The sequence below is a fragment of the Cupriavidus oxalaticus genome (assembly GCF_016894385.1).
Taxonomy (GTDB): domain Bacteria; phylum Pseudomonadota; class Gammaproteobacteria; order Burkholderiales; family Burkholderiaceae; genus Cupriavidus; species Cupriavidus oxalaticus.
In genome coordinates this window covers 2717182-2772060 of the sequence record NZ_CP069811.1, presented here as the reverse complement: position 1 = coordinate 2772060, position 54879 = coordinate 2717182, and the positions used below count along the sequence as shown (strand labels likewise).

The 54879-nt window shown below is 69.9% G+C and carries 52 protein-coding genes (1 of these 52 only partly in view); 18 read left to right on the top strand and 34 right to left on the bottom strand.

The features are described from left to right. Nucleotides 1–378, bottom strand: partial view of an FAD-dependent oxidoreductase gene (locus tag JTE92_RS12185; RefSeq protein WP_063237628.1) — the 5' portion only. 1323 nt of this gene lie to the left of the window's left edge; 378 of the gene's 1701 nt are visible here — the first part of the coding sequence; its start codon is at nucleotides 376–378; its stop codon lies beyond the left edge, outside the window. 192 nt (nucleotides 379–570) lie between these two features. Between JTE92_RS12185 and JTE92_RS12180 the strand changes: the two genes are divergently transcribed. The 3 genes from JTE92_RS12180 (at nucleotide 571) to JTE92_RS12170 (ending at nucleotide 4246) form a co-directional block, all read left to right on the top strand. Next, the gene (locus tag JTE92_RS12180; protein WP_063237627.1) at nucleotides 571–2367 is read left to right on the top strand and encodes an OPT/YSL family transporter; all 1797 of its coding nucleotides are present in this window, start codon (nucleotides 571–573) and stop codon (nucleotides 2365–2367) included. A 119-nt stretch (nucleotides 2368–2486) separates the two neighbouring features. After that, complete coding sequence (locus JTE92_RS12175; protein WP_063237626.1) at nucleotides 2487–3644, top strand: acyl-CoA dehydrogenase family protein; 1158 nt, start codon at nucleotides 2487–2489, stop codon at nucleotides 3642–3644. Nucleotides 3645–3676: 32 nt separating this feature from the next. Further along, nucleotides 3677–4246 carry a hypothetical protein gene (locus JTE92_RS12170; protein WP_063237625.1) on the top strand — a complete coding sequence of 190 codons (570 nt, stop codon included), beginning with the start codon at nucleotides 3677–3679 and terminating at the stop codon, nucleotides 4244–4246. Nucleotides 4247–4337: 91 nt separating this feature from the next. Here JTE92_RS12170 and JTE92_RS12165 read toward each other — a convergent pair whose 3' ends face one another. Beyond that, nucleotides 4338–4715, bottom strand: a complete 378-nt coding sequence (locus tag JTE92_RS12165) for a hypothetical protein (RefSeq protein ID WP_029045162.1) — start codon at nucleotides 4713–4715, stop codon at nucleotides 4338–4340. Nucleotides 4716–4921: 206 nt separating this feature from the next. After that, nucleotides 4922–7774 carry a M16 family metallopeptidase gene (locus JTE92_RS12160; RefSeq protein ID WP_063237624.1) on the bottom strand — a complete coding sequence of 951 codons (2853 nt, stop codon included), beginning with the start codon at nucleotides 7772–7774 and terminating at the stop codon, nucleotides 4922–4924. A gap of 183 nt (nucleotides 7775–7957) precedes the next feature. Between JTE92_RS12160 and JTE92_RS12155 the strand changes: the two genes are divergently transcribed. The 4 genes from JTE92_RS12155 (at nucleotide 7958) to JTE92_RS12140 (ending at nucleotide 11530) form a co-directional block, all read left to right on the top strand. Then, nucleotides 7958–9442 carry a DNA-3-methyladenine glycosylase 2 family protein gene (locus tag JTE92_RS12155; protein WP_063237623.1) on the top strand — a complete coding sequence of 495 codons (1485 nt, stop codon included), beginning with the start codon at nucleotides 7958–7960 and terminating at the stop codon, nucleotides 9440–9442. Beyond that, nucleotides 9439–9951, top strand: coding sequence for a methylated-DNA--[protein]-cysteine S-methyltransferase (locus JTE92_RS12150; RefSeq protein WP_063237622.1), 513 nt, complete (start codon nucleotides 9439–9441; stop codon nucleotides 9949–9951). The genes JTE92_RS12155 and JTE92_RS12150 overlap by 4 nt, the downstream gene beginning before the upstream one ends. Before the next feature lie 9 nt (nucleotides 9952–9960). After that, a complete protein-coding gene (thpR, locus tag JTE92_RS12145; protein WP_063237621.1) occupies nucleotides 9961–10530 on the top strand; it encodes an RNA 2',3'-cyclic phosphodiesterase in 570 nt (189 codons plus the stop codon). 226 nt (nucleotides 10531–10756) lie between these two features. After that, the gene (locus tag JTE92_RS12140; protein ID WP_063237620.1) at nucleotides 10757–11530 is read left to right on the top strand and encodes a flagellar brake protein; all 774 of its coding nucleotides are present in this window, start codon (nucleotides 10757–10759) and stop codon (nucleotides 11528–11530) included. Nucleotides 11531–11554: 24 nt separating this feature from the next. On the opposite strand, the gene JTE92_RS12135 is transcribed toward JTE92_RS12140, so the two are convergent. Next, the gene (locus JTE92_RS12135; protein ID WP_063237619.1) at nucleotides 11555–12403 is read right to left on the bottom strand and encodes an IclR family transcriptional regulator domain-containing protein; all 849 of its coding nucleotides are present in this window, start codon (nucleotides 12401–12403) and stop codon (nucleotides 11555–11557) included. A 395-nt stretch (nucleotides 12404–12798) separates the two neighbouring features. After that, the gene (locus JTE92_RS12130) at nucleotides 12799–15120 is read right to left on the bottom strand and encodes a patatin-like phospholipase family protein (RefSeq protein ID WP_063237618.1); all 2322 of its coding nucleotides are present in this window, start codon (nucleotides 15118–15120) and stop codon (nucleotides 12799–12801) included. 243 nt (nucleotides 15121–15363) lie between these two features. On the opposite strand from JTE92_RS12130, the gene JTE92_RS12125 reads away from it, so the two are divergent. From JTE92_RS12125 to JTE92_RS12105, 5 genes are all read left to right on the top strand, one after another. Continuing rightward, entirely contained in the window at nucleotides 15364–15600 is a 237-nt protein-coding gene (locus tag JTE92_RS12125; RefSeq protein WP_063237617.1) for a hypothetical protein, read from the top strand. 97 nt (nucleotides 15601–15697) lie between these two features. Further along, nucleotides 15698–16024 carry an RNA-binding protein gene (locus JTE92_RS12120; protein WP_063237616.1) on the top strand — a complete coding sequence of 109 codons (327 nt, stop codon included), beginning with the start codon at nucleotides 15698–15700 and terminating at the stop codon, nucleotides 16022–16024. Between the two features lie 99 nt (nucleotides 16025–16123). Further along, on the top strand, nucleotides 16124–16363 hold the full coding sequence (locus tag JTE92_RS12115) for an oxidoreductase-like domain-containing protein (RefSeq protein ID WP_084254482.1): 240 nt from the start codon (nucleotides 16124–16126) through the stop codon (nucleotides 16361–16363). Beyond that, complete coding sequence (locus JTE92_RS12110) at nucleotides 16360–17187, top strand: NAD-dependent protein deacetylase (RefSeq protein WP_063237614.1); 828 nt, start codon at nucleotides 16360–16362, stop codon at nucleotides 17185–17187. The genes JTE92_RS12115 and JTE92_RS12110 overlap by 4 nt, the downstream gene beginning before the upstream one ends. Nucleotides 17188–17579: 392 nt before the next feature. Next, nucleotides 17580–18500: a DMT family transporter gene (locus JTE92_RS12105; RefSeq protein WP_063237613.1), complete on the top strand. Its 921-nt coding sequence runs from the start codon at nucleotides 17580–17582 to the stop codon at nucleotides 18498–18500. Nucleotides 18501–18502: 2 nt separating this feature from the next. Here JTE92_RS12105 and JTE92_RS12100 read toward each other — a convergent pair whose 3' ends face one another. The 3 genes from JTE92_RS12100 to JTE92_RS12090 all read right to left on the bottom strand — a co-directional run bounded on the left by JTE92_RS12100 (nucleotide 18503) and on the right by JTE92_RS12090 (nucleotide 19946). Further along, the gene (locus tag JTE92_RS12100) at nucleotides 18503–19072 is read right to left on the bottom strand and encodes a DUF1439 domain-containing protein (protein WP_063237612.1); all 570 of its coding nucleotides are present in this window, start codon (nucleotides 19070–19072) and stop codon (nucleotides 18503–18505) included. A 111-nt stretch (nucleotides 19073–19183) separates the two neighbouring features. After that, nucleotides 19184–19387, bottom strand: coding sequence for a SlyX family protein (locus JTE92_RS12095; protein ID WP_063237611.1), 204 nt, complete (start codon nucleotides 19385–19387; stop codon nucleotides 19184–19186). Between the two features lie 133 nt (nucleotides 19388–19520). Further along, nucleotides 19521–19946, bottom strand: a complete 426-nt coding sequence (locus tag JTE92_RS12090; protein WP_063237610.1) for a VOC family protein — start codon at nucleotides 19944–19946, stop codon at nucleotides 19521–19523. A gap of 264 nt (nucleotides 19947–20210) precedes the next feature. Here JTE92_RS12090 and JTE92_RS12085 point away from each other — a divergent pair, with 264 nt between their 5' ends. Next, nucleotides 20211–21146, top strand: coding sequence for a LysR family transcriptional regulator (locus tag JTE92_RS12085; RefSeq protein ID WP_063237609.1), 936 nt, complete (start codon nucleotides 20211–20213; stop codon nucleotides 21144–21146). A 6-nt stretch (nucleotides 21147–21152) separates the two neighbouring features. Here JTE92_RS12085 and JTE92_RS12080 read toward each other — a convergent pair whose 3' ends face one another. Genes JTE92_RS12080 through JTE92_RS12070 form a run of 3 tightly spaced genes read right to left on the bottom strand, consistent with a single transcriptional unit; the run spans nucleotide 21153 to nucleotide 24134 of the window. After that, nucleotides 21153–21929, bottom strand: a complete 777-nt coding sequence (locus tag JTE92_RS12080) for an enoyl-CoA hydratase (RefSeq protein ID WP_063237608.1) — start codon at nucleotides 21927–21929, stop codon at nucleotides 21153–21155. Between the two features lie 23 nt (nucleotides 21930–21952). Beyond that, nucleotides 21953–22924 carry a Bug family tripartite tricarboxylate transporter substrate binding protein gene (locus JTE92_RS12075; protein ID WP_063237607.1) on the bottom strand — a complete coding sequence of 324 codons (972 nt, stop codon included), beginning with the start codon at nucleotides 22922–22924 and terminating at the stop codon, nucleotides 21953–21955. A 46-nt stretch (nucleotides 22925–22970) separates the two neighbouring features. Further along, nucleotides 22971–24134: a CaiB/BaiF CoA transferase family protein gene (locus JTE92_RS12070; protein WP_063237606.1), complete on the bottom strand. Its 1164-nt coding sequence runs from the start codon at nucleotides 24132–24134 to the stop codon at nucleotides 22971–22973. A gap of 301 nt (nucleotides 24135–24435) precedes the next feature. Between JTE92_RS12070 and argG the strand changes: the two genes are divergently transcribed. Further along, nucleotides 24436–25761: an argininosuccinate synthase gene (gene argG, locus JTE92_RS12065; protein ID WP_063237605.1), complete on the top strand. Its 1326-nt coding sequence runs from the start codon at nucleotides 24436–24438 to the stop codon at nucleotides 25759–25761. 150 nt (nucleotides 25762–25911) lie between these two features. Continuing rightward, on the top strand, nucleotides 25912–26862 hold the full coding sequence (pip, locus tag JTE92_RS12060) for a prolyl aminopeptidase (protein ID WP_063237604.1): 951 nt from the start codon (nucleotides 25912–25914) through the stop codon (nucleotides 26860–26862). A 136-nt stretch (nucleotides 26863–26998) separates the two neighbouring features. On the opposite strand, the gene JTE92_RS12055 is transcribed toward pip, so the two are convergent. From JTE92_RS12055 to JTE92_RS11955, 21 genes are read right to left on the bottom strand one after another with little or no spacing between them, the layout of a single operon-like run. Further along, nucleotides 26999–28213 carry a cation:proton antiporter gene (locus tag JTE92_RS12055; RefSeq protein WP_063237603.1) on the bottom strand — a complete coding sequence of 405 codons (1215 nt, stop codon included), beginning with the start codon at nucleotides 28211–28213 and terminating at the stop codon, nucleotides 26999–27001. A gap of 28 nt (nucleotides 28214–28241) precedes the next feature. Continuing rightward, on the bottom strand, nucleotides 28242–29798 hold the full coding sequence (locus tag JTE92_RS12050; RefSeq protein WP_084254470.1) for an HAL/PAL/TAL family ammonia-lyase: 1557 nt from the start codon (nucleotides 29796–29798) through the stop codon (nucleotides 28242–28244). A 4-nt stretch (nucleotides 29799–29802) separates the two neighbouring features. Further along, nucleotides 29803–30492 (bottom strand): 4'-phosphopantetheinyl transferase family protein, encoded by a 690-nt coding sequence (locus JTE92_RS12045; protein ID WP_063237602.1) that lies wholly within the window; start codon nucleotides 30490–30492, stop codon nucleotides 29803–29805. A gap of 10 nt (nucleotides 30493–30502) precedes the next feature. Then, on the bottom strand, nucleotides 30503–30952 hold the full coding sequence (locus JTE92_RS12040; protein ID WP_063237601.1) for a hypothetical protein: 450 nt from the start codon (nucleotides 30950–30952) through the stop codon (nucleotides 30503–30505). Between the two features lie 49 nt (nucleotides 30953–31001). After that, nucleotides 31002–32231 (bottom strand): beta-ketoacyl-ACP synthase, encoded by a 1230-nt coding sequence (locus JTE92_RS12035; RefSeq protein WP_063237600.1) that lies wholly within the window; start codon nucleotides 32229–32231, stop codon nucleotides 31002–31004. Continuing rightward, nucleotides 32228–32959 carry a 3-oxoacyl-ACP reductase FabG gene (gene fabG, locus JTE92_RS12030; protein ID WP_063237599.1) on the bottom strand — a complete coding sequence of 244 codons (732 nt, stop codon included), beginning with the start codon at nucleotides 32957–32959 and terminating at the stop codon, nucleotides 32228–32230. Before fabG ends, JTE92_RS12035 begins: the two co-directional genes overlap by 4 nt. Next, on the bottom strand, nucleotides 32956–33420 hold the full coding sequence (locus tag JTE92_RS12025; RefSeq protein WP_063237598.1) for a hotdog family protein: 465 nt from the start codon (nucleotides 33418–33420) through the stop codon (nucleotides 32956–32958). Before JTE92_RS12025 ends, fabG begins: the two co-directional genes overlap by 4 nt. A gap of 2 nt (nucleotides 33421–33422) precedes the next feature. Further along, the gene (locus JTE92_RS12020; RefSeq protein ID WP_063237597.1) at nucleotides 33423–34610 is read right to left on the bottom strand and encodes a beta-ketoacyl-ACP synthase; all 1188 of its coding nucleotides are present in this window, start codon (nucleotides 34608–34610) and stop codon (nucleotides 33423–33425) included. After that, nucleotides 34607–35203, bottom strand: a complete 597-nt coding sequence (locus JTE92_RS12015) for a DUF3261 domain-containing protein (protein WP_063237596.1) — start codon at nucleotides 35201–35203, stop codon at nucleotides 34607–34609. Before JTE92_RS12015 ends, JTE92_RS12020 begins: the two co-directional genes overlap by 4 nt. Then, nucleotides 35203–36432: an NAD(P)/FAD-dependent oxidoreductase gene (locus JTE92_RS12010; RefSeq protein ID WP_063237595.1), complete on the bottom strand. Its 1230-nt coding sequence runs from the start codon at nucleotides 36430–36432 to the stop codon at nucleotides 35203–35205. The genes JTE92_RS12015 and JTE92_RS12010 overlap by 1 nt, the downstream gene beginning before the upstream one ends. A gap of 45 nt (nucleotides 36433–36477) precedes the next feature. Further along, nucleotides 36478–38907: an MMPL family transporter gene (locus JTE92_RS12005; RefSeq protein ID WP_239477787.1), complete on the bottom strand. Its 2430-nt coding sequence runs from the start codon at nucleotides 38905–38907 to the stop codon at nucleotides 36478–36480. Continuing rightward, nucleotides 38900–39529: a LolA family protein gene (locus JTE92_RS12000; protein WP_063237594.1), complete on the bottom strand. Its 630-nt coding sequence runs from the start codon at nucleotides 39527–39529 to the stop codon at nucleotides 38900–38902. Before JTE92_RS12000 ends, JTE92_RS12005 begins: the two co-directional genes overlap by 8 nt. Further along, a complete protein-coding gene (locus tag JTE92_RS11995) occupies nucleotides 39526–39942 on the bottom strand; it encodes an acyl-CoA thioesterase (protein ID WP_063237593.1) in 417 nt (138 codons plus the stop codon). Before JTE92_RS11995 ends, JTE92_RS12000 begins: the two co-directional genes overlap by 4 nt. Then, nucleotides 39939–40955: a lysophospholipid acyltransferase family protein gene (locus JTE92_RS11990; protein WP_239477786.1), complete on the bottom strand. Its 1017-nt coding sequence runs from the start codon at nucleotides 40953–40955 to the stop codon at nucleotides 39939–39941. Before JTE92_RS11990 ends, JTE92_RS11995 begins: the two co-directional genes overlap by 4 nt. Then, entirely contained in the window at nucleotides 40952–41707 is a 756-nt protein-coding gene (locus tag JTE92_RS11985) for a glycosyltransferase family 2 protein (protein ID WP_063237591.1), read from the bottom strand. The genes JTE92_RS11990 and JTE92_RS11985 overlap by 4 nt, the downstream gene beginning before the upstream one ends. After that, entirely contained in the window at nucleotides 41700–43451 is a 1752-nt protein-coding gene (locus JTE92_RS11980) for an ApeI family dehydratase (RefSeq protein ID WP_084254468.1), read from the bottom strand. The genes JTE92_RS11985 and JTE92_RS11980 overlap by 8 nt, the downstream gene beginning before the upstream one ends. After that, nucleotides 43444–43992, bottom strand: coding sequence for a COG4648 family protein (locus JTE92_RS11975; RefSeq protein WP_063237590.1), 549 nt, complete (start codon nucleotides 43990–43992; stop codon nucleotides 43444–43446). The genes JTE92_RS11980 and JTE92_RS11975 overlap by 8 nt, the downstream gene beginning before the upstream one ends. After that, nucleotides 43992–44255: an acyl carrier protein gene (locus JTE92_RS11970; RefSeq protein WP_063237777.1), complete on the bottom strand. Its 264-nt coding sequence runs from the start codon at nucleotides 44253–44255 to the stop codon at nucleotides 43992–43994. Before JTE92_RS11970 ends, JTE92_RS11975 begins: the two co-directional genes overlap by 1 nt. Nucleotides 44256–44307: 52 nt before the next feature. Next, on the bottom strand, nucleotides 44308–44616 hold the full coding sequence (locus JTE92_RS11965; RefSeq protein ID WP_063237589.1) for a phosphopantetheine-binding protein: 309 nt from the start codon (nucleotides 44614–44616) through the stop codon (nucleotides 44308–44310). Continuing rightward, on the bottom strand, nucleotides 44603–45379 hold the full coding sequence (locus JTE92_RS11960) for a lysophospholipid acyltransferase family protein (protein ID WP_063237588.1): 777 nt from the start codon (nucleotides 45377–45379) through the stop codon (nucleotides 44603–44605). Before JTE92_RS11960 ends, JTE92_RS11965 begins: the two co-directional genes overlap by 14 nt. Then, nucleotides 45372–46175 carry a beta-ketoacyl synthase chain length factor gene (locus JTE92_RS11955; RefSeq protein ID WP_063237587.1) on the bottom strand — a complete coding sequence of 268 codons (804 nt, stop codon included), beginning with the start codon at nucleotides 46173–46175 and terminating at the stop codon, nucleotides 45372–45374. Before JTE92_RS11955 ends, JTE92_RS11960 begins: the two co-directional genes overlap by 8 nt. A 569-nt stretch (nucleotides 46176–46744) precedes the next feature. On the opposite strand from JTE92_RS11955, the gene JTE92_RS11950 reads away from it, so the two are divergent. Together JTE92_RS11950 and JTE92_RS11945 are read left to right on the top strand one after the other, a co-directional pair. Then, entirely contained in the window at nucleotides 46745–47782 is a 1038-nt protein-coding gene (locus JTE92_RS11950; protein WP_063237586.1) for an aldo/keto reductase, read from the top strand. Nucleotides 47783–48039: 257 nt separating this feature from the next. Beyond that, on the top strand, nucleotides 48040–51303 hold the full coding sequence (locus tag JTE92_RS11945; RefSeq protein WP_063237585.1) for a transglycosylase domain-containing protein: 3264 nt from the start codon (nucleotides 48040–48042) through the stop codon (nucleotides 51301–51303). Here JTE92_RS11945 and JTE92_RS11940 read toward each other — a convergent pair. Next, nucleotides 51276–51527, bottom strand: coding sequence for a GlsB/YeaQ/YmgE family stress response membrane protein (locus JTE92_RS11940; RefSeq protein WP_063237584.1), 252 nt, complete (start codon nucleotides 51525–51527; stop codon nucleotides 51276–51278). The genes JTE92_RS11945 and JTE92_RS11940 overlap by 28 nt on opposite strands. Before the next feature lie 122 nt (nucleotides 51528–51649). Next, nucleotides 51650–53206, bottom strand: coding sequence for a methyl-accepting chemotaxis protein (locus JTE92_RS11935; RefSeq protein WP_063237583.1), 1557 nt, complete (start codon nucleotides 53204–53206; stop codon nucleotides 51650–51652). 338 nt (nucleotides 53207–53544) lie between these two features. Here JTE92_RS11935 and chrA point away from each other — a divergent pair, with 338 nt between their 5' ends. Then, nucleotides 53545–54768: a chromate efflux transporter gene (gene chrA, locus JTE92_RS11930; protein WP_063237582.1), complete on the top strand. Its 1224-nt coding sequence runs from the start codon at nucleotides 53545–53547 to the stop codon at nucleotides 54766–54768. Nucleotides 54769–54879 lie beyond the last annotated feature (111 nt).

Here is a 54879-nt window from a genome sequence, read left to right as displayed (position 1 = left end):
CTGGATATTGACCATCGGCGCAAAGCGTTCGTCCGGCTCGCTCGGCATGCGGAAGTGCAGCACTTCGGCGTCGCGGTAGTAGCTGCGGCCGCCCACCCAGGGCAGGCCCGTTTCGACCGTTTGCTGGTCCGCGCCGACCCAGCCCAGGATCTCGAGCGAGCGGCGCGACATGCAGATGGCACGGCTGCCGGCGCAGTAGCCGTCGTCGGCCTCGACCACCAGCGTGGCGATGCCGTAGCGCGCCAGCAGCGCCGCCAGCGCCAGCCCGACCGGGCCGCCGCCGGCGATCAGCACGGGCACGTGTCGCGGCCAGGGGCGCGGAGTAACGGGAGGCGGTGCCGGCGGCACGGCCGCGTGCGGGGTGGTGAAGTCTGGCATGGCGGGGTCTCGCTCGGTGCAATTGGTTGTGTGCGAAACTATATCCCAGATAGTTGCGCACGAAACTAGTGTTTACCCGCCTGGCTCGACGGCTTGGCCCGTAAAGAGAGACAAGTCGCACATCGCCCACCCGGGGCCGTGGCCTATGCTTCGCAGAGCGCAACCCGCTACTGCTGCCTCCGAGCCTTCGCCATGCCGATCCTGCCCACCGACGCCGTGCCCCGCGCCAGCTGGCTGCCCGCTGCCGGCAGCTGGCGCTACCACGCGCTGCTGGGCGCCGCCGGCATGCTGGTGCTCGGGCCGCTCGGCGGCATTGCCGCGGCTTACATGAATTTCTCGCTGGGCTTCTTTGTCGGCGGCCAGGTGCTGGCCGGCATACTTGGCTCGGTGGTGACGGCCGGCTATGGCGCACCGGGCCGGCATGGCGCCAACTACATCCAGACCGCGGCGGCGTCGGTGGCGGGAATGGGCGGCATGGCGGTGGTGCTGCAGGCGATGACCTGGCTGGGCATGTCGCCACCGCCGTTGTGGCAGCTCGTGCTCTACATGCTGTGCATCGGCATGTACGGCGTTGGCATCGGCATGCTGTATACGCCGTTGCTGGTGGATCGCATGCAACTGAAGTTCCCGTCGGGACTGGCGGTTGCCAATATCCTGCGCGCGCTGACCGACCCGGCGCTGTTGCGGCGCTCGCTGGCGCGGCTCGGCGGCGGCATGGCGCTGGGGCTGGCCAGCGGCCTGGGTGCCGCGCGCGTGCCGTGGCTGGTGGCGCTGGAGCTGTCGCCGGCAACCTTCGGTGCCGGCATGATCGTCGGGGCGCGCATCGGTATTGCCGCGTTGGTGGGCGGCCTTGCCGGCTGGGCGCTGACGCCGTGGTTCGTGTCCGTGGGGTGGCTCGCGCCCGGCGAACCGTATCGCAAGGCCACCTTCCTGGTGGCGCTGGGCATGATCATGGGCGCGGCGGCGCTCGATGTCGCGCTGCTGCTGGCGCAGGCGTGGCGACGGTGGCGCACCCGGGCCCCGCGGGAGGCGCAGGCGCGGCGTGGGCCCGGCATGGCCTGGGTGGCCGCGTGGGCGCTGCTGTGGGGCGCCGCCACGGTCGCGGCGGGCGTGGCGTGGTTCGGCCAGCCGCTGGGCTTCCAGCTGATGGCGGTGCTGCTGGTGCTGGTGTTCGCGCTGGTCAACGGCATCTCGGTCGGCATGGTCGACCAGAACCCGATCTCGTCCGCCTTCGTGCTGACGGTGATCCTGATGGCCGCGGCCGGCCTGCGCGCGCCGCATGTGGGCCTGATCGCGGCGACCGTGCTGCTGGTGGCGACCGCCGAAGCCAGCGACATGCAGCAGGACCGTTCCACCGGCTGGCGCCTGGGCAGTGACCGCATGGTGCAGTTCGGCTACCAGGTCGCCGGCATCGTGGTGGGCGCGCTTGTGGCCGTGGCAATGGCGCGGCTCTTCATGCAGGCGTATCCGGTGCTGGCGCTGGACCAGACCCGGCTGCCGGCGGACCAGCAGCCGGCGCGCTGGGCCTCGGCCATGACCTACAAGATCGTCGGCGTGCTGCACGGGCTGGCGCAGCCGCGCGCCGCCCAGCATGCCGCGGTGGCGCTCGGGCTGGCATTGGGGCTGGCAACGGCGGTGCTGCGCAAGGTCATCCTGGGCAGCCCGGCGTGGCAGCGCTTCGCGCAGTCCGGCCGACGGGGCAGGGTGGTGGATTTCCTGCTGGATGCGGTGCTGCTGCCGACACCCTATGCATCGTCCTTCGGCGGCTTCGTCAACCTGGCGGCGGCGGGCTGGATGGCCGCTGGCGGCGTGGCGGCAAGCGTCGGCGGCGCCATGGCGGGGCGCAAGGCCGGGCCCGGGCGTGAGCGGCAGGCGCTGCCCGCGGACATGAGCACCGCATCCCTGCTGGGCGGCGGCCTGATCGCCGGCGACGCGCTGGCGGCACTGGCCCTCGGCCTCGCCGGGCTGCTCGCAGTGACGTGGAGCTGACAGCGGCAGATTGTCAAATTCCATTGACGCTTCTGTTCAATCCTCAGTGGATTGTCAAATTGCACGGCCGGCGTACCATGTCGGCCAGACAGACGTACCGCCTGACCCGGAGAATCCTCATGGCCCTTGACCAAGAATCCTTTGCCCTGCTGCGCGCCTCGGTGCAGCGCTTCATCGACGAACGCCTGAAGCCTGCCGAGGACACGCTGGAAGAGACCGACGACGTCCCCGCCGATATCGTCGCGGACATGAAGGAGATGGGCCTGTTCGGCATCTCCATTCCCGAGAACTACGGTGGCATCGGCCTGTCGATGTCGCAGGAATGCGATGTGGTGTACGACCTCGGCCACACCGCCTTTGCCTTCCGCTCGGTGTTCGGCACCAACGTCGGCATCGGCTCGCAGGGCATCCTGATGGATGGCACCGAGGCGCAGAAGCAGGCCTACCTGCCGCGCATCGCCAGCGGCGAGCTGATCATCTCGTTCGCGCTGACCGAGCCGAATGCCGGTTCCGACGCGGCGTCGCTGCAGACCAGGGCCGAGCTGGACGGCGACCACTACGTCATCAACGGCACCAAGCGCTTCATCACCAACGCCCCGCGCGCCGGCGCCTTCACGCTGATGGCGCGCACCGGCGGCGCGGGCGCCTCGGGCATCTCGTCCTTCATCGTGCCGGCCGACACCCCGGGCATCTCGCTGGGCAAGCCGGACAAAAAGATGGGCCAGCGCGGCACCAAGACCTGCGACGTGGTGCTGGAGAACGCGCGCGTGCCGGCCGCCAACATCATTGGCGGCGTGCCGGGCGTGGGCTTCAAGACCGCGATGAAGGTGCTCGACCGCGGCCGCCTGCATCTCTCGGCGCTCGCCTGCGGCATGGCGCACCGCCTGATCACCGACGCGGTGGCGTATGCCAAGGAGCGCAAGCAGTTCGGCAAGCCCATCGGCGACTTCCAGCTGATCCAGGCGATGCTGGCCGACAGCCAGGCCGAGCTCTATGCCGGCCTGTCGATGGTGCGCGACTGCGCCCAGCGCTATGACGCCAAGCCCGCGGGCAAGAGCGATCCGGAGGTCAGCATGCTGGCCTCCTGCACCAAGATGTTCTGTACCGAGATGGTGGGCCGCGTGGCCGACCGCGCCGTGCAGATCCACGGCGGCGCCGGCTATATCGCCGAGTACAAGGCCGAGCGCTTCTACCGCGACGTGCGCCTGCTGCGCCTGTATGAAGGCACCACGCAGATCCAGCAGGTGATCATCGCCAAGCAGCTGCTGCGCGACTGACCATGCAACCGCCCGGCGCGGCAGGAGTCGACATGAACGATTGGCAGGAGCGCGGGCCGGCGGGCCATGGCGTTGGCACGCCGCACCGCCTGCGCGCTGTGGTGGCGTCCTATCGCACTGCGCTGCAGGCGTACACGCTGGCGGTATCGCCCGCGGAGCTGATGACGCTGGGCGCGGTGCCGCCCAATATGGCGCAGGACAGCGATCCGCGCGCGCAGGCGCACCTGGCGCGCTTGCGCGCCGAGGTCCAGGCCAGCGGTATCGCGCTGCCTGGCGCGATCGTCCTGGCGGTAAGCGGTGGCAGCCTGCATTGCGAATGCGATCACCTGTACACGCTGCAGCTGCAGCCGTGCCGCGGCGACCGCCTGATCGTGATGGAAGGCTACGAGCGCCTGCTGGCGCTGGCGCATGGCGAACGCCGCCAGTGCAAGACGCTGGTGTCGGCAGTCATGTGGCGCACGGCGCTGGACAGCGCCGCGCAGGTGTCGTCGGCCAATGCCGGCGAGCTTGCCGAAGCCGATGAGGCGGCCGAGGCGATCGCCGCTGCCGCCACGCAATCGTGCGCGGCGCGATGGGCCAACGCGACGCGGGTCTGGCACTGATCGCACCACGTGGAATGAGAAGGTCGAAGGCCGCCGGCATGGCGGCCTTCATTTTTGGTGGCGGCGGCTATTGCGGCGGCTATTGCGGCGGCTATTGCTGCGGCCACACCCCATCGACATCGCGCAGCAGGTGGCCGGCGAGAATATAGTCCCCGAGCCGCGTGGCCTTGGCTTCGAGTTCGAGCAGTTCATGGTCCGCCAGCGTGCCGAGATCGAACTGGCAATAGAGATTGCGTTGGCGGAACGTGCCCTTGGGTTTGGCGAGCCCTTCGATCAGGGCTTCGCGGGAGCGGACGGCGATGCTTTCCTGTCCGCGATACTGCACCTTGATACCGCGCTTTTCTCCGAGCCTGCCGAGTTCGACCGCATCCTGCCAGCCTGTCTCGTAGTCCAGCTCCAGCGCCAGCACGTCTTCCGAGGCCAGAAGCCGGAGCGCTTCTGCCTTGCTGCCAGCTCGCACGATTGACATCCACACCTCTTATATCGACTTATACTGTACGAATATACAGTCAACCCGGGGTCGCGGCAAGAGCCTGCACCACGGTGCCTGCCCGCCTGGTCTTGCGCGCCCGGCCCTTAGCCCTTAGCCCTTAGCCCGGCCGCCCGTCAGCATGACGCTGCCCGGCCGGTCTTGCGCTTTCCGCCAGTGCAGCCGAACTTTGTTTCCCCGGTATGTCAGGGCTGCGCGGCCGGCGTGGCGCCGGCAGCTTCGGTGTTCGCCCCGCCGCCTGCCTGGCTGCCGCCGGCCGCATCGCGTGCCTGAGCCGGCTGCGCCGCGGGCGCGCCGCTGAAGTCACCCGCATAGACGCGGGACATTGCGCCCGCCTGCATATAGCGCCGGATCGCGGCGTTGACCGATTCCGTCGTGGCCGCGCGCAGGCGTGCCTCGAGTTCCTCGGTGAAGGCCATGGTGCGGCCCAGGTAGAGCTGGTTGGCAAGCGCACCCGCCAGCGCAGCGTCATTGCTGCGGCTGACCGTGCCCTGCTGCAGCAGGCCGCTGACCGCTTCCGCCAGTTCCGGTGCGGTGATGCCGTCGCGCGCGAAGCGCTCGAGCTCGTCGGCGACCGCGCGCTGCAAGCGCGCGAGGTTCTGCGGCGCATACTGCGCCTGCACGCCGAAGCGGCCGGCGCGGTCGAGCGCGCCCACCTGTACCCAGCTGCCGGCGCCATAGCTCAACCCCTCCTGCTGGCGCAGGCGGTCGGCCAGCCGGCTGCGCAGGCTGGCACCACCCAGCACGCGGTTCGCGATCATCATCAGCGCATAGTCCGGCGAGTCGCTGGTCAGGTCGATCGGCGCGGCGGCCACGTAGACGGCATTGGCCTTGCCCGGCGCGGGCAGCGTGAATTCGGCCGGCGGAATCGGCACGAATGGCCGGTCGACGCGCGCATACGGCTGCGCGGCGGTCCAGTCGCCGAACAGCTGCGCGGCCTGCGCCGCCGCGGCCGGCGCGTCGAAGTCCCCGACCAGGCTCAGCTGCGCATTGCCCGCGCCGTAGAAACGCGCATGGAAATCCCGCACCTGCGCCAGCGTGGCCGCGCGCAGGTCGGCAATGTTCTCGGCAAAGCTGCGCGCGTGGCGCGGATCGCCCACGGGATAGGGATCGCCGTGACGGCCCAGTGCATTGGACGCCATCACGCCCGGCTGGCTCCGGATGCTTTCGATATCGGCGATGCTGGTCTTGCGCAGCGTCTCGAATTCCGCTTCGGGAAAATCCGGCGCGCGCAGGATCTCGCGCAGCAGGGCCAGCAGTTCGGGCAGTTGGGCCCGGCGCGTCTCGAAGCTGACGGTCACGCGCTCGGCGCTGCCGCCGATGCCGACGCGCGCGCGCAGGGTCTCGATGCGGTCGGAGATCTGCTCGCGCTTCATGCCGCCGGCGCCGCGCCGAAGCATCGACGCGGTCATCGACCCCACCGTGGTCAGCCCTTGCAGGCTCTGCACGTCGCCCATGCGCAGCACCAGCACGCCATGCACCACCTCGCCGCGCGCGGGCTTGGGCAGCAGGGCCAGCTGCATGCCGTTGGCCAGCGTCTGGCGCGTGGTATGTGCCTCGATATTGGCGGGGCTGGGGTCGAACGGCGCGACCGCGGCCAGCGCCGGCTTGCCCTGGTAGCCGTTGACCATCGCGGCGACATCCGGCGTCGCGGGTACCTGCGCGCGGGCTGGCTGCGCGGACGGCACGAACAGGCCCACGGTGCGGTTCGACGACTGCAGGTAGTTCTGTGCCACGCGCTGCACGTCTGCCAGCGTGGTGGTCTCGATGCGGTCGCGGTTCAGGAAGAACAGCCGCCAGTCGCCCTTGGCAATGGCCTCGGACAGGGCGATGCCAAGCGCGCCGGGATCGCTCATGTAGTGGTCGTAGGCATTGCGCATGCGCCCCCGCGCGCGCTCCAGCTCGACCTCGGTCACGGGGGCCACCGCAAATCCTTCGACCTGCGTGATCAGGCCTGCGCGCGCGGCCGCGAGCGACTGGTCCCGGGACGTTTCCGCCATGAACAGCAGCGTGCCGGGATCCTTCATCGCATAGAACGCGCTGCCGATCGAGGTGGCCTGGCCGCGCTCGACCAGCGCCTTGTACAGGCGCCCGCCGGGCGTGTCGCCGAGGATGATCGTCAGCAGCGACAGCGCCGTGGTGTCGGGATGTGCGCCGGGGCTGACGTGGTACTGCGCGGCCACCAGGCTGTTGTCGCCGGGCCGCATGATCACCAGTTCGCGCGCGCCTTCCTGCGCCGGCTCGACCGTATGCTCGGGCGGCAGCACGCGCGTGGGGCGCGGGATCGCGCCGAAGTAGCGCTCGATGCGGGCCAGCGTGGCGGCGGGATCGAACCTGCCTGCCACCACCAGCACCGCGTTGTCGGGCTGGTAGTAGCGCCGGTAGAACGCGCGCAGGTTGTCGATGCTGACGTTCTCGACGTCGCTGCGCGCGCCGATCGGTGCCTTGCCGTAGTTGTGCCAGCGGTATGCGGCGGACATGGTCTGCTGCATCAGCATGCGCGACGGGCTGTTCTCGCCCATTTCCATCTCGTTGCGCACCACGGTCATTTCGCTGTCGAGGTCGGCCTTGGACAGCACGCTGTTGACCATGCGGTCCGCTTCCATGCGCAGCGCCCAGTCGAGGTTTTCGTCGCTGGCGGCAAAGGTGCCGAAGTAGTTGGTACGGTCCTGCGTGGTGGTGCCGTTGACGCTCATGCCGCGCCGCGCGAACTCGGTCGGGATGGCTTTGCCCGGCAGCGAAGGCGTGCCCTTGAACAGCAGGTGCTCGAGCAGGTGGGCCATGCCGGTCTCGCCGTAGTTCTCGTGGCGGCTGCCCACGAGGTAGGTGATATTGACCGTGGTGGTCGGCTTGGCCGCGTCCGGCGCCAGCACGATGCGCAGGCCGTTGGGCAGGCGGTATTCGGTGATGCCCTCCACGGTGGCGACCTGCCGCGCCAGCGACGGCGATGCCGCCGGCACCGGCTGCACGGGTTGCGCCGGCGCGGGCAGCGGGGCCAGCGAGGCAAGCATCGACAGGTGCAGGGCAAAACGGCGCATGGCGTCTCCGGTATGGGCTGGCTGCCGCGTGATGAGATAAAGGGCAGCGGCAGGGCAGTGGCGCAAAACGCAATTCTAGCCGTCGCCCGTACCTGGAACTGTGCCGCAGCCCACCTCTGCATGCCAGAGGGAAATGTCCGAATCCAGCCGGTGCGCAGGTTGCCGAAGCGGTAGCATGCCGGCATGAACCTCGATCCCGATACCTGCTACAAGGCCGTGGCATCGCATGACCGCCGCTTCGACGGGCGCTTCTTCGTAGGCGTATCCTCGACCGGCGTGTACTGCCGGCCGGTGTGCGCAGTGCGCACCCCCAGGCGCGAGAACTGCACCTTCTACGAAAGTGCCGCCGCCGCCGAGAAGCACGGCTTCCGCCCCTGCCTGCGCTGCCGCCCCGAGCTGGCGCCGGGCCACGGCCTGGCCGATATCTCGGGCCGGCTCGCGCAGGCCGCCGCCACGCTGATCGACGAAGGCTTCATGGCCGAAGGCAGCGTCGCCACGCTGGCCGCGCGCGTCGGCGTGACCGAGCGGCATTTGCGGCGCCTGTTCGATGCGCAGTTCGGTGTCTCGGTGCTCGAATACGCGCTGACGCAGCGCTTGCTGCTGGCCAAGCGCCTCTTGGCCGACACCGCGCTGCCGGTGACCGAGGTGGCGCTGGCCGCGGGCTTCGGCAGCGTGCGCCGCTTCAATGATGTGCTGAAGACGCGCTACGGCCTGACCCCGCTCGCGCTGCGCCGGCGCGCTACCGACGGCGTCGCCGATCGCCTCGTGTTCGAACTTGGCTACCGGCCGCCGCTGGCGTGGGAGGCGCTGCTGCGCTTCCTGGCCGCGCGCGCGGTGGATGGCATCGAAGAGATCCGCGACGGCGCCTATGCGCGCACGCTGCGCGTCGAAGCGGGCGGCACCGTGCATGCCGGCTGGGTCCGCATCGAGCATGTGCCGCGCCGCATGGTGCTGCGCGTGACCTTGTCGGCGTCGCTGGCGCGCGCGATCCCGCAGGCATTGGGCAAGGTGCGGCGGCTGTGCGACCTGGGCTGCCGCCCCGATGTGGTCGACCGTCATCTCGGCGAGCTCGCGCAGGCCGTGCCGGGCATGCGGTTGCCTGGCAGCGTCGACGGGTTCGAGATTGCCGTGCGCGCAGTGGTGGGGCAGGTCATTTCGGTCGTGCATGCGCGCCGCATCCTGGCCGCATTGGCGCAGCGCACGGCTGCGGCGGGAACGCTGCCCGATGCCATGCCCGGCAGCCTGCGCCACCTGTTCCCGAGCGCCGCCGCCATCGCTGTCATGCCGCCGCAGGACCTGCGCGATGCCGGCGTGCCGGCAGGCAAGGCGCGCACGTTGCAGGCGCTGGCGCAGCACGTGGCCGACGGCACGCTCGCGCTCGAGGAGCACGCCCCGCCCGAGGCGACCGTCGTGGCGCTGCGCGCCATCGACGGCATCGGCGACTGGACCGCGCAGTACGTCGCCATGCGCGCGCTCGGCTGGCCCGATGCCTTCCCTGGTACCGACTATGCGCTGCGCAAGGTGCTGGGCGTCGACACCGTTCGTGCGATGCAGGCGCGCACCGCGCAATGGGCGCCGTGGCGCGCCTATGCGGCGGTCCACCTGTGGCATCGCTATGAGGCCATGAAGGACGCGCCCGCCGTGTCCGAACCGGAGACCATGACATGAGCAGCTATCGCCATATCGACAGCCCGCTGGGCACCATGCTGCTGCGCGCGGAAGGGACGTGCCTGACCGGCGTCTTCTTCGCGGGGCAGAAGTACTATCCCGCCAACGTGGCCAATGTTGCAGCAGGCAGCGGCGAGGCAGCGCCACAGGAAGCGGCCGTGCTCGAACGCGCCGCGCAGGAGCTGGCCGAGTACTTCGCCGGCAAGCGCGACGCCTTTACCGTGCCGGTGCGCTTCGCGGGCAGCCCGTTCCAGCAGCGCGTCTGGCAGGCGCTGCAGGCCATTCCATGCGGGGCGACGGCGTCCTACGGCGAACTGGCCGGCGCCCTCGGCCTGCCGCCGACGCACGCGCGCGCGGTCGGCGGCGCGGTGGGGCGCAACCCGCTGTCGGTGATCGTGCCCTGCCATCGCGTGCTTGGCACCGCGGGCGCGCTGACCGGCTACGCCGGCGGCATCGAGCGCAAGCGCGCGCTGTTGCGGCGCGAGGGCGTCGGTCCGGCGGGCGGTTGAGCCGGCGCCATGCCGCGCCTGTTCTTCGCCGTGGAAGTCCCGCCCGCGCAGGCGGCGCGGTTGCTGTCGACCCTGCCGGCGGCGAGTGGCCTGCGCCCGGTGCCGGCCACCCAGGTCCATCTCACCCTGCATTTCCTCGGCGAATGCGGTGTGCCCGAGGCGCAGTTGAACGCCGCGCTCGACGGACTCGCCGCGCCGGCCTTCACGCTGCAGGCTGCAGGCACCGGCCGCTTCCGCAGCGGCCCGGGGTCGGTGTTGTGGGCCGGGCTCGCGCCGGGTCCCGGGCTGGACGCGCTGCGCGCGCTGCACGCGGCGGTGGGGCAGGCGCTGGCGCAGGCTGCCGGCATTGAGCCGGAGCGCCGCCGCTACCACCCGCACCTGACGCTGGCACGCTGCCGCCCGACGGTGCCGGAGGCCATGCTGCGCGCCTGGCTCGACGCGCAACGCATGCTCGCCAGCGACCCATGGCCGGTGCAGCGGCTGGTGCTGTTCGAGAGCCGACTGGGACCGCAGGGCGCGGAGCACCTCGTGCAGCGGGCGTGGCCTCTGGCCCCGTCCGCTGCTACGCCAGGTTGCTGAACTCCACGGCGACCGACAGGAGCCTGAAAGCGGCGCAGGCGCTACCCCCCGTAAGTCTGTGCTCAAGTTCTGCCACAGTTTTGCCGAAGGTGTCGCCATGAGCCTTGCCGGACGCGGGGGCACGCGCTTAACATGCGGCGCGCGGCCGGCAGGCCGACTGGCTGCCGCGCCCCCACTCCTCCACGACCCGGCGGCATCCCGCTATACCAAGACGTTGCGCGAATCCATGAATCAGCACGAAGCCACCGGGGCCGGCACCGGAACCGACACCGGCACCGATACAGTTGCCGCAGCCACGCCGGCAGACGAGCGTTACCGCCTTACGCATAACTCCCAGATCGGCACCGTGCTGCGCGACCTGTCGTGGCAGAAGTGCATGCTGAGCGTGCGCACCCGCACCGGCCACCAGTTCGTCACCTCGGTGCTGCATGTCGATCCGGTCAACCGGACCTTCATGTTCGACTGGTGCAATGCCGACGCCGAGCGCCAGTCGCTGATGACCTCGGAAGAGAATGCGTTCTCGGGTTTGCTGCGCGGCGTGCCGGTGAACTTCATGGTCGGGCAGCCGGCCGCGACCCGTTTCGAGCAAGGCCCGGCCTTTGTCGTCGAATTTCCGGAAAAGCTCTATCATTTCCAGCGCCGCCGCCATTTCCGCGCGCGCACGCTGGTGACCAAGGGTTACCGCTGCGAGATCCGCAGCGCCGGCAATGCGCTGCTGTGCCTGGACATTGCCGACCTGTCGCTGTCGGGTGTCGGGCTGCGCTCCAGGAGCGTCACCGAGGAGCAGTTGCCGGTCGGCACGACCGTGGCCAGGTGCCGCCTCGACTTCCGCGAACTGGGCAAGGTCGAGCTCGACCTGCAGGTGGTCGGCCACTGGCTGGTCGGCCACGACGACAACGCCATCCACCACTTCGGCTGTGCCTTTGTCAATCCGGACGGCCGCATGGAGAATTTCCTGCAGCGGCTGGTGTTCGCGCTGGAGCTGGCACACCGGGGCTGAAGCGTCCCGGCACGGGCTGCGCGGCTAGGAGCCGATCAGCCGCCCGATCGCCGCGGCGGCTTCGCGCATCGGCGGCAGCAGCCGCGTGATCATCTCGCTTTCCGGCACGCGCGCGGCGCGCACGCTCACGCTCAGGCCGGCCAGCACGATGCCCGAGGCCGAGCGCACCGGCACGGAAATGGCGCGCAGGCCCGGCTCCAGTTCCTCATCGACGATCACGTAATCGACTTCGCGCGCCCGCGCGAAGCATGCCTCCAGCTCTTGCCGCGACACCTTGGTCTGCAGCGTGCGCGGACGCAGCTCGGCATGTTCGAAAAAGCCGTCGAGCACCGTGGCCGGCTGGTGCGCCAGCAGCAGCCGGCCGTTGGAGGTGCAGTAGGCCGGCAGGCGGCTGCCCATGCCCAGCGAGTAGTTCAGCACGCGTTGCACTTCGGAGCGGACCAGGTACAGGATGTCGGTGCCGTCGAGGATGGCGAGCGCGCAGGTCTCGTGGATGCGCGTGCTCAGGTTGTCCAGGATCGGCTGCGCCAGCGAGACCAGCGAAGTCGAGGAGAAATACGCATGCCCGAGATGCAGCACGCGCGGGCGCAGCGCAAACTGGCCGTCCTGCTGGCTGACATAGCCGAGCTGCTCCAGCGTATAGAGGCAGCGCCGCACCGAGGCGCGCGACAGCTGCGTGCGCTGTGCCACCTGCGAGATGGTCAGCGGACGCTTGCGTTCCGAAAAGGCCTCCAGCACGGTCAACCCGCGCGCCAGCGACAGCATGAAATTGGGATCGCCGGCAAAGCTGCTCAGCAAATCGGCGTGCGGCCGGGCGACGCGGACGGTGTCGGCCTGTGCATGACCGAGACCGATGGGGCGGAGGACTTCCATTGGCTGTGCTTGTCCGGGTTCGTTGTTCGATAATCGCGCAATCTTAAACCGGCTTGGCACAACGGGCCAGCGTTGCGTGCATCCAAGTGTGTCCTGGTGGGCACGATGCGCGCCTTGTGATCGATGCTACATGCCTGGATGGCGAACTCAGCGCCTGCGGGGATTGAGAAATGCGGATAAAAATGCACTGCCGGTCGTTTGCCCGGCATGCGTCGGCCGCCCATAAAAAATCGCCGCTGGGGTGGCGGCGATTGGGAAAGGGTCGTCATCCAAGAGGGGGTCTTGCTGACGGGAAAAGTATAGACATTTGATTTAAGACATTACATACAACGTTGGTGGGGTACGCATGCATCACATGTTGGTTCCTCACCGGCGGAGGGCGGAGGGCCTGCGCCTCAGAACGGCTTGCCCAGGTAGAGATAGAAGCTGTACGTCCCCGCCGCCGCGCGGCCATAGGCCAGGTAGAGCGGCCCCAGCGGGCTGTCCAGCGCCAGGAACAGCGAGCCGGACTTGAGCAGCCCGGTCGGGCTGCCCGGCACCAGCGGCGCGCCCATGCGTCCCGCCTCCAGCGAAAAGCCGGCGTAGATGCCCTGCAGCAGCGTCTGCCGCGCCAGCTTGTTGTAGTAGACCAGCCGCGCAAACTGCAGGTTGCCGCCCAGCAGCTGGCCGGTCGCATAGCCGGACTGCTGCAGGAAGCCGCCCCACTGGAACAGGTCATAGCGCGGCAGCGGGTTGCCGACATTGGAGCCGGCCTTGAAGCCGAGCGAGACGGTATGGTTGCCCCACGAATGCGCATAGGTTCCTTCGGCCTGCGCCTTGACATAGGAATCGTCGGCACCGAGCCCCGGTTGCGAGGCATAGACGCGCACCGAGGCCGAATAGCCGAAGCGCGGGAAGTCGACGCTGTCGAGCTGGTCGACGAAGAGCCGGCCGGTAATGGCGCCGCGCTTGATCCTGCCGGGGCCCGGCGACAGCGCCTCCGGGCCGGTGCTCAGCGTGGCGTCCAGCGTGCCGGTCTGCACGCCCAGCCGCAGCTCGCCGTACTTGGTGAACTGGCTGCCCACGTCCAGCGCGACGTCGAAGCGGCGCAGGTCGTAGGTGGCCAGGCGGGTGCTGCCCTGGAACACGTTGACCGGCCGCCGCTCCAGCTCGATGCGCGGGGCGATGAAGAAATACTGGCGCGTGTTCAGCGGCTGGTAGAACTCGCTCATCAGCGAGGTGGTCTGGCCCACCTGCGCATCGGTGCGCCACTCGGCGCCGAGCGAGTTCAGCCAGGTGCGCCGGTAGCTGCCGACCAGGTTGAAGAAGGCATCGCCGCGGAAGTCCGAACTGAGCCCGAGGCCGAAGCGCAGGTAGTCCGGCCCGTACGACTTCTCGACCGCATTGACCACCAGGATGCGCTTGCCCGGTTCTTCCAGGATGCCGTAGTTGACGTGCTCGAAGTCGCCGGTGCCGAACAGCCGCCGCATGTCCTGGTCGAGCGTGGCCTGGTCGAGCGGCTCGCCCGGCTTGGTCTCCATCACCGCGGTGGCAACCTCGGGGTTGACGCGGTGCAGCGGCGCCAGTTCGATCGCATCGACCGGCCGCGTGTCCGGCGGCGGCACCGCCTGCTGCACCGCGCGCAGCTGCGCGTACTGCGCCGGCGGCAGCGCCAGCGGCGCGAGGCGTTCGGCCACCTTGCGCGCCGCGGCTTCGCCGATGGGGATGGTGGCGGTCAGGTGGTCGAAGTCGGTCGCGGAGAAGTCGCCGAGCGCGGGCTCGATCAGCACGTCGGCGGGAGCCAGCGAGGCCAGCGAGGCGCGCACGTTCTGCTCGGTCAGGATATTGAGCATCTGGCCCGTCACGCCGATGACCGAGGTCAGTTCCTCGCGCTTCATCAGCGGCGTGCCGAGGTTGACGGCGATGATGACATCGGCGCCCATCGCGCGCGCCACGCCGACCGGCAGGTTGTCGGTGAGTCCGCCGTCGACCAGTAGCCGGCCCTGGTACTCCGCCGGCGCCACCGCACCCGGGACCGACATGCTGGCGCGCATCACGTTGGCCAGCTCGCCGGAATTGAACACCACCGGCGTGCCGGAGACCAGGTCGGTGGCGACGGCGCGGTAGGGGATCGGCAGCTTGTCGAAGTCGCGGTAGCCGGGCGTGCGCGCCAGCTGGCGCAGCACCGTTTCCAGCTGCACGCCCGAGACCGCGCCCTTGGGCAACAGCAGCCCGCTTGCCTGCACGCCGATCTCGGGCGTGAACAGGTTGGTGAAGTCGTCCTGCTTGCGGCGGATGGTCAGGTCCTGGCGCGGCGGGCGTTCCTTGAACAGCTTCTCGGTGCTCAGGCCGCCGACCAGCCGCTCCATCTCGGCGGGCGACATGCCGGTGGCATAGGCGCCGCCGACCAGCGAGCCCATGCTGGTGCCTGCGATGCAGTCCACCGGCACGCGCAGTTCCTCCAGCACCTTGAGCACGCCGATATGCGCGGCGCCGCGCGCCCCGCCGCCGGACAACACCAGGCAGATGCGCGGACGCGTGCCGCGGACAGGCGCGGCGGGGGCGGCAGGTGTGCCGGTCGCGGCCGGCGCCGGCACGTCCGCTGCGCTCGATGCGCTCGATGCGGTCGATGCGGTCGCTACGTCCGGCGCAGCCCGGGCGCCCACGGCAAGGCACGCCGCCAGCGCGAGCGCTGCCAGCCGCAGGATCCGCAACCCATCGGGTGTGGCTGCCTTCATGTCGTCGTCCGTTCAGCAGGCAGCCGCAATGGCGGCGCCGGTTGCCCGGTCTGTGCGCGGCCGGGATGGGCGTCGGCTTATCTTCGGGCAAAACGCGGCGCACGGGCCGCCTGGCGCGCGTGCCGCAAAACAATTCATCATGCCGCTCGGAAGCGTGCAGATCGGCATCCGCTGCCGGGAGCGCCCTGCGCAGGCCGCGCGCAGTGACTAAGATGAACGCAGGCCAAGGCGGGTGGGGAATGCATGTACGGTTATTTCTTTTGCCAGACCGCAGTGGGGCAACTGACGCTGATTCCCCGCGAGAAGGACTGGATGCTGATGCTGGGCAATGGCGTGATGGGGCGTTACCCGGATGCCCAGGCAGCGGTGGATGCCCTGTACGACGGCGCAATAAGCGCGCGGGGCCGGCGTATCGACGCGAGCGCGCTGGGCGTGCCGCCACGCGCGCACGACTGGCTCTACCATGTACTGAGCCGCTGAAGCAGCCAGCGGCGCGCCTGGCGGGCCGAATGGGACGGGCTTGGGACCGGCTTGGGACGGCACGGACCGCACGGACCGCGAAGAGGGGGGAATCGCCATGACCGTACTGGTGGAGTGGACCCGCGAACATACCTGCCGGCTGTTCCCGATGTCGGCCGAATACCATCGCGCCGGGGGCAGCGAGGTGCAGGTGAGCTGGCAGGCCGAGCCGCCCGGCTCGCCGGGGCGCTGCCGCATCAGTGCGTTGCTCGCGTTCGACCAGGACGTGATCGATGCCGTCTACCTGGCCGACCCGCCCGAGCTGGCCCGCATCGGTGCGCGGCTGGCCGACCTGGTGGCGCGCTGGCTTGCCGATGACGATATGGCCTGCCTGTCCGGCACGGCGCTGGTGATCCCGGTCGGCAGCGTGCTGCTGAGTCACTGAGCGCCACTGGCTCGGCGCTGCAGCGACGCGGCGCGGTTGGCGCCGGCGGCATATACTGGCGGCTGATCCGCCAAATCCGCCCGCAGCGGCGTGCAGTCCGTGTCCCAAGCGTCTCCCGTCAACCCTGCCGCCAACCCAGTCGCCAGCCCCGTCGCCAGCCCCGCCGATGACCCGCGCCCCGTACCGCCCGAGCGGCCGGGCGACGATGAATGCTGCGGCTCCGGCTGCGATCCCTGCATCTTCGACTACTACTACCAGGAGCTGGACCGCTACCGCGAGGAACTGCGCGCGTGGGAAGCGCGCCAGGCTGCGCGGCACGCGGAGGATCCGGCCAGTTGAACGCCCTGCTTGACTTCGTACGGCGCCATCCGCGCCTGTTCGTGCTGACCGGCGCCGGCATCAGCACGGATTCCGGCATCCCCGGCTATCGCGATGCGCGCGGCCAGTGGCAGCGTTCGCAGCCGATCACGCTGCAGGCCTTCCTCGGCTCGCACGCCGGGCGCCAGCGCTACTGGGCGCGCAGCATGCTGGGCTGGCCGGTGGCGTGGCAGGCGCGGCCCAACGGCGCCCATCAGGCGCTGGTCCGGCTGGGCGAGCAGGGCCACCTGGGCGCGCTGGTCACGCAGAATGTCGACGGCTTGCACCAGCGTGCCGGCAGCCGCGGCGTGATCGAGCTGCACGGCAGCCTGGCCAGCGCCATCTGCTTGGACTGCGGCGCGCGCCATGACCGCGCCGGCCTGCAGGACTGGCTGCTGGACCGGAACGCCGCGCTGCGCGACGTGATCGCCGAGCCGGCCGCCGATGGCGACGTGCATTTCGAATCGCCGCTGTTCGCGCAGTTCCGCGTGCCGGAGTGCGGGCGCTGCGGCGGCATCCTCAAGCCGGACGTGGTTTTCTTCGGGGAGTCGGTCCCGCGTGTGCGCGTCGATGCCGCGCGTGCGGCGCTGGAGGCCGCCGATGCGGTGCTGGTGGTGGGCTCGTCGCTGATGGTCTACTCGGGCTACCGCTTCTGCGTCTGGGCCGGGCAGATGGGCAAGCCGGTGGCGGCGCTCAACCTCGGCACCACGCGCGCGGACGCTATGCTGGCGCTGAAGGTCGAAGCCGGCTGCGCGCCTGCGCTGCAGGCGCTGGTGGCGCAGCTCGGTTCCGGCGCTGCAAATTGAGCGATGGCCGGATCATGCCTGCCGCCCGTTGACGCGGCCGCCGTACAGGCATAGCATCGCCAGACCTTCGCATCAAATTCCCGATTTCGTCATGACCGCAGACCGCCAACGCCCCGTCAACGCCGCACCGCCGTGCGAAGCGTTGCCGTGCGTGCGTCGCCAGCCTGCGTTCGTCTCTGTCGCACCGCCGCCGCCGCTCTCCGGCGGCGCGCATCCGCCCCCGCCGCCACGCGGCTGACGGGCGCATCGCGGCCCGCATCGCAGCACTCTCGTCCCCGGTATTCACGCCTGCGCGTGCCTGACGGCACGGCAGCCGCGCGCGTTGCGCGCCGCTGCAGTCGATTCGCGCGCCCGCGCGCCGGGGCCTGCCATGCCTTCGACAGATGACATTTATGACCACCGAAAACAACTGCGCGGCGCAACCGGGCGCCGCAACGGACGCCCGGCATGCGGTATCCGCCGCGTTCTGGGCCACACCCCTGTTCGTGCTGCTGTGGAGCAGCGGCGCCATCGCGGCGCGCCTCGGGCTGGACCACGCCACGCCCTTTGCCTTGCTGACGCTGCGCTTTGCGATGACGCTGGCGGTGCTCGGCGCCATCGGCCTGGCGCGCGGCCATGTGCTGCCCCCGCGGGGCGAACGGCTGCATGTGGCGCTGACCGGCCTGCTGCTGATCGGCGGCTACGCCGTGTTCTACCTCCTCGCACTCGACCATGGCATGACGCCCGGCGTGCTTGCCACCGTGCTGGGCGCGCAACCGATGCTGACCCTGTTGCTGACCGAGCGACGCTGCAGCACTACCCGCATGGCGGGCCTGGCGCTCGCGCTCGCCGGGCTGGCGCTGGTGGTCGCGGACAGCCTGCTGCTGGCACGGCTTTCCCTGGCGGGCGTGTTGTGCGGGCTGGCATCGCTCGCTTGCATGACGGTCGGCGCCATCCTGCAGAAGCGCATCACGCGCGAGCCGGCGCAGGTGCTGCCGCTGCAGTACGGCGCCAGCCTCGCGGCGTGCCTGCTGTGCCTGCCGTTCCAGCCTTTTGCTTTCGAGGTATCGCTGGCGTTCGCGCTGCCGCTGCTGTGGCTGACGCTGGGCATCTCGATCGGCGCCACGCTGCTGTTCTACCGGCTGATCCGCGCGGGCAACCTGGTCAACGTGACCAGCCTGTTCTACCTGGTGCCGGCCGGTACCGCCGTGCTGGACTACCTGCTGCTGGGCAACCGGATGGCGCCGCTGGCGGTTGCCGGGATGGCCGCGGTGCTGGCGGGGCTGGCGCTGGTGTTCCGCGGCGCGCGGGAAAGGGCACCGGAAGCGGCGTAGCCTCAGCGGTTCTTCACTTCGACCCGCACTTCGTCCTTGCCGACCGTGATCGTCCCCGGCTCGACCTCCTTGCCGCCGAAGCGCAGTTCCTCGGGCTTGAAGGTATAGACCGGGTAGTCCTTCAGCAACTGCTGCGCGACGACCGCGCCGATGGCATTGAGCTGCTCGCGGTACTGGGCCATGCCGTTGACCTCCACTTGCTGCACCGTGGGGTTGTCGAGCAGCACGGCGCGCTGGCCGGGGTCGTAGCGCACGCCGCTGTTGAGCGCCAGCTTGCCGTCGACCGGCGGCGAGGGCAGCAATGCATTGGTCAGGCGTGCGTCGACATGGGTGGTGAGCCGGTTGCTGGCCTCGTCGAGCACCAGCCGGGGGTGGCTCAGCTGCACGGTCACCACTTCCGCGTAGCGCAGCGTGGCGGGAAAGCGCTGTTCCAGCGCGGCCTGCAGTTCCTGGCGGCTCAGCGTGTATTCGCCGGTCCAGACGTTGTAGCCGGCCAGCGCGGGTGTGGCAGCGGCGCAGACGGCCGCAACGACAGCCGCGGCGGCAGGGAGCAGGGAGGGGCGCAGGCGCATGTGGCGGATGGTGCGCGCCTCGCCGGCGCGCCGTGGATGGAGTCAGCCAGTCAGACCGCGCGCGCGGGGTGGCGTTCCGTCACATGGCCGACGCGCGCACCCGACGCCGCATCAGTAATGCGGCGGGATTTCCTGCAGGGGATCGGATTCCGCCGCCGTCGACGCGGCGCTGCGCAACTGCTGGTAGAGCGCGCGAAACTGCCCCTGCAACAGGTCGATCTGCTGCTGCTGCCGGGCCACGGTGGCGTTGAGCGTTTCGAGCAGGTCTTCCTGGAAGGCGAGCTTGATTTCGAGTTCCGTGATGCGTTCGTCCATGGCGCGTGGCTGTCGTGGGTTTGCCGGTTTCTCCGGCTGGCGGCGCGCATTGTAATCCCGTATGTGGTCCGGTATGTGGTCCCGTATGTGGTCCTGTATGCCGCTGCCGCCGGCGAAACCGCGCGCGCCGTGCTTACTTCTGCTCGGTGATCAGCATCCACATGACGCCGAAGCGGTCGCTCACCATGCCAAACTGCTCGGCGAAGAAGGTCTTGTCCAGCGGCATCACCACCTGGCCGCCTTCCTTCAGGCCGTTGAAGGCCTTTTCCACGGAGGCCTTGTCGGCAAAGCTGATGGTCAGGCCGAAGCCTTCGAACTTGGGCTGGTTCGAGCAGCGGCCGTCGGACGCCATGATCACGCTGTCGCCGATCTGGAATTCCATGTGCATGACCTTGTCTTCCGTTCCCGGCGGAGCCTGGCAGCCGGGGTCGGCCTTTTCGGGCTCGGGGTTCTCCTTGAACGTCATCCGCATGTTGACCTTGGCGCCAAGGGTTTTCTTGTAGAACTCCACCGCTTCATCGCAACGGCCTTCAAGAAAGAGATAGGGCTGGACTTGCATGACAACTCCTGTAGAGGAGGCCGCCCGGGCGGGGCGGCCAGGAAGAACGTAGCCGTCGTGCGGACGATGCCCGCAAGGATCCGGCAACCGGGCGCAACGCTTTTGTGTACGCCGTCCACAATACCTTAGCAAACAAAGTGGTCGGCGTCCACATGAATGCGAAACGGGTCGTGTGCGAGGCCTCGCGTGCCGGGCTGCACTAGAATGCCCGCGAACCGTCTCGATCCGGCTCTCGCCTGACCACTTTAGACACCCGGAGCTGCCTTGCGTTACGAACTGACCGACCTGCGCCTGTTCCAGGCGATCGCCGATGCACAAAGTCTTTCGGGCGGCGCTTCGGCCACGCATATCACCGCATCGGCGGCAAGCTACCGGCTGAAGAACCTCGAGCATGCGATGGGCACGCCGCTGTTCGTGCGCACCGCGCGCGGCATGGAGCTGACGCCGGCGGGGGAGACACTGCTGGTCCATGTGCGCGAGCTGCTGCTCGGCGTCGAGCGCATGCACGGCGAGGTGGGCCGTTTCTCGGCGGGCCTGAAAGGCAATATCCGCCTGCTGGCCAACAGCAGCTCGCTCAACGGCTTCATCATCCCGAGCGTGAGCCGCTTCCTGCTGGCCAACCCGGACGTGAACATCGACCTTGAGGAGCGCGCCAGCCAGTCGATCCTGACCGCGGTCGCGGCGCATGAAGCTGACGTCGGCATTCTCGCCGGCGATTTCGAGACCACCGGCGTGCGCTCGGTGCGCTATGCGCGCGACGAGCTGATCCTGGCGGTCGCGGCGGAGCATCCGCTGGCGCGCGAGCCGGAGGTCCGCTTCGGCGCGGCGCTGGCTTTCGACTTTGTCTGCATGAGCCGCACCAGCAGCAACTTCCTGTTCCTGCGCGACATGGCGCAGCGCGCGGGCAAGAGTCCTAACGTGCGGCTGCATGCGCACAGCTTCGACGCGGTGCTGTCGCTGGCCGAGGCGGGGGTGGGCGTGGCGCTGGTGCCGCGCAGCGTGGCGGCACAGGCGCTGCGCGAAGCGCGCGTGGTGGGGGTGCGGCTGGCCGAGCCGTGGGCACTGCGCGAACTCAACCTGATCGTGCGCGCCGACGGCAAGCTGCCGGCATTTGCCGAGGCGTTCGCGCAGTTCCTGCTCAACGATCCGCGCGTGGTGGCCACGCGCGAGGGCGGCGCCGTGGCCAGCACGGCGCCATAGGGCAAATCAGCGCTTGCGGTTGAGGAACGTGGCCATATGCTGCTGCGGCTCGCCGGTGTCGAAGGCGCTGCCGAATTCCGCCACGCTGTTGTTGATCGACACATCGACCGGCGCATCTTCCCACTCGCGCAGCAAGCGCTTCTGCTGGCGCACGGCAACGGGGCCGAAGCCCGCCAGCAGCGCGGCCACGCGCTCGACCTCCTGGTCCAGCGCATCCAGCGGCACCACGCGGTTGACCAGGCCCCACTGCAGCGCGTCGTCGGCGTCGGCGATCTCGCCCGTCAGCAGCAGCCACGATGCACGCGCATTGCCGATCAGGCGCGGCATCAGCGCGGCGTGGATCACCGACGGGATGCCGACCTTGACCTCTGGCATGCCGAGCTGCGCATTGTCGGCGGCGACGCGGATATCGCACGCCAGCGCCAGCTCCAGCCCGCCGCCCAGGCACCAGCCCGGCATGCGCGCGATCACCGGCGCCGGGCAGTGGCGCACCGCGTCGCACAGGCGGCGCAGGCCGCTGATGAAGGCCTGCGCGCTGGTGCGGTCCAGCGCGGCCATTTCCTTGATGTCGGCGCCGCCGATAAAGCCCTTGTCGCCGGTGCCGCGCAGCACCACCACGCGTACCGCGTCGTTGGCCGCCAGCGCCTCGATCGCGCGCGTGACCGAGGCGATCACCGGCGTGCCGAGGATGTTGAGGGAGCCCGCGTCGCGGATGGTGACGGTGGCAATGCCGCGCGCGTCGATGTCGACGCCGGCGTACTGTTCCTGGATGGTTTCGCTCATGTCGTTCCTTGCTGGTGGCTGGCTTACTGGAGCCTGGTGAACTGGATCTCGTCGACGACCTTCTTCCAGTGCGCATTCTGCCCGCGCACCAGTTCGGAGAAGGCCTGGCGCGAGGTGGGTGCCGGGATCGCGCCCTGCTTCTCGATCGCGGCGATCACGTCGGGCTCGGCCAGCACCTTGCGCACGGCCTGGTTCAGCTTGTCGAGGATCGGGGCGGGCGTGCCGGCCGGTGCGGCCAGTCCGAACCACGACGGATTGTTCATCGCCGGCAGGCCGGCTTCGGCATAGGTCGGCACGTTGGGCAGCACCTTCAGGCGCTGCTTTGCCGCAACCGCCAGCGGCTTCAGGCGTCCGCCCTGGATCAGCGCGGACGACGACGGGATATTGTCGAACACGACCTGGATCTGGCCCGCGACCGCATCGTTGAGCGCGGGACCCAGGCCTTTGTAGGGCACGTGCAGCATGCGCGTGCCGGTGGCGTTCATGAACAGCTCGCCGTTCATGTGGCTCAGGCCGCCATTGCCCGACGAGCCGAACGAATACTTGCCCGGATTGGCTTTCAGCAGCTTGATGAAGGACTGCAGGTCTGCCGCGGGGAACGACGGGTTCACCACCAGCACGTTGGGCACGTCGGCGAGGTTGCTGATCGGCGCGAAATCCTTCACCGGGTCATACGCGGTCTTGACGTAGACGTTCGGGTTGACCGCATGCGAGCTTTCCACCTCCATCACCAGCGTGTAGCCATCGGCAGGCTGCTTGGCGGCATAGGCGCTGCCCACGGCGCCGCCGGCGCCCGGGCGGTTCTCGATCACTACCGGCTGGCCCAGCACCGGGCCGAGGTGGGTGCCGACGATGCGGGCGATGATGTCGGTGGTGCCGCCCGCGGCGTAGGGCACGACCAGCTTGATCGGGCGGTCGGGGTAGGCGCTGGCCTGCGCGGCGCCGGCTGTGGCGAGCGCGGCGAACAGGGCAGCGGTGGCAAGGACTGGTTTCATCGGGTGTCTCCGGAGCAGGGTTTGTCGGTCTTGTGTGGGCAGGGGATCAGTTGGCGGCGCCGTGCTCGCCCAGCAGCGGCGGTGGCATGGGCACGCCGTCGTGGCCCGCCAGCATCGGGTTGCGCACCATCGGCACGCGGCCCATGACGGGGTGCTCCGCCACCTGCATCAGGCCGCGGTGCTGCACCTGTGGGTGGGCGAAGACTTCATCCATGGTGTGGATCGGGCCCCACGGCACGCCGTTGGCGTCGAACGCATCGGTCCAGGCGGCGCGCGTGCGGGTGGGGAAGAGTTCGGTCAGCAGCCCGCGCAGCGCCGGCAGGTGCTCGATGCGCGCCGAATTGGTGGCGTAGCGCGGGTCCTGTGCCAACTCAGGCATGCCCGCCACCGCGCAGAAGCGCGCGAACTGGCCGTCATTGCCGATCGCCAGGATCAGGTGGCCGTCGGCGCAGCGGAACACTTCATACGGCGCGCAATTGGGATGCGCGTTGCCGCTGCGCTGCGGATTCTGGCCAGAGACCAGGTAGTTGGCGGCCTGGTTGGCGTTCATCGCCACGGCCACGTCGAGCAGCGCGATGTCCAGGTGCGCGCCGGCGCCGGTCGCTTGCCGCTGGTACAGCGCGGCCAGCACCGCCGAGGTCGCATACATGCCGGTGCTCAGGTCCACCACCGCCACGCCGGTGCGCAGCGGTCCCGCGCCCGGTGCGCCGTCGGGCTGGCCGGTATAGCTCATCAGGCCGCCCATGCCCTGGAACACGTAGTCATAGCCGGGCTTGTCGGCCATCGGCCCGTCCTGGCCGAAGCCGGTGATCGACAGGTAGACCAGGCGGGGGTTGATCGCCTTCAGCGAGTCGTAGTCCAGCCCGTAGCGGCGCAGCGTGCCGACCTTGTAGTTCTCGACCAGCACGTCGGCCTCGCGCGCCAGCTCGCGCACCTGCGCGGCGCCTTCCGGCGTGCCGTAGTCGATCGCCACCGAGCGCTTGCCGCGATTGCAGCAGATGAAGTAGCCGGACAGGCGCGGATCGCCTTCGGCGCCGGCGGGTGCGTCCAGGTAGGGCGGCCCCCAGCCGCGCGTGTCGTCGCCGCGCTGGGGGTGTTCGACCTTGGTCACCTCGGCGCCCAGGTCGGCCAGGTTCTGGGTGCACCAGGGACCGGCCAGGATGCGCGACAGGTCCAGGACCCGGATCCCTTGCAGGGCGCGATGCAGCATGACGACTCCGCTCTCAAAACGACGATGCGGCGCAGTATAGGGAGGGGCCCGGGGGGCGAACCAGTCGATAGTTTTGAAGGGCGCGTTCGCGGCTTTTCAACGCTCCGCCGGGGTGCGGCCCGCGACCCGGCATTGGCCCGCGTTTGGCGCGTGGGCGCTGCCGTGTCACAATTCGCGTTTGGCACTGACTCGGCCCGTGACTCGGCCGGCCGCGTCGCCGTGCTTCCGCGTGCCGGCGCCTTTGCGCGCAACGCGGCGGAAGCCCGCCCAAGAGCCGACAAATTCACTTAGATTTCTGGCGATGACTACCATCCTGCAGCACATTCCTACCGGCGAGCGCGTCGGTATCGCCTTCTCCGGCGGCCTTGACACCAGCGCGGCACTCCTCTGGATGCGCCAGAAGGGCGCCGTCCCCTACGCCTACACCGCCAACCTGGGCCAGCCCGACGAGCCCGACTACGACGACATCCCGCGCCGCGCCAAGGCCTACGGCGCCGAGGAAGCCCGCCTGGTCGACTGCCGCACGCAGCTGGTGGCCGAGGGCATCGCCGCGCTGCAGTGCGGTGCGTTCCACATCTCCACCGCCGGCATCACCTACTTCAACACCACCCCGATCGGCCGCGCCGTCACCGGCACCATGCTGGTCGCCGCGATGAAGGAAGATGGCGTCAACATCTGGGGCGATGGCAGCACGTTCAAGGGCAATGACATCGAGCGCTTCTACCGCTACGGCCTGCTGACCAACCCCGGCCTGCAGATCTACAAGCCGTGGCTGGACCAGCAGTTCATCGACGAACTGGGCGGCCGCGCCGAGATGTCCGAGTTCATGCGCCAGAACGGCTTCGACTACAAGATGTCGGCCGAGAAGGCGTACTCGACCGACTCCAACATGCTGGGCGCCACCCACGAGGCCAAGGACCTGGAGCACCTGGATTCGGGCATCCGCATCGTCCAGCCGATCATGGGCGTGCAGTTCTGGCGCGATGACGTGGAAGTCAAGCGCGAGGAAGTCACCGTGCGCTTCGAGGAAGGCCAGCCGGTCGCGCTGAACGGCCAGACCTTCGCCAACGCCGTTGACCTGTTCATGGAAGCCAACCGCATCGGCGGCCGCCATGGCCTGGGCATGAGCGACCAGATCGAAAACCGCATCATCGAAGCCAAGAGCCGCGGCATCTACGAAGCCCCGGGCCTGGCGCTGCTGTTCATCGCCTACGAGCGCCTGATCACCGGCATCCACAACGAAGACACCATCGAGCAGTACCGCGACAACGGCCGCCGCCTGGGCCGCCTGCTGTACCAGGGCCGCTGGTTCGACCCGCAAGCCATCATGCTGCGCGAAACCGCCCAGCGCTGGGTGGCCGGCGCCATCACCGGCGAAGTCACCATCGAACTGCGCCGCGGCAACGACTACTCGATCCTGAACACCACCTCGCCCAACCTGACCTACAAGCCGGAACGGCTGACGATGGAAAAGGGCGAGTCGATGTTCACGCCGCTGGACCGGATCGGCCAGCTGACCATGCGTACGCTGGATATCGTCGATACGCGCGAGAAGCTGCAGACGTATGCCAAGACCGGCCTGCTGTCGACGCAGGTGAGCGCTTCGCTGCCGAAGCTGGAAGACTGAGCGGGGTCGCGACGGTTGGCGCGATTTGCTTGAAAAAAACCGGCACCTTTGGGTGCCGGTTTTTTTGCGCCGTCTCCGGCAACGCCGGCTGGCGCGAGCCCCGTTGTGGCGGCGTACACTGTGGCCTCGAGACCACCGGAGCCATCCACCATGCCCGCCCTCCGCACCCTCTACCCCGAAATCGAGCCCTACCAGACCGGCACGCTCGATGTCGGCGACGGCCACGTCATCTATTACGAGCGCGTCGGCACGCCGGGCGCCAAGCCGGCGGTGTTCCTGCACGGCGGGCCCGGTGGCGGGATCTCGGCCGACCATCGGCGGCTGTTCGACCCGGCGCGCTATGACGTGCTGCTGTTCGACCAGCGCGGCTGCGGGCGATCGACGCCGCATGCCGGGCTTGCGCATAACACCACATGGCACCTGGTCGACGATATCGAGCGCCTGCGCGAACTGGCCGGCGTGGAGCGCTGGCTGGTATTCGGCGGTTCCTGGGGCTCGACGCTCGCGCTGGCCTATGCGCAGAAGCATCCGCAACGCGTCAGCGAGCTGGTGCTGCGCGGCATCTACACGGTGTCGCAGGCCGAGCTGGACTGGTACTACCAGTACGGCGTGTCCGAGATGTTCCCCGAGAAATGGGAGCGCTTCCAGGCGCCGGTGCCCGAAGCGGAGCGCGGCAACATGATGGCGGCCTATCGCAAGCTGCTGACCGGCGACGACAAGGACAAGCAGGTCGAAGCCGCGCGTGCCTGGAGCGTGTGGGAAGGCGAGACCATCACGCTGCTGCCGGATGCCGGCAACAGCGCCAGGCATGACGACAGCCACTTCGCGCTGGCCTTCGCGCGGCTGGAGAACCATTACTTCACGCACCGCTGCTGGCTGGAGGATGGCCAGCTGCTGCGCGATGCATGCAAGCTGGCCGATATCCCCGGCGTGATCGTGCATGGCCGCTATGACATGCCGTGCCCGGTGCGCTATGCCCATGCCCTGCACAAGGCGTGGCCCAAGGCGGATTTCCACCTGATCGAAGGGGCGGGCCATGCGTGGACGGAGCCGGGCATCACGGATCAGTTGATTGCGGCGACGGATCGGTTCGCGGGGTAGGGGTGTGGCGGTTGATGTGGCAAGCCGCCTGAGACATCGGATCGCCACGGGTTTGCTCCCCTCTCCCGCATGCGGGAGAGGGGCCGGGGGTGAGGGCCGGCGCCTCCACGAAGCCACGCGCTGCAAACCCCGCCGTTCAGCGCAAGCGGCCGTGTGTCACCATCAACGTCAGCGGCCGCGCCAGGAGCGTACTGGCCAGCGCCATCAGCAGCAGCCCCGAGAACGCCGTCGTGCTGATGACGCGCGCGTCCAGCAGCACGGTCAGCACCACCACCTCGACCAGTCCCTTGGTCTGCAGCAGTGCGCCAAGCGCCAGCGATCTGCGCCAGCCCATGCCAGCGCGCAATGCCGGCAGCGCGACGCCGGCCATCTTGCCGGCGACGGCGACTACCAGCGACAGCGCGGCGATCCATAGCGTCATCGGTTCCTGCAGCGAAATCTCGGTACGCAGCCCGGCGGCGAGGAAGAAGAACGGCAACAGCACCACCACCGTCATCGGTTCCAGCTGCTGGCGCACGCGCTGTGCCGCCCGCGATGGCCAGACCAGCCCGGCGACGAAGCCGCCCATCACATGGTGCAGCCCGGCCAGCTCGCCCAGGAATGCCGACGCGAGCACCAGGAAGAACGCGACCGCCAGCAGCAGTTCCGTCTCCTGCGCGCGGCGCAGCAGCCAGGCGAGCGCGGGGCGCACCACGCCGAACATGAAGGCGAGGTAGGCAACGGCGCGCGCGCCGATGACCAGCGCGCCGGCGCCTTGCTGGCTGCCCTGCTGCAGCAGCACCAGCGTCAGGAACAGCCACACCCATGCGTCATTGACCGCCGCGCATCGCAGCGCGAGCTGGCCCAGCGGCGTGCCGGTCAGCCGCATCTCGCGCAGCAGCGCGCCCAGCACGGGCAGCGCGGTGACCGCGGTGCAGATCCCCATCGCGCAGGCGAACCAGTAGGGATTGGCCTGCTCGCCCGCCACCGGCCAGCCGGCGTGGATCATCCACCACCCGGCCGCGCCGCCGAGCACGAATGGCGCGGCGATGCTGCCCAGCGAGATGCGCAGGGTGTCGTGCCAGTGCGTCGTCGCTGCGTCTTCGCGCAAATGCAGGCCGGTCAGGAAGCAGAACAGCGTCACGGCGAGCCATTGCAGGCCGGACAGCATCGGCAGGTGATCGGGGCCGAACAGCGCCGACCAGCCCTGTGGCGCCAGCTGGCCGAACACCGACGGCCCGAGCATGATGCCGGCCAGCACCTGCACCGCCACCAGCGGAAACGCTGCCTGCAGGCCCGCGCCGCGCCACAGCAGGTAGGGCAGCGCGACCACCAGCATGGCCTGCAGGAAGAAGATGCTTACCGCGTTCATCGGGATGTCCTTCTGCTATCGCCGAACCCTACCATTGCGCCGCGCGCACTTGCGCCACCAGGCGGCGCAATTCCGGCTCGAGCGCACGGTCCTGCACGATCAGCGGAATCGCTTCCTGCAACCGGTCCACCAGCGGCCGCAGCGGCTGCGGCAGCGCGTACCCGGTGCGCAGACGCAGCGCCAGGCCCTGGCGCACCGCGATCAGCATGGCGGCGGCGACCTGCTCGGCGAGTTCCAGCACGCGCAGGCAATCGCGGCTGGCAATGGTGCCCATGCTGACCTTGTCCTGGTTGTGGCATTCGGTCGAGCGCGAGAACGCGGTGGCCGGCATGGTGTGCTTGAGCGCCTCCGCGGTCCAGGCCGACACGCCGATCTGTACCGCCTTCAGGCCGTGATTCAGCGCCGCGTCGGCGCCGGTGGCGCCCGACAGGTTGGCCGGCAGGCCGTTGTTGTAGCGCGTGTCCACCAGGGTCGCGAGCTGGCGGTCCATCAGGTCGGCGACGCTGGCGACCGCCGTCTTCAGCGCATCCATGGCGAAGGCGATATGACCGCCGTAGAAGTGCCCGCCATGCAGCACGCGTTCTTCATCGGGCTCGACCAGCGGGTTGTCGTTGGCGCTGTTCAGTTCGGTCTCGATCCAGCGCCGCGACCAGTCGAGCGCATCTTCCAGCACGCCGATCACATGCGGCGCGCAGCGCAGCGAGTAGCGGTCCTGCAGCCGGCTGGCGTGCCGCGGCGCGCGCGAGTCGCCCAGCAGCATGCGGATGCGACGTGCGGCGCGCTGCTGGCCAGGATGCGGCTTGGCATCGAACAACGCCGCATCGTAGTGATAGGGATTGCCGTCCACCGCTGCCACGGCCGCGGCGGTGAGCGTGGCCGCGAGCCCGGCCAGGCTCGCGGCGCGCTGCCACGCGAGGCAGGCCAGGCCGGTCATCACCGCGGTGCCGTTCATGATCGCCAGCGCTTCCTTGGGGCGCAGCCGCAGCGGCTCGCGCCCGATCGCGGCGAGCGCCTCGGCAGCCGGCTGGCGGCGGCCCTGGTGGACCACTTCGCGCTCGCCGCACAGCGCGGCGGCAACGTACGACAGCGGCGTCAGGTCGCCGCTGGCGCCGACCGAGCCCTCGGCGGGAATGCAAGGCAGCACGTCGTGAGCCAGGAACGCGGCCAGCTGCTCCAGCAGTGCGGGGCTCACCGCGGAATAGCCCTGGCACAGCGAGGCCAGCCGCGCCGCGAGCACGGCACGGGTCTCGCCCGCGTCCAGCAAGCGGCCCATGCCGCAGCCGTGGAAGGTGTACAGGTGCACCGGCAGCTCGTACGCGCGTGCGACCGGGACGGTGGTCTCGCACGAGTCGCCATACCCCGTGGTCACGCCGTAGACGCGGCCGTCTTCCTGCAGCAGGCGGTCCAGGAAGGCCATGCCGCGCGTGATGCGCGCGCGGAAGGCGGGCGCATCGGACAGCGCCGGCGTGGCGCTGCGGCGCGCCAGCGCGGCCACAGCCTCGATGGTCAGGGGCGTGCCGTCGAAGACAACCTGCGCGGCAACAGCGGCGGATTCGAGGGCATCCAGCCCAGCGTGTTCAGACATCGGTTCAGGCATTCATCGTTGCAGCGGCACGAACGAGCCGCCAGTAGCGCGGGGCCGGCAGTGCGGGCGCCGCCAGGGCATGCATGTCGGCACCGCAGAGTGCGAGCACTTGGCCGTTGAGGAGCCAGGTGCAGGCGTTGGCGCTGTTGGCATCGGCGGCCGCTTCAAGGCTGAGGCCGTGGCCCAGCATGCTGGCAAACAAGCCGCCGCCGTGGTATTTGATCCCGGCTTCCTTCAGGGTCCAGGCATGCGTGAAGCGCTGCACGGCATCCGCGGAGGCGGGCAGGTGGCTGGCAATGGCGGAGCGCTCGGCCGCCGTGGTGATCGCTTCATGGAGCGCGTCCAGTCCCTTGCGCGCGCGGCATGCCTCCAGGTCGAGCCCCAGCGGGGCGGTGCCCACCGCGCAGGCGACATGGTCGCCGCTGTGCGAGATCGACACGCTGGCCGGCGTGGGGCCGGATACGGCCGGCGCTTCGTCGGCGCCGGCCGACAGCGTCCAGTCCTGCCAGCGGCCGCCAAAGGCATCGGCCAGCAGCGAGCGCGCCAGCCGGCGGCCGGCGACAAACTGCGCGCTGCGCCGTGCCGATGGCATCGACGCCAGCCGCGCCAGTTCGCCGCCCGACAACCATGACTGCACGCCCGGTGCCGGCACGGCAAGTTCCGTCACGCACCCGATGCGCAGCCAGGTTGCCATGGCGCTTGCGTTACCGGGCGATCCTGGCGTAGGTGCCCTTCAGCGCCACGCCCACCACCACCGCGCCGGCGTGGCATTCATAGTCGGTCGGGCTGGCGACCTCGTTCTTCTTGTAGTAGCTGACGATGTCGACCACTGCGTTGGCGCCCTGCGCCTTGGCGGAATCCTGCAGCGCGATCAGTGCCGACAGCGCGGCCCAGCGGCAGCCGTCCTCGTCGCTCTTGCCCACGCCGTTGGTCTTGCGGTTGGAAACGCCCGAGTCGAAGCGCTCCAGCACCTTCGGCGTCTTCTGGCCGGACAGGTAGAAGCGGAAGGAATCGTCCAGCTTTTCCTTGGCCACCGGCATGTCGAGCACTTCCTGCAGCGGCAGCATGTACTTGGTGTCACGCGCGAGCGCCGGGGTCGACAGCAGCGCGCTGGCGCAGATCGTCATGGCAACGGCAGAGAGAGCGGATTTCATAGATCTTCCTTGTTCTTGGTTGGAGGGCGGTTGCAAGCCGGAAAGGACTTCAGTCTTCCCAACGGCGGAACACCAGCGAAGTGTTGATGCCGCCAAAGGCGAAGTTGTTGCTCATCACGTAGTCCGCATCCAGCCGGCGCGGCGCGTCCATGATGAAGTCGAGCGGCGCGCAGCGCGGGTCGGGCGTGCGCAGGTTCAGCGTGGGCGCGAACCAGCGGTCGCGCATCATCTCGATGGTCATCCACGCTTCCAGCGCGCCGCAGGCGCCCAGCGTATGGCCCATGTAGCTCTTGAGCGAGCTGATGGGGATGCCGGGGCCGAACACGGCGTGCGTGGCGTGAGACTCGGCGACGTCGCCGTGGTCGGTGGCGGTGCCGTGCGCGTTGACATAGCCGATGCGCTCCGGCGCCAGGCCCGCGTCTTCCAGCGCCAGGCGCATCGCCACGGCCATGGTTTCGGCCTTGGGCTGGGTCACGTGGGCGCCGTCGCTGTTGGTGCCGAAGCCGACGATCTCCGCCAGGATGCGGGCGCCGCGCGCCTGCGCATGCTCCAGCTCTTCGAGCAGCAGCGTGCCGGCGCCTTCGCCCAGCACCAGGCCGTCGCGGCCGCTGTCGAACGGGCGCGGCGTGGCCTGCGGGGTGTCGTTGCAGGTGCTGGTGGCAAAGAGGGTATCGAACACCGCGGCCTCGGTGGCGTCGAGCTCTTCCGCGCCGCCCGCCAGCATCGCGACCTGGCGGCCGCTGCGGATCGCTTCATACGCATAGCCGATGCCCTGGCTGCCCGAGGTGCAGGCGCTCGACGTGGTCACGATGCGGCCGGTGATGCCGAAGAACACGCCGATATTGACCGCGGTGGTGTGCGGCATCATGCGGATGTAGGTGGTCGCGCTGATGTCCTCGGTGGTGCGCTCGGTGCGCATGCGGCCGAACTCCGCCACCGCCTCGGGCGTGCCGGTGGAAGAGCCGTAGGCGACGCCGAGCTTGCCGCTCGCCAGCAGGGCGTCGCCGGCCAGGCCCGCGTCCTGCAGCGCCGCTTCGCTCGCCAGCACCGACATCAGCGCCACCTTGCCCATCGAGCGGGTCAGCTTGCGCGTATAGTGCGGCGGCAGCGCGGGCAAGGGCACGGGCGCGCCCAGCAGCGTGTTCAGGCCCTTGATGTCCTCCCATTGCACCATGCGCACCACCGCGCTGCGGCCCGCTTCCAGCGAACCGCGCACCGCTGCCCAGTCATTGCCCAGCGCGCAGACCGCACCGGCTCCGGTGACGACGACGCGCTTCATCCGAACATCCCCCCGTTGACCGAGATCACCTGGCGCGTGATATAGCCCGCGTCGGGCGACATCAGGAAGGCCACCGTGGCGGCGACTTCGTCGGGCGTGCCCAGGCGCCGCGCGGGGATCATGCGCAGCGCTTCGTCGCGCACGTGCGGCTCGACCATGTCGGTGTCGATCAGGCCGGGCGCGACGCAGTTGACGGTGATGGCGCGCTTGGCCAGCTCGATCGCCAGCGCCTTGGTAGCGCCGATGATGCCGGCCTTGGCGGCGCTGTAGTTGGCCTGGCCGCGGTTGCCGACCAGCCCCGACACCGACGAGAGCGTGACGATGCGCCCGGGCTGGCGGCGCTGCACCATGGGCATCACCACCGGGTTGAGCACGTTGTAGAAGGCGTCGAGGTTGGTGTGCACCACTTCGTCCCATTCCGCGCCGGTCATGGCCGGGAAGGCCGCGTCGCGTGCCAGTCCCGCGTTGCACACCACGCCGTAGTAGACGCCATGGGCGGCGATGTCGGCGAGCAGCGCGGCGGCGGCCTCCTCGCGATGAGCGACGTCGAAGCACACGACACGCGACTTGCGGCCGCACGCGCGCACCGCGTCGGCGACGGATTCGGCCTCTTCGCGGCGCGCGCGGCAGTGCACCGTCACGTCATAGCCGTCGCGGGCCAGCCGCAGGGCGATGGCGCGGCCGATGCCACGGGACGAGCCCGTGACCAGCACGGAGGGGTTGGTCATACCTGTTGTCCTTGCAGAAACGCCTGCGCATCCGCAGGCTGGAAGACGGAGACGTTGGCGCGCGCCACGTCGCGGCCATCGAGTGAAAGGCGGCAGGCAAACTGGCCCAGGCCGTTGTCGCCGGTCAGTTCGGCCTGCACGGCGACGGTCAGTACGCTGCCGAGCGGGAAGGCCGGCACGTCGCATTCATAGCGGCGCGAGCCGAGCAGGAAGCCGATCCCGGGCGGCCGCCCGGCGCGCCGGGCGCGCACGCCGGCCCATGCGGCGATGGCCTGGGCCATGTATTCGATGCCGACCCAGCCGGGCATGCCGGCGGCGTCGACGAAGAGCTGCGCGGGGCGCACCGTCGCCTGGGCGGTGCAGCCGTTGTCATCGGCATGCAAGAGCGCATCGAGCAGCAGCATGGCGCCGCCGTGGGGCACCACTTCACCGATCGGGGGCAGGGTTTGCGGGTCTTGCATGGTTATCCTTCTCCCAGCACCAGCACGCAGTTGCTGCCGCCAAATGCAAAGGAATGGCTCATCACGTAGCGCGGTGCGTGCCCCAGCGCGTTGCCGGGGCCGGCGATGTGCAGCGGCGGCAGCGCGGGGTCGGCGGCGCCGTCCCACCAGTGCGGCGGGAGCCGGCCGTGCGGGTTGCCGTCCAGCGTCAGCCACGCCAGTGCGGCTTCGATCGCGCCGGCGGCGCCGAGGGTGTGGCCGGTGAGCGGCTTGGTCGAGCTGACCGGCACGCCGTGGCCGAACACCTCGGCCACGGCGTGGGCTTCCATCACGTCGTTGGCAGGCGTGGCGGTGCCGTGCAGGTTGATGTAGTCGATCGCGCCGGCGCGCAGGCCCGCGCGCGCCAGCGCCTGCTGCATGGCCTGGCGCGCGCCCTTGCCGTGCGGGTCCGGCGCCGACACGTGGTAGGCGTCAGACGATTCGCCCCAGCCCGCCAGCCGCACCGGGCCCGGCTCGCGCGACATCAGGAACAGCGCCGCGCCTTCGCCCAGGTTGATGCCGTTGCGGTTGGCCGAGAGCGGGTTGCAGCGCGCCGCGCTGACCGACTCCAGCGCGGAGAAGCCCGCCACGGTAAACGCGCACAGGGTATCGACGCCGCCGGCCAGCACCACGTCGGCAAGCCCGTGGCGCAGCAGGCGCGCGCCGGCCGCCATGGCCTTGGCGCTGGACGAGCAGGCGGTCGAGATCGTGTACGCCGGGCCGCGCACACCCAGCTCGCCGGCCAGGAAGACTGCCGGCGAGCCCAGTTCCTGCTGCCCGTAGTGGTAGCCCCGCGGCTGCGCACCGGTGCGCAACTGCTGCTGCGCCGCCAGTTCGCCTTCGCGGATGCCGGAGGTGCTGGTACCCATCACGATTGCCACGCGCGCCGGTCCGACGCGGGCGATGGCATCGTCCACGGCCGCGCGCACCTGTGCCAGCGCGTCGAGCAGCATGGCGTTGTTGCGGCTGCGATGGGCGGGCCGGGTTTGCACGGGGATGGCGTGGCCGGGCACGCCATCCACGGTGCCGAGCAGCAGCTCGCGGCCGGGGCTGTAGCGGTCGGTCACCGTGCCCGCCTGCGGTGCGTCGGCGTGAAGCATGGCTTGGCGTACTGCCTGCCGGCCGCGCCCCAAGGCGCAGGTAAGGCCGACGGTGTTCAGGAATGCCGTCATGCGTCACCACCCTGGGTGGACGCCGACGGCAGCGTGCGGATGGTCAGCCGGTAGCCGTCGCGGTATTGCGTGAACACGGTCGTGGCAGCGTCGGGAAAGCGGACCTCCGCGACAGTCTCGTGGTCCTGCCGCAGGCGGCGCAGCGCCGGCGTGTCGTCGAGGCTCCATCCGCCCGGCAGCGCCTCACGGATCGCTGCGGCGGGCCACAGCGACAGCTGCAGGTCGCTCAGGATGCGCTCGGGCTGCAATTCCGCCGGGGCCCAGGGCGAGCGTACCGCCTTCAGCTCGCTGCCGTCCCAGTCCAGCCGCGCGAGCACCTGCCCGCCAGCCACCGCAGCCAGGCGCGTGCGGGCGGCGTCGGCTTCGAGCAGCGCCAGTAATTCGTGCCGCTCGGTGCGGCCGTGCTTTGCATATTCGACCGTGATGTGCTGCTGCAGCCTGAGCTCGCGCTGCAATGATGCCGGCGGCAGGCGCAGCAGCGCCGGGCCGGGGGCAGCCGCGGCGCGCGGGGACGTCCCCGGCGCCGCGGGGCCGGCACAGCCGGCCGCCAGCGCCGCGCACAGCAGCAAGGCGGAGAGCGCGGGACGGGTCATCACACGCGGCAGAATTCTTCCAGCACCGCCAGGCGGCGGCGCGGCTCGGCGACGAAGGGATTGTTGCGGTCCCAGGCGTAGCCGGCCAGGATTGCCGAGATCATGTTGCGGATCTCGGGCGTGGCATTGGGATGGAAGATCAGCTTCTGGAAGCGGCCCTCGTACCAGGCCTCGACATAGACGCGGAAGCAGTCGACGCCGGCCTTGAGCGGCTGCGCAAAGTCCTTTTCCCAGTCGACGGTGCCACCGCCGAGCTGGCGCACCAGGCATTGCGCCGCCAGGCTGGCCGACTTGAACGCAATGGTGACGCCCGAGGAGAAGACCGGGTCGAGGAATTCGCCGGCATTGCCGAGCAGCGCATAGCCGTTGCCCCAGAGCGACTTCACATTGGCCGAGTAGCCGGCGATCTGCCGCGCCGGGGTGTCCCACTGCGCGTCCGCCAGCAGCCTGGCCAGGCCCGGTTCTTCCGAGACGAGCGCCTGCAGCCGCTCGGTCTCGGTGCCGGTGTAGCGGTCCAGGAACGCCTTCTCGGCCACCACGCCCTGCGAGCAACGGCCATCCGAGAACGGGATGGTCCAGTACCAGACGTCCTGGTGCTGCGGATGCACGCTGATCAGGATCTTGTTGCGGTCGAAGGTGCCGGTCGGGATGCGGTCTTCCACGTGCGTGAAGATCGCGCTGCGCACCGGGAATCCCGAAGGCGTTTCCAGCTTGAGCAGGCGCGGCAGGATGCGTCCGAAGCCAGAGGCGTCGAGCAGGAATTTCGCCTGCACGATGTACCGGCTGCCGTCAGGCGCGCGCACCGTCACGCGAGGCTGGGCGCCGCTGACGTCGACATCCTCGACCAGGTGCGAGAAACGCACCTCGGCGCCCTGGCGCGCGGCTTCGCGGATCAGCACATCGTCAAAGCGCGCGCGCTGCACTTGGTAAGTGGTGCCCCAGCCCGGCGAGAACTTGTCGCGGAAATCGAACGCGGTGTGCTGCCCGTCGCGCGAGAACGCCGCGCCGTTCTTGTACTGGAAGCCGGCTTCCACCACGGCGCGCAGCATGCCGGCTTCCTCGATATAAGCCATGCTCTGCGGCAGCAGGCTTTCTCCGATCGAAAAGCGGGGAAAGGTTTCTTTCTCGATCACCAGCACCGGAATGCCATGCTTGCGCAGCAGCCCGGCCGCGACCGAGCCAGCCGGCCCGGCGCCGATGATGACGACATCTGTGGTTTCCGTATTCATAAGCTTCGATTCTTCCAATACAGTGGGCCTGCGCGGTGTCTTGCGTCAGGCATGGCCATGCGCGGCCGGCGGGCGGAACCATGGCGACAGCACCCAGACGGCACCGACGCCGGCCAGCATGGTGACGCCGAACGCATGCAGCGCCGGCGTGGACGACAGCCCCAGCAGGCCGAAGGCCAGCAGCGTGCTGGCCGCGCCGAGCACGATCGCGGTCCAGGAGACGCCGTCGCCGGGGTGTTCCAGCAGAAAGATGCCATAGTCGACGCCGACGCCGAGCAGCAGCGCCAGCGCCAGCACCGGGAACAGTTGCAGCGGCACGTGCAGCCAGCCCAGCAGCGCCACGCTGAACAGGCCCGCCAGCAGCGTCGGCACCAGCGCGCGCCATGACGCGCGGCCGTAGCGCCAGGCCAGCAGCACCGCGACCGCGGCGGCGCCGGCCAGCAGCAGCCAGCTCATCAGCACGCGGTAATGGTGCAGCAAGCCGGACAGGTCCGCCACCCGGTCGACCCATTCGACACCTGGCACCCCCGCCACCGCGGCCTGCACCGCGGGCATGGTGCGGGGATCGTCCAGGCCGCGCAGCAGCATCACGCTGGCATGGCTGCCGTCCCGGCTTTCGCGGCCCAGCCACAAATGGCGCAGGGCCTCGGACACCGGGTGTGCGAGCCAGTGCTGCAATGTCAGCACATCATCGGCGGGAGCCATGCCGCCAGCCGCCGGTGCCGCCGGTGCCGCCGTATGCAGCATACGGGCAACGCGCTCGCGCACCTGCCCTTCCAGTCCGGAGGCCAGTGCCGCATCGGCACGCTGCCGTGCCGCCGAGGGCACCCAGTCCGACACGGCGATAAACCCGTCGATGCCGCCCCTCGCGACGATGCCCGCCAGCGCCGCCTTGGCGGCTTCCTCGCGCTGCAGCACCTGGTCGGGCGACGCGCCGCGCACCAGCAGGAGCTGGGCGGGGCTGGGACTGCCGAGCAGGCGCCCGGCGGTGCGCTGTGCTTCGATCAGCGCCGGGGGCGAGCTCTGCAGCTGGCGCACGTCGTCCACCACGCGCACCTGCCACAGGCCCGGCACGATAAACGCGGCCAGCAACGCGCCCAGCACCAGTGTGCGGCGATCGGCCCCCACGCGCGGCCAGCGCGCCAGGCTGTCGGCCAGCCATGCCGACAGCGGTGTCGGGCGCAGGCTGCCGCGGTCGAGCAGCGGGAACCACAGCACCACGGTCAGGAAGGCGGCAGCCAGCCCGACCGCCGAGAACAGCGCCATCTGGCGCAGCCCCGGGAAAGGCGCGATGCCCAGCGCCAGGTAGGCGACCACGCTGGTCGCCAGCGCCAGCGTCATGCCCGGCAGCAGCATGCGCATCACCCCCGCGGGCGTGCGCCGCCGGTTGGCCTGCCGGGTCACGAAGTAGTGAATGCCGTAGTCTTCCGCCACGCCGACGAGGCTGGCGCCGAACACCAGCGTGATCAGGTGCACGCGGTCGAATACGGCGGCCGTCACGGAGATCGCGGCGGCGGTGCCGATGGCCAGCGACAGGGCCACCAGCAAGATCGGCCGCAGCGAGCGGAACGCCAGCCATACCAGCAGCAGCACCGCCGCCAGCGAGCCCAGCCCGATCACGTTCATCTCGAAGCTGGCCTGCGCCGCGGCGGCTTCGGCGTGCAGCGGGATGCCGGCCATCACCACGCGCACCGCACCGTGGCCGCTGCGCGCGCCTGCGCCGGCCGCGGCGAGCAGGTCGCCATAGTCCGTATCGCCGCTGACGGAGAAGGCGGGTTTGCCGATGCGGTAGGTCAGCAGCACCCACTGCAGGCCGTCGGCGCTGAAGGCCGCCAGGCCGTCGCGTTCACGCACGCGCGTCATGTCGGCGCGCGCCAGCCACCAGTCCTGCCACAGCCCGAGCGGATCGGCGGACCAGCCCGACAGCGAGGCGCCGGCGGCGAACTGGTACAGCCGCGCCAGCGCCTGCTGCGCCAGCGTGTCGGCATCGGCCCGGCCGAGCATGGCGCGCTGGGCGTCGGTCAGCAGGTGCTCGCGCCAGGGCCGGTAGAAGGCCAGCGCCGCGTCGAAATCGAAGGCGCCGATCTTGTCGACCGGGCGCAGCAGTTCGGGATGCATGCCGGTGGCCTGGCCGAAGCGCTGCGCGGCGGCGCGCGCCTGCTCCCAGTCAGGCGCGCCGACCAGCACGACGATCTCGCGCGAGACCCCGTCGGCCAGCTGGCGCAGCACGCGGTCGGCGGTGGCGGTGCGCTCGCTGCCAGGCAGCAGCGCCATGACATCGGTGTCGATGCGATCGCTGCGCCAGAAGCTGACCTGGTGCAGGGCCAGCGCCAGCACGGCCAGCAGCCAGCAAAACGCCAGCACGCGCGCCAACCCGCGCGCCAGCGGCGCCATGCGGGCGGGGCTGGCGTAGCTGGCGCTGGCCGGAGACTCTGCACGGCGGCTGCCGGCCATGCGGTGGGACGGCTCACTCAAAGCGCTGCGCCTCCGCCGCGGTGAGCCGCGCCGCCGCCGCCGGTCCGAGCAGCCGGATCTGGGTGGCGTCGCCACCGGCCTCATCCAGCCGGATGCTGCGCACGAAGCGGTCGCCGGCCAGCTCGATGCGCGCAAAGGCGCGCCGGATGCCGTTGTCGGTCGGCGTCAGCGTCAGCGCCCAGCCCTCCTTGCCGGTCAGCCGCGCATCGATGGCAAAGCGCGCCGACAGCGCCGACAGGTCGCCGCGCAGCACCGCGATCATCGATTCGCCGACCACGCGCATGGCCGGCTGCGCATCGGCCGCCAGGCGCTGCTGCACTTGTCCGTCGGCGCCGCGCACCACCAGCTGCGTGGGCGTGACCAGCAGGCTCGACACGATCGGCTCGCGCGTGGCCCACGCCAGCCCGCGCTCGCGCGCCAGCACGAAATCGCCGCGCGATACCAGCGGGCTGGCAAAGCCCGCCAGCTGGCGGCGCTGCTCGAAGCGGCCGTGGATCACCGGCGCATCGGCCAGCCGGGCCGCGATGGCGTCCAGGGTGTCCTGCGCGCGTTCCGCGCCATGGACCGGCCACGCGGGCAGGCACGCGGCACCCATCGCCGCGAGCAAGGTACGGCGCCTCATCGCTGCACCCCCAGCCGCTCCCACAGCACCGGCGGGCATTCGTAGCACATCTCGCCGGTGCGCATGTCCACCGCCACCTGCACCGAATAGCCCTTGGTCAGGCGCTCGCCGGTGGCGGCATCGCGCAGCAGGTAGTCGATCTTGAGCCGGTTCTCCCATTCGACGATGGTGGCGCGCACGGTCACCGCCTGGCCGTAGACCAGCGGCCGCACGTAGCGCAGGCGCAGGTCGACCACCGGCCAGGCATAGCCGGAGTCGCGCATGGCGGGGTAGTCATAGGCAAAGCGGGCCAGCAGTGCGCATCGCGCCTGCTCCAGGTAGCGCACGTAGTTGCCGTGCCAGACCACGTCCATCGGGTCGAGGTCGTGGAAGGCGGGGCGCAGGGTGATTTCGTGACTGAGGTCCTGGGTCATGGCATGGTGGGGTTCGATCGCTGGCTTTGCGCACGGCCGGCGCCAGCCTCCGGATCGGCCCAGAAATCGTAGAAATTGAACCAGTCGTACGGCGACAGCACCAGCAGCTGCGCCAGCCAGTCGGCGTAGCTGCGGGCATAGCCGGCCAGCGCATCGGCGCGGCTGGCGCGCGGCAGCCGTACTTCGCGCGCCAGCTCGGTAAAGCGCAGCAGGTGGCCGTCGCCGTGGCGGATGCAGCCCATCGCGAACAGGGGGCAGTCCAGCAACGCGGCCAGCACGTAGGGCCCGACCGGGAAGCGCGCCGGCGCGCCCAGGAACGGCACGCTGACCGCGCGCCCGCCATGGGCCGGCGCGCGGTCGCCGGCGATCGCCACGAACTCGCCGGCGCGGACCTTGTCGGCCAGCTCCTGCGCGGTCGCGGGCGAGATCTCGTCGACCTGGTAAAGCTGCAGCGTGGCGCCGGGGTCGATACGGGCAAGGATGCGGTTGAAGCGCTGTGCGTGCGCGGTATGGACCAGCACGGTCAGGCGCAGGCCGGCACGGTGGCGCGCCAGCACCCGGCACAGCTCCAGGCAGCCCATGTGCGCGGTGACGATGATGCCGCCGCGGCCGCTTTCGATCTGGCGCAGCATCACCTCGGCGCCTTCGCGCGTGACGTTGCCGAAGGCATAGCGGCCGCCGATCGCGAGCAGCTTGTCGAGCAGCGTGTCGGCGAAGGCGTAAAGGTGGCGCAGGGTCTGGCGCGCGCCCGGTGCCGTGCCGGCCGCGCCGGTGGCCCGATGAACGCGACGCAGGTAGTCCAGCGATGCACGCCGGGCCGCGCCGTGCGCGAGCCAGTAGTACGTCACCACCGGATACAGCACTGCGCGGAACGCCAGGCGGCCGAACAGGCGGTGGATTGCGTACAGGCACCACACGCCCCATACGCAGGTGGCCTCGCCGATGCGGCTCCAGTGGCGCGTGGTGGCAGGGGCGGCAGGGGGTGGGGGCATCCCCGGTGCGGTCATGCTCATGCCAGCTTGCGTCCCACCAGTATGGGCAGGCGCCGCAGCATGCCGAAGAACAGGCGCGTGTGCATCCACGAGATGCGCAGGTTGTCGCGCCAGACGCGGAAATGCGACACGCCGTCGCTGGGGTAGGTGACCGGCGTCGGGATGTTGAGGATGCGCACGCCGCGCCAGGCGAGTCGTACCAGGATCTCGATATCGAACTCCATGCGCGGTCCGATCCGGCTGGCGCGCGTGACGGGAACCGCTTCGGCAAGCGGATAGACGCGCAGCCCGCACATCGAGTCGCGCACGGCGAACGAGAGCGTATGCACCCACACCCACACATGGGTCAGGTAGCGCCCGATCAGCCGGGCGCGCGGCACCGAGGCGTCATAGACCGGGTTGCCGCACACCATGGCTGCGGGGTGGCGCCGCGCCAGGTCCAGGAAGGCGGGAATGCAGCCGGCATCGTGCTGCCCGTCGGCGTCGATCTGCAGGGCATGGGTGTAGCCGCCGCGCAAGGCAGCCTCGAAGCCGGCGGTCACGGCGGCGCCCTTGCCCTGGTTGCGTGCCAGCCTGACCAGCGTGACGCGGGCTGCATGGCGGTCGGCCAGCGTGCGCAACACCTGCGCGCAACCTGCGTCGCTGCCATCGTCGACCAGCAGGCACGGCACCGGGTGTGCCAGGATGGCCTCGACCATGGCGCCGATGGCGCGCTCGTGGTTGTAGACCGGCACCACCACCACGGGCCGGAAGGCAGTGCCGGCGTCAGCCATGCTCGCTCCTGAAGACGATGCGGCCGCTGGCGTGCGGGCCGGCCGCGGAACTCAGCCGGAATGCCAGCACCAGCTTGTCGGCCTGCCAGTCGAGGTCCAGCCGCACTTGCATGCCGGGCCGGATGATGCCCTGGAACTTCAGCACGTCGAGCCGCGCGAAGCGCTCGCGCGGCGGCACGGGCAGGCGCTGCGGCGCGAGCGCCATGACCCAGTCCACCTGCGCCACGCCGGGCACGATCGGCGTGCCGGGGAAGTGCCCGTCGAAGATGGCGAGATGCTCGCCCACGTCCAGCAGCGCCGCCGCGCGCTGGGCATCGCGCTCGATCCACGTGGCGCGCGGCAGGGTCTGGCGGAACAGCTCGCGCAGCATGGCCTCGGTGGTCTTGCCCTGCGTGTTCGCCGGCAGGGCGCCGGCGGCCAGGTGCCAGCGGCGCGGCAGCGCCAGCGGGTCGACCTTGCCGGCCACCGCAGCCTTGAGCGCGGCGAGCAGCGCGGCGCGGCCGCGATGCTGGCCAGAGCCGGCCAGCATGGCGGCGCCCGCCTGGCTCGGCACGACGGCCGCCGCCACGCGCGCGCCCACGTCCAGGTCGATCAGCACGACGCGGGCCTCCTGCACCAGCGGCGACGCCGCCAGCGCCTGTTCGATGGCGGTCAGCGACACGCGCTTCTCTTCGATCTTGGCCACGCGGTCGGCGCGCCCCGCCAGCACGAAGCCGTGCTCGCCGTCGGCATGCGCCAGGTCGGCGCAGACATGCCAGCCGTGGTCGGGCAGGTGCGCGGGCAGGTGCGCGGGCAGGTGCGCGGAACGCACCGCGAGAAAGCCGTCCTGCAGGCGCCAGGCCACCCCCGGCAAGGCGGTCCAGCGGTCCTGCTGGCGCGCACGCTGGCGCCAGGCGATGCCACCGGTCTCGGAGCTGCCGAACACTTCGATCGGCGACTGGCCGAGATGGCGCAGTGCGTCGTCCGCCGCCGCGGGCGGAAGGGGCCCGCCCGACGAGAACACCGCGCGCACCACGGCACGCGCCGCGGCCCAGTCCAGCGCCTCGGGCATGCGGCGCAGGTGCGCCGGGCTGGTAACCAGCGCCGTCGGCACCGCCGCAGACGCGCTGCACGTGGCGACGATTTCCTCGTGGAAGGCCAGCCGCGCATGCGGCAGCGCACGGCCGGCCGCCAGCGGCCACAGCACGCAGAACAGCAGGCCGTAGATATGCTGGTGCGAAACCGTGGTCAGCAGCCGCACGTCATGCGGCAGCTGGGCACCGAAGGCGGCCTGGAGCGCGCCGGTTTCGGCATCGAGCTGTGCCAGGCGCTTGGCGATGGCCTCGGGCGCGCCGGTCGAGCCGGAGGTGAACAGCGTGATGGCGGCGTCGGCAGGCAGCAGCGGCCAGGCATCGCCGGCGGTGTCCGGTGCGGGCTGCAGCGCTTGCGGCAAGTCGCCGGCCCAGCCATCGCAATGGGCGCGCAACCGCTGCAGCGTATCGGGGCGCGTGTCGCCCGGCAGCACCACGTGCTTGCCTGCGTGCCAGGCGCCGAACAGCGCCGCGGCAAATTCCGGGGTCGACTCGAGATAGAGGGCCCAGCGTTCGCCCGGCGCGGCGGCGAACGCCGCGCGCCAGGCTGCGGCGCGTGCCAGCAGGCGGGCGGCGCCGGCATCGTGCTGGCGGGCCACGCGGTGCGCCAGCGCGGCCATGGCGCCGCGCACGCCGTGCCAGTTCTCGTGCGTGCCGGCCGGCAATTCAGTCATGGCGGCTCTCCGCCATCACCCGCTGCCGCACCAGCCACTCACCGGCGAACATGGCGCCGATCAGCACATAGGCAACGGCGCCGTTATAGACCGCCCAGGCCCGGTCGCTGGCAAACAGCGCGGTGCCGAGCGCGATCGCGCCATTGCCGCAAAAGAACAGGCACCACGCCACGGTAACCTTGCGCGTGTAGGCAACGCCGGTGCGCGACAGCGAGGGTTCGCGCAGTCGTGCCAGCCGTTCCACGATGCTGGGCGGACGCCACAGGCTCCAGCCGAATACGGCCAGCAGCACGGCGTTGACCAGCGCGGGGTAGAGCTTGAGCGGCATGGCGTCGTCCGAGGCCAGCACCGCCAGCGCAGCGGCGCCGGCGGCCAGCGCCATGGGCCACCACCCGGCCTGCCTGGCCGCGGCCAGGCGCAGCGCCATCAATGCGATCAGCAGCAGGGCCACCATGCGCGGTGGCCAGTACTGCAGGCCGGCATAGACCATGACCGGGTAGCACAGCGTCAGCGCCACCAGGCTCCAGTTGCGCCATGCCATCAGGCGGTCGCGGCGGAATCGGAATCGATCAGCAGCGCCAGCGCCTGCACCACGTCCTCGATGGTGCGCACGGACTTGAATTGCTCGGGCTTGAGCGGCTTGTCGAGCATCGGCTTGAGCTTGACCAGCAGGTCGACGGCGTCGATGCTGTCGATGTCCAGGTCTTCATACAGCCGGGCTTCCGGGCGGATACGGTCGGCGTCGATTTCGAACGAGTCCTGCAGGACTGCCGCAATGCGCGCAAAGATTTCGTCGTGGGTCATGGCCATGCCTACCAGCTTGATGGAGTCGGTTACCAGGGACGCGCCGCGGCCGTCAGGCCGCGGCCTGCTCGGCGCCATTGGCGGCACCGTTAGCGGCACCATTGGCGGCACGATGGTCGGCGACAAAGGCGGCCAGCGTTGCCACGCTGGCAAAGCGCGCCCGCACCGCGTCCTTGTCGCCGCTCATGGAGACGCCGAAGCGCTTCTGCAGCGCCAGCCCGAGTTCGAGCGCGTCGATCGAGTCCAGGCCCAGGCCCTCGACGAACAGCGGCGCGTCGGTATCGATGTCGGCCGCTGCGACTTCCTCCAGCGACAGCGACGAAACGATCAGTTCTTTGATTTCTTGTTCAAGCGCCTGCACGGCGAATCTCCCTGGAAAAATAATCGGTCAGTGCCAGCGTGACCGCGCGCACGGCCATGGCGTCATCGGCGCCGGGCGCAGCAAGCCGCGCCGGGTCGATATCTTCGCGCACGTCGATGACATAGCGCGGGCGGCGCACCGGCACCTGGTACCACTTGTCGCCCTTGCGCAGCGTGGGCGGCTCGCAGCGGATCACCACCGGGGTCAGCGCAAAGCCGCCGCGCACCGCGATATTCGCGGCGCCGCGTTGCAGCCGCAGGCTGCCGTCGGCGGGCGTGCGCGTGCCCTCCGGAAAGATCACGAGGTTGTTGCCCGCGCGCAGCGAATCGATGCAGCCCTGCACCATCGCCGCGCCGGAATCGTTCTGCACATAACCGGTGGCCAGCACCGGCCCGCGCGTGAACGGATTGCGCGCCAGGCCGGCCTTGACCACGCAGTCGGCGCGGCGCGTCAGCGCGATCAGGAACACGACGTCGATCAGCGATGGATGGTTGGCCACGATCAGCAGCCCTTCGCGGTCCAGCCGCCGCGCGTTGCGCACTTCATAGCGGATCACGCCGACCGCGCACATCAGCCACAGGAACAGCCGGAACGCATGGTGGATCACGTGCCTGCAGGCGCGCTGGCGGCGCGCGGCGCTCCATGGCGCGAGCGACAGGGCCGGGAACACCAGCACGCGCAGCACCAGCCCGCCCAGCCCGAAGCCGGAGAAGCACAGGCCCGTGGCGCACACGCGCCACGCGCGGTCGAAGCGCTCAACCATGTCGCTGCCACTGCCAGTCGGCGCTCTCGCCCCGATGGCACAGGCGCGGCTCGCCGGCCAGCATGAAGCGCAGCACCTCCAGGCCGTGCGGCAGCGGCATGCCCGGCGGCGGGGCGCTGTCGGTGTTGCGGCCATCTGCAAGGGCCAGCGTGTAGCAGGGTTCGCCCGCGCGCGGCGCGGCCAGCCGCCAGCACCAGCTGTACAGGGCTTCAGCCTCGTCGGCGAAGGCGGCGTAGGGCGCGGCCAGCGGCGCCTCGTAATGGACCAGCAGCACTTCCGGCGCACCGTCCGCAAGCAGGCTGCAGGCCTCCAGCACGGCGGTTTCGACGGTGTCCCGGCCGGCCGACAGCGCCTGCAGGTTGCCCGGATCGGCCACGTCGATCGAACGTACCGCACCGATAGCGTTATGGACCGACAGTCCGAAGGCGGTCGGCGACAGCGCGTCGCCCACGGCCAGCTCGCTCAGCATTGTCACGAGGCGGCCGGTGTCGCCATGCCGCGAGGCAAAGATCGCCGGAATCACACCCGCCGCAGCACCCCCCGCGGCATCGGCCGGCACGCAGGCATAGGCCGGGGCCAGTGCCACGCGGCCGAGCGGCGGCAGGCGGCGGCGCAACATGGGCGCCATTTGCGGCAGGGCCGGCGATTCGGGCTGGGCGGGGGGAAGGTGGGGAGCAGCGGCCCAGGCGTGCCAGTCTTGCCGTGTCTGCAGGCCGCCAGCCCACGCCGCCCAGGCGCGCACGGCAAAGCGCAGTGCGGTGTCGCGCCCGGTTCCGGTGCGGTGGCGGTCCGTCATGCGCGCCGGCCCCCTTGCCGGATGTTGCCCCTGCGGCCTGGTGTGCCGCTCCGTGCCCCGGCGCCAGCCCGCACGGCGCCCGCCGGCGTGCCAGGCGGACGGCTGAAGACGGGAAAGACGCAGCGGAGGGTCATGTTCCTGAAGGTATTTGGCAGGGGCAGCGTGATTGACTGCGGCGGGGCGAATTTGAGCGCGCGCCATTTTACTCAAATCGACGTGCGCCCAATCGCAAAAATGTTTCGCCTGTGGCAAAAATGCAGACCGATGAAAGTGGTTCGAGGGCCGATGCCCCACAAATGGGGGGCGTTTGCGGCTGGCCATGTCCGCAATGTCCTATTGACGGCTTAGCGGTCATGTCCGGCGCCCCCAAGGTTATTTACAGGCAATTGCCGCGCGCGGAATATGTCCGGTGCAGGCCCCGGCATTCTCCCGGCAAGCACGGTTCCATCAATCGCGAAATACCGGCGAATTTCCCCATTTATTCGTTGCCCTGGCAGGGGGCGCCGGCAAGGCTGCCAAACTCCCGGCAAAATGTGGGACCGTGGTCACACCCCCTTCCGGAGAACCCCATGCCAGCAGCCACCACCATGCCCTACCGCCGCCTTGGCGCCAGCAACCTGCGCGTCTCGGCGCTGTGCCTGGGCACCATGATGTTTGCCGACCAGACCGACGAAGCCGAGGCGGCGCGCATCGTTGCCAGCGCGCGCGACCACGGCGTGAATTTCATCGATACCGCCGACGTCTACACCAAGGGCGCGTCGGAGCAGATGGTCGGCCGGCTGCTGACCGAGAACCGCCACGACTGGGTGCTGGCCACCAAGCTCGGCAACGCCATGCAGTCCGCGCCCAACCACTCGCACTACTCGCGCGTGTGGATTGCGCGCGCGGTCGAGGACAGCCTGCACCGGCTCGCGACCGACTACATCGACATCCTCTACCTGCACCGCGACTATCCCGGCGAGAACCTGGAGGAGGCGGTCCGCGCGATGGGCGACCTGGTGCGCAGCGGCAAGATCCGCTACTGGGCGGTGTCGAACTTCCGCGGCTGGCGCATCGCCGAGATCGCCCGGCTGTGCGGCGAGCTGGGCGTGCCGCGCCCGGTGGCCTGCCAGCCGTACTACAACCTGCTGAACCGCGTGCCCGAGGTGGAGATCCTGCCGGCTTGCGAGCACTACGGCCTGGGCGTGGTGCCCTACAGCCCGGTGGCGCGTGGCGTGCTGACCGGCAAGTACGCGCCCGGCCAGGCGCCGGAACAGGGCACGCGCGCCGGCCGCGCCGACCGTCGCATGATGGAAACCGAGTTCCGCGAGGAATCGCTGGTGATCGCGCAGCAACTCAAGGAGCATGCCGAGGCGCGCGGCCTGACGCCGGGGCAGTTCGCCACGGCCTGGGTGCTGGCCAACCCCATCATCTCGTCGGTCATCGCAGGGCCGCGTACGCTGGCGCAGTTCGAGGACTACTTCGGTGCGCTCGGGGCCGCGATCACGCCCGAGGAAGAATCCATGATCGATGCGATGGTCGTGCCGGGGCATGCGTCGACCCACGGCTACAACGACCCAGGCTACCCGTTCGGGGGAAGGCCGGTGGCGCGCGCGCACAAGGCATGACTGTGATGCACGCCAGCGGTGCAGGACGACGGCATGTGGCGCAAGCGCGTCTCCGAATGGCGCGCGTTAACGACGGCGCGATGCGTGGTGGGGTCGATGGCACGATGATCCTGCGCATGCTTGCTGCACGCCGGCCCGACTCCTACTAATATCAAGACAGGCGGCACGCGCATTGCGCGTGCCGCGAGAACATAGCGCTTCGAGCCGGTGCGCGGACCCCGTTGCGCGCAACGCCGGCCAAACAGGGAAGCCCAAACGTGTCGCGTCGTGGCTGGATCTTCGCTGGCTTGGCGGTCGCCCTCACCGGGGGCGTCTATGTCGTGTATAGCTTGGTCGCGAGCGAAGTGCGCAATTCGCACTGGCAGTCGCGGCTGATCGGCGGGCTCGGCCAGCGGCTGACCTTCGAGATCCAGCCGGGCGCCAGCGACAGCATCCGCTTTCCGCATTCCGGCCCCTACGACGCGCGCATGGGCTACGGCATGCTGCCGCAGTTCGCGCAGCGCCTCGGACAGCGCGGCTACGTTCCCGCCGAGCAGGCGCGCATGTCGCCCGACATGGTCAGGCTGATGGACCAGGGCTTGTTCGCGCCGTACCGCGAGAAGAACCAGGCCGGCCTGTTGCTGCGCGACTGCAACGGGCTGACGCTGGCGTTCGAGCGCTATCCGCAGCGCCAGTATCCCGATTTCGCCACGGTGCCGCCGCTGCTGGTGAGCGCGCTGCTGTACGTCGAGAATCAGGGCCTGCTCAACCCCGAATATCCCAACATGAACCCGGCGCTGGACTGGCGCCGGCTGTCGCGCGCGGTGCTCGACCAGTTCATCCGGCTGGCCGACCGTTCGCACGACGCGCCAGGCGGCAGCACGCTGGCCACGCAGATCGAGAAGTACCGGCACTCGCCCGAGGGACGCACCGCGTCGATCCCGGAGAAATTCCGGCAGATGGCGTCGGCGTCGCTGCGCGCCTACCTGGACGGACCCGATACGCAGCGCGCGCGCGAGCGCATCGTGGTCGACTACCTCAACACCGTGCCGCTGTCGGCGCGCGAGGGCTTCGGCGAGATCAACGGCATCGGCGACGCGCTGTGGGTGTGGTACGGCGAGGACTTCGGCGAGGTCAACCGGCTGCTCAAGGAAATGGACCAGCGCGCGCCGCAGCCGCGCCAGGCGCAGGTATTCAAGCGTGCGCTGTCGCTGATCATCTCGCAGCGCCGGCCGTCTTACCATTTGCGCCGCGACGACACCAACCTGGATGCGCTGACGGCCAGCTACCTGCGCCTGCTGGCCGCCAACAGCGTCATCACCGCCGAGCTGCGCGACGCGGCGCTGGCGCAGCCGCTGGAGAAGGCCGCGCCGCCGCAGCGCGGGCCGCAGGAGCCGTTCGTCACGCGCAAGGCCGTCAACCGCGTGCGCGCCGACATCGCCCGCCTGACCGGCGTGGAAAGCCGCTACGACATGGACCGGCTCGACCTGACGGTCGACAGCACCATCAACCGCGAGGCGCAGCGCATCGTCACCGAGACGCTGCAGCGCGTGAACAACAAGGCCGATGCGCGCGCCATGGGCCTGTACGGCCACAACCTGCTGCGCGACAACGACGACCCGTCGAAGCTGATGGCGAGCTTCACGCTGTTCGAGCGTGTCGGCAACGCCAGCGTGGTGCGGGTGCAGGCCGACAACATCGACCAGCCGTTCGACATCAACAGCGGCGCGCGGCTGAACCTGGGTTCGACCGCCAAGCTGCGCACGCTGGTGACCTACCTGGAAATCATCAGCGAGCTGCATGCGCAATACGCCGGCATGGGCCGCGCCGAACTGGCCGGGTTGCGGCTGGCACGGCAGGATACGCTCGCCCACTGGGCGGTGGATTACCTGTCCAAGGCGAAGAAGCCCGAGGAGCGCGAGCTGATGGCGATGCTCGAGGCCGCGATGGAGCGCAAGTACTCCGGCAGCGCCGGGGAAGGGTTCTACACCGGCGGCGGGCTGCAGAGCTTCACCAACTTCGAGCGCCAGGCGGGCGAGCGCAACATGACCGTGCGCATCGCGTTCCAGCATTCGGTCAACCTGGTCTTCATCCGCATGATGCGCGACATCGTGCGCTACGAGACCTTCCACGCCAACCCGGACATCGGCGACCTGTTCGAGGACCGCAATGCCCCGGGCCGGCGCGAATACCTGGAGCGCTTCGCCGACCAGGAAGGCAGCGCCTACATGACCAATTTCTACCAGCGCTACCGCGGCAAGACCTCCGAGCAGCGGCTGGATACGCTGCTGGGCCGCGTGCGCATGACCATCCCGCACATCAACGCGGTGCGCATGTCGGTGACTTTGCTGAGCGCGCGCCCGTACCTGGATGAGGACAGCTATATCCGCATCATGCGCGCGCGCCTGGGCGACAAGCAGCTGGCCAAGGAAGACCTGCCCGCGCTGTACCGCAAGTACGGCAAGGACAAGTTCAACCTGAACGACCGCGGCTACCTGTCACGGGTGCATCCGCTGGAACTGTGGATGGTGGAGTACCTGGACCAGCACCCCGACGCCACGCTGAGCGAGTTGCTGCGCGCCAGCACGGCGGAGCGCCAGGAAGTGTACAAGTGGCTGTTCAAGACGCGCAGCAAGGCGGGCCAGGACAACCGCATCCGCACGCTGCTGGAGCAGGACGCCTTCGCCCGCATCGCCAGGCGCTGGCAGCGGGTGGGCTATCCGTTCGATTCGCTGACGCCGTCGTACGCCAGTGCGATCGGCGCGGCGGGCGACCGTCCGGCGGCGCTGGCCGAACTGGCCGGCATCCTGCTGTCCGGTGGCGTGGTCACGCAGAATGCCGCGGTGCGCAGCCTGGCCTTTGCCGACGGCACGCCGTACGCCACGCGCTACGTGCTGCAGCCGGCAGCGGGCAAGCGCGTGCTGCCGGCCGAGGTGGCAGAGCTGGCGCGGCGTTCGATGCTGGACGTGGTGGAACGCGGCACCGCCAAGTCGATCCGCGGCGCCTTCACGGTGCCGGGCCGCGACGGCGCGACGCTGGTGGTGGCGGGCAAGACCGGCACCGGCGACCAGCGCTTCCAGGTGTACGGGCCGGGCGGGCGGCTGATCTCGTCGCGCTCGGTCAACCGCTCGGCCACGTTTGTGTTTACGCTCGGCGAGCGCTTCTTCGGCACCGTGGTGGTCAATGTGCGCGAACCGTATGCGGTGCGCTACAGCTATACCAGCGCGCTGGCGGTGCGGGTGCTGCGCGCGATCGCGCCGCAGGTGTCGGCGATGGCGCCAGGCGGCGACCGCGCGCTGCTGCGCTGCCGCGATGCCGCGCCGGGCCTGCGCACGCCGCGCATGCCGACCATGGCAGCACCGGCCGAAGCCGTGCCGGGCGCCACGCTGGCGCAAGGGCTGGAAGCGCCGCCCCGCGCGGACGCGGTGGCTCAGCCCGCGGCGCCTGCGCCGGGCAAGCCCGAGGCGCCGAGCCTGGCCGACGCCAACGATGCCGTCACCGTGCGCAAGGCCAGTCAGCCCTTGCGGCGGACCATGCCGTAGATCACCAGCAGCACGATCGCGCCGATCACCGAGGCGACCCAGCCAGCCGGTTCGCCCGGCTGGTACCACCCCATCGCGCGGCCGACGTAGCCGGCCACCACCGAGCCGAGCACGCCGAGGATGATGGTCATGATCCAGCCCATCTTGTCGTCGCCGGGCTTTACTGCCCGTGCAATCAGTCCGACGATGAGGCCAACGAACACGGTGCCGATGAATGCCATCATGGTGCGCTCCCGGTAGTGGACTGCCTAGGATGGGGGGCCGGCCGCATGGTGTCGCCGGCTGCGCTTCATGATACACGCAGCCGGGGGCCGCGTATGACGCCGGCGTGACAGCGCCGCCGGGGTCAGGCTCGCGCCAGCCGGAACTGGCCGACGGCCCGGTGCAGCATGTCGGCCTGGTCTTCCAGGGAGGCCGCCGCTGCCGCCGCCTCTTCCACCAGTGCCGCGTTCTGCTGCGCCATCTGGTCCATCTGCGACACCGCCTGGTTGACCTGCTCGATGCCGCCGGTCTGTTCCTCGGTGGCGGCCCGCATCTCGCCCATCAGGTCGGTCACGCGCTTGACCGCTGCCACGATCTCGTCCATCGCCTTGCCGGCGCTTTCCACCAGCACCGCTCCGTCTTCCACGCGCTGTGCCGAGTCGCCGATCAGCGCCTTGATCTCCTTGGCGGCGGTGGCGCTGCGCTGCGCCAGCGTGCGCACCTCGCCCGCCACCACGGCAAAGCCGCGGCCCTGCTCGCCGGCGCGCGCGGCCTCCACCGCGGCGTTCAGCGCGAGGATGTTGGTCTGGAAGGCGATGCCCTCGATCACGCCGATGATGTCGACCACCTTGCCCGAGGCCTGCTTGATCTCGCCCATGGTGCCGACCACCTGGCTGACGATGGTGCCGCCGCGCACGGCGATGTCCGAAGCCCCCTCGGCCAGGCGGCTGGCCTGGCGCGCGTTGTCGGCGCTCTGGCGCACGGTGCTGGTGAGCTGCTCCATGCTCGCAGCCGTTTCCTGCAGCGAGGCGGCCTGCTCCTCGCTGCGGCGCGACAGGTCGGCATTGCCTGCGGCGATCTGCTTGGCCGCGCCGGCGATCGAATCGGCCGAGCCGCGGATACTGCCTATCGCACCGGTCAGGCGCGCCTGCATGCGCTGCATCGCGAACAGCACGCTGTGCTCGTCGCCCGGGCGCACGTCGACATGGCCGGCGAGGTCGCCCTCGGCAATGCGGCCGGCGATCTGCGCGGTGGTGGCCGGCTCGCCGCCGAGCTGGCGGTGCAGGCTGGCGGAGACGCGCACCATCACCAGCGACATCAGCGCGCCGACCGCCAGCAGCAGCCCCAGCGCCTTCCACAGCTCGGTGCGGAACGCCGCTTCGATGTCATCCAGGTACAGCCCGGCGATGAAATTCCAGTCCCATGGGCGGAAGTTGGCCACGTAGCTCAGCTTCGGCTGCGGCGCTTCGGCGCCCGGCTTGGGCCAGAGGTATTCGACGAAGCCCTTGCCGGAACCCTTGCCGATCGCGGCGATGTCGCGGAACAGGTAGACGCCGTTGGGATCCTTCGTCCCCTCCATCGCCTTGCCGTTCATCTCAGGCTTGAACGGGTGCATCACCACCACGGTGTCGGAACGCATCAGCGTGAAGTAGCCATCGGCGCCGAAGCGCATCGCGCGCACGCGTTCGATGGCCTGCTGCTTCGCCTCGTCGGCGGGCAACTTGCCCGCCTTGGCCAGCGCCTCGTACTCGGCCACCACCGAGACCGCGGTGTCGGTGACGTGGGTCAGGTCCAGCCGGCGCTCTTCCATGCGCAGGCTGCGTATGTGCCAGGCGTTCCACAACGTGATGCCGAGCAGGCAGACCCAGCTCAGCACCAGCGGCAGCAGCAGTTTTTTCTTCAGGCCCAGGTTGTCCAGCATGCTTTTCACTCCTCCTTCAGCGCATTGCGCATGGCTCATCGGTGACACGCATCTGCGGCGTCATTCATGGTTGACGCCTGTCGGGGCATGCGTGCGTCTGTGGGCTAACGGCGAGGCGGGAAATTAACTTGATTGGGGTAATACCGCCCATGCCGCACGTGTGGTTGATTGGTTTTAACAAGCTCGACGTAAAAGTGATGTATTTAACTCTTTTATCCCCAAAGTAGCGCGTCCAACGTGATTCCGGCAGCGCCTGTCACGCCCCGGCCCTTGAAATCCGGCAGAATCTGCGCGTTGTACCCACGCAACCCTTTTCCTTACGCCGATCGCCCGCACACATGGCCACCCTGCCAGGTCCCTCCGAAGACAGCCGCCGCCAGGACGGCCCGCTTGCCGTATTCCTGGTGTTCCTGCGGCTGGGGCTGACTTCGTTCGGCGGGCCCGTCGCGCACCTGGCGTTCTTCCGCGAGGAACTGGTGCGGCGCCGGCAATGGCTGAGCGAGGCGGCCTATGCCGATGTGGTCGCGCTGTGCCAGTGCCTGCCCGGCCCGGCCAGCAGCCAGGCCGGGATCGCACTGGGGCTGTCGCGCGCGGGGTACGCCGGTGCGCTCGCCGCATGGCTGGGCTTCACGCTGCCGTCGGCACTGCTGATGATCCTGTTCGCGCTGGGCGTCTCGCACTACGGCATGGCCGCGGCACCCGGGGTGCTGCACGGGCTCAAGCTGGTCGCGGTGGCAGTGGTGGCGCAGGCGGTGTGGGGCATGGCGCGCACGCTGTGCCGTGGCCCGGTGCGCATCGCCATCATGGTTGCCGCCACCGGCGCGGTGCTGGCGCTGCCGGGGGCGTGGGCGCAGGTGGCGGTGATGGCCGTGGCGGCGCTGGCCGGCGCCTTGCTGCTGCGGCCGGCGCTGGCCGGCACGCATGAGCCGCTCGGGCTGCCGGTCAGCCATCGTGCCGGCGCGCTGCTGCTGGTGGCGTTCGCCTTGCTGCTGGCCGGCCTGCCGGTGCTGGCGCAGTTGAGCGCCGATCCCGCCGTGCGCCTGTTCGACGCCTTCTACCGCGCCGGCGCGCTGGTCTTCGGCGGCGGCCACGTGGTGCTGCCGCTGCTGGACGCCGAAGTGGTGGCACCCGGCTGGGTCGGCAAGGAAACCTTCCTCGCCGGCTATGGCGTGGCCCAGGCGATGCCCGGCCCGCTGTTTACGTTTGCCGCCTTCCTGGGCGCCTCGTTGCAGGTGCCGCCGGCCGGCTGGGCCAGCGGGCTGCTGTGCACGGTGGCGATCTTTGTGCCCGGCGCGCTGCTGGTGGTCGGCACGCTGCCCTACTGGGAAAGCCTGCGCCGCAACCGCCGGGCCCAGGCCGCGCTGGCCGGCGTCAACGCAGCCGTGGTCGGGCTGCTGCTGGCGGCGCTGTGGCAGCCGGTGTGGGTCAGCGCGGTGCACGGGCCGCTCGATATCGTGCTGGTCGGGCTGGCGCTGGTGGCGCTGATGGTGTGGAAGCTGCCGCCCTGGCTGGTGGTGCTGGCCAGCGGCGTGGCCGGGTGGGCTGCGGGAATGTGGCTGTAACGTCGCTGCAGATGCCGCGACGGAAGCCGCGACGGAAGCCGCGACAGAAGCCGCTGTCGCGTCAGCCGTTGCGGCGCCGCCCGGAGACCTCGGCGCGCGCAACTTGACCCC

What these genes read in the sequence shown, in the direction of transcription:
- JTE92_RS12010 (WP_063237595.1), bottom strand. Translation starts at nt 36,432, where the DNA reads ATGAATACGGAAACCACAGATGTCGTCATCATCGGCGCCGGGCCGGCT.
- JTE92_RS12175 (WP_063237626.1), top strand. Translation starts at nt 2,487, where the DNA reads ATGGCCCTTGACCAAGAATCCTTTGCCCTGCTGCGCGCCTCGGTGCAG.
- JTE92_RS12130 (WP_063237618.1), bottom strand. Translation starts at nt 15,120, where the DNA reads ATGAAGGCAGCCACACCCGATGGGTTGCGGATCCTGCGGCTGGCAGCG.
- JTE92_RS11955 (WP_063237587.1), bottom strand. Translation starts at nt 46,175, where the DNA reads ATGACGGACCGCCACCGCACCGGAACCGGGCGCGACACCGCACTGCGC.
- JTE92_RS11935 (WP_063237583.1), bottom strand. Translation starts at nt 53,206, where the DNA reads ATGCTGGACAACCTGGGCCTGAAGAAAAAACTGCTGCTGCCGCTGGTG.
- JTE92_RS12150 (WP_063237622.1), top strand. Translation starts at nt 9,439, where the DNA reads ATGAGCAGCTATCGCCATATCGACAGCCCGCTGGGCACCATGCTGCTG.
- JTE92_RS12100 (WP_063237612.1), bottom strand. Translation starts at nt 19,072, where the DNA reads ATGCGCCTGCGCCCCTCCCTGCTCCCTGCCGCCGCGGCTGTCGTTGCG.
- JTE92_RS12000 (WP_063237594.1), bottom strand. Translation starts at nt 39,529, where the DNA reads ATGAGGCGCCGTACCTTGCTCGCGGCGATGGGTGCCGCGTGCCTGCCC.
- JTE92_RS12105 (WP_063237613.1), top strand. Translation starts at nt 17,580, where the DNA reads ATGACCACCGAAAACAACTGCGCGGCGCAACCGGGCGCCGCAACGGAC.
- JTE92_RS12015 (WP_063237596.1), bottom strand. Translation starts at nt 35,203, where the DNA reads ATGACCCGTCCCGCGCTCTCCGCCTTGCTGCTGTGCGCGGCGCTGGCG.
- JTE92_RS12155 (WP_063237623.1), top strand. Translation starts at nt 7,958, where the DNA reads ATGAACCTCGATCCCGATACCTGCTACAAGGCCGTGGCATCGCATGAC.
- JTE92_RS12070 (WP_063237606.1), bottom strand. Translation starts at nt 24,134, where the DNA reads ATGCTGCATCGCGCCCTGCAAGGGATCCGGGTCCTGGACCTGTCGCGC.
- JTE92_RS12080 (WP_063237608.1), bottom strand. Translation starts at nt 21,929, where the DNA reads ATGAGCGAAACCATCCAGGAACAGTACGCCGGCGTCGACATCGACGCG.
- JTE92_RS12035 (WP_063237600.1), bottom strand. Translation starts at nt 32,231, where the DNA reads ATGAAGCGCGTCGTCGTCACCGGAGCCGGTGCGGTCTGCGCGCTGGGC.
- thpR (WP_063237621.1), top strand. Translation starts at nt 9,961, where the DNA reads ATGCCGCGCCTGTTCTTCGCCGTGGAAGTCCCGCCCGCGCAGGCGGCG.
- JTE92_RS11980 (WP_084254468.1), bottom strand. Translation starts at nt 43,451, where the DNA reads ATGACTGAATTGCCGGCCGGCACGCACGAGAACTGGCACGGCGTGCGC.
- JTE92_RS12160 (WP_063237624.1), bottom strand. Translation starts at nt 7,774, where the DNA reads ATGCGCCGTTTTGCCCTGCACCTGTCGATGCTTGCCTCGCTGGCCCCG.
- JTE92_RS11960 (WP_063237588.1), bottom strand. Translation starts at nt 45,379, where the DNA reads ATGGTTGAGCGCTTCGACCGCGCGTGGCGCGTGTGCGCCACGGGCCTG.
- JTE92_RS12055 (WP_063237603.1), bottom strand. Translation starts at nt 28,213, where the DNA reads ATGAACGCGGTAAGCATCTTCTTCCTGCAGGCCATGCTGGTGGTCGCG.
- JTE92_RS12165 (WP_029045162.1), bottom strand. Translation starts at nt 4,715, where the DNA reads ATGTCAATCGTGCGAGCTGGCAGCAAGGCAGAAGCGCTCCGGCTTCTG.
- JTE92_RS11990 (WP_239477786.1), bottom strand. Translation starts at nt 40,955, where the DNA reads ATGAGCATGACCGCACCGGGGATGCCCCCACCCCCTGCCGCCCCTGCC.
- JTE92_RS12090 (WP_063237610.1), bottom strand. Translation starts at nt 19,946, where the DNA reads ATGCAAGTCCAGCCCTATCTCTTTCTTGAAGGCCGTTGCGATGAAGCG.
- JTE92_RS12140 (WP_063237620.1), top strand. Translation starts at nt 10,757, where the DNA reads ATGAATCAGCACGAAGCCACCGGGGCCGGCACCGGAACCGACACCGGC.
- JTE92_RS12045 (WP_063237602.1), bottom strand. Translation starts at nt 30,492, where the DNA reads ATGGCAACCTGGCTGCGCATCGGGTGCGTGACGGAACTTGCCGTGCCG.
- JTE92_RS12040 (WP_063237601.1), bottom strand. Translation starts at nt 30,952, where the DNA reads ATGAAATCCGCTCTCTCTGCCGTTGCCATGACGATCTGCGCCAGCGCG.
- JTE92_RS12075 (WP_063237607.1), bottom strand. Translation starts at nt 22,924, where the DNA reads ATGAAACCAGTCCTTGCCACCGCTGCCCTGTTCGCCGCGCTCGCCACA.
- chrA (WP_063237582.1), top strand. Translation starts at nt 53,545, where the DNA reads ATGGCCACCCTGCCAGGTCCCTCCGAAGACAGCCGCCGCCAGGACGGC.
- JTE92_RS12095 (WP_063237611.1), bottom strand. Translation starts at nt 19,387, where the DNA reads ATGGACGAACGCATCACGGAACTCGAAATCAAGCTCGCCTTCCAGGAA.
- JTE92_RS12170 (WP_063237625.1), top strand. Translation starts at nt 3,677, where the DNA reads ATGAACGATTGGCAGGAGCGCGGGCCGGCGGGCCATGGCGTTGGCACG.
- pip (WP_063237604.1), top strand. Translation starts at nt 25,912, where the DNA reads ATGCCCGCCCTCCGCACCCTCTACCCCGAAATCGAGCCCTACCAGACC.
- fabG (WP_063237599.1), bottom strand. Translation starts at nt 32,959, where the DNA reads ATGACCAACCCCTCCGTGCTGGTCACGGGCTCGTCCCGTGGCATCGGC.
- argG (WP_063237605.1), top strand. Translation starts at nt 24,436, where the DNA reads ATGACTACCATCCTGCAGCACATTCCTACCGGCGAGCGCGTCGGTATC.
- JTE92_RS12180 (WP_063237627.1), top strand. Translation starts at nt 571, where the DNA reads ATGCCGATCCTGCCCACCGACGCCGTGCCCCGCGCCAGCTGGCTGCCC.
- JTE92_RS11975 (WP_063237590.1), bottom strand. Translation starts at nt 43,992, where the DNA reads ATGGCATGGCGCAACTGGAGCCTGGTGGCGCTGACGCTGTGCTACCCG.
- JTE92_RS12120 (WP_063237616.1), top strand. Translation starts at nt 15,698, where the DNA reads ATGACCGTACTGGTGGAGTGGACCCGCGAACATACCTGCCGGCTGTTC.
- JTE92_RS12050 (WP_084254470.1), bottom strand. Translation starts at nt 29,798, where the DNA reads ATGTCTGAACACGCTGGGCTGGATGCCCTCGAATCCGCCGCTGTTGCC.
- JTE92_RS12135 (WP_063237619.1), bottom strand. Translation starts at nt 12,403, where the DNA reads ATGGAAGTCCTCCGCCCCATCGGTCTCGGTCATGCACAGGCCGACACC.
- JTE92_RS11985 (WP_063237591.1), bottom strand. Translation starts at nt 41,707, where the DNA reads ATGGCTGACGCCGGCACTGCCTTCCGGCCCGTGGTGGTGGTGCCGGTC.
- JTE92_RS11970 (WP_063237777.1), bottom strand. Translation starts at nt 44,255, where the DNA reads ATGACCCACGACGAAATCTTTGCGCGCATTGCGGCAGTCCTGCAGGAC.
- JTE92_RS12125 (WP_063237617.1), top strand. Translation starts at nt 15,364, where the DNA reads ATGTACGGTTATTTCTTTTGCCAGACCGCAGTGGGGCAACTGACGCTG.
- JTE92_RS12025 (WP_063237598.1), bottom strand. Translation starts at nt 33,420, where the DNA reads ATGCAAGACCCGCAAACCCTGCCCCCGATCGGTGAAGTGGTGCCCCAC.
- JTE92_RS11940 (WP_063237584.1), bottom strand. Translation starts at nt 51,527, where the DNA reads ATGATGGCATTCATCGGCACCGTGTTCGTTGGCCTCATCGTCGGACTG.
- JTE92_RS12020 (WP_063237597.1), bottom strand. Translation starts at nt 34,610, where the DNA reads ATGACGGCATTCCTGAACACCGTCGGCCTTACCTGCGCCTTGGGGCGC.
- JTE92_RS11950 (WP_063237586.1), top strand. Translation starts at nt 46,745, where the DNA reads ATGCCAGCAGCCACCACCATGCCCTACCGCCGCCTTGGCGCCAGCAAC.
- JTE92_RS11995 (WP_063237593.1), bottom strand. Translation starts at nt 39,942, where the DNA reads ATGACCCAGGACCTCAGTCACGAAATCACCCTGCGCCCCGCCTTCCAC.